This window comes from Amycolatopsis sp. NPDC003861 (genome assembly GCF_053605405.1).
In genome coordinates this window covers 1-53012 of sequence record NZ_JBSGJD010000033.1, presented here as the reverse complement: position 1 = coordinate 53012, position 53012 = coordinate 1, and the positions used below count along the sequence as shown (strand labels likewise).

At 66.8% G+C, this 53012-nt stretch carries 53 protein-coding genes and 1 pseudogene; 21 read left to right on the top strand and 33 right to left on the bottom strand.

All coding sequences use genetic code 11. From position 1 onward, the window contains the following. Together ACWEVN_RS11730 and ACWEVN_RS11725 are read right to left on the bottom strand one after the other, a co-directional pair. Positions 1–796 (bottom strand): DNA-processing protein DprA (locus ACWEVN_RS11730; RefSeq protein WP_452051214.1); only part of this gene is annotated, 796 nt, incomplete at its 3' end. Between the two features lie 46 nt (positions 797–842). Then, on the bottom strand, positions 843–1241 hold the full coding sequence (locus ACWEVN_RS11725) for a DUF7715 family protein (RefSeq protein WP_452051213.1): 399 nt from the start codon (positions 1239–1241) through the stop codon (positions 843–845). Between the two features lie 611 nt (positions 1242–1852). On the opposite strand from ACWEVN_RS11725, the gene ACWEVN_RS11720 reads away from it, so the two are divergent. Further along, positions 1853–2377 carry a hypothetical protein gene (locus ACWEVN_RS11720; protein WP_452051212.1) on the top strand — a complete coding sequence of 175 codons (525 nt, stop codon included), beginning with the start codon at positions 1853–1855 and terminating at the stop codon, positions 2375–2377. Positions 2378–2548: 171 nt separating this feature from the next. Here the strand turns inward: ACWEVN_RS11720 and ACWEVN_RS11715 are convergent, their stop codons facing one another. The 12 genes from ACWEVN_RS11715 to ACWEVN_RS11660 all read right to left on the bottom strand — a co-directional run bounded on the left by ACWEVN_RS11715 (position 2549) and on the right by ACWEVN_RS11660 (position 11342). Further along, positions 2549–3157, bottom strand: a complete 609-nt coding sequence (locus ACWEVN_RS11715) for a DUF3558 domain-containing protein (RefSeq protein ID WP_452051211.1) — start codon at positions 3155–3157, stop codon at positions 2549–2551. Beyond that, positions 3154–3879, bottom strand: coding sequence for a hypothetical protein (locus tag ACWEVN_RS11710; protein ID WP_452051210.1), 726 nt, complete (start codon positions 3877–3879; stop codon positions 3154–3156). Before ACWEVN_RS11710 ends, ACWEVN_RS11715 begins: the two co-directional genes overlap by 4 nt. A gap of 2 nt (positions 3880–3881) precedes the next feature. Beyond that, on the bottom strand, positions 3882–4247 hold the full coding sequence (locus tag ACWEVN_RS11705) for a hypothetical protein (RefSeq protein WP_452051209.1): 366 nt from the start codon (positions 4245–4247) through the stop codon (positions 3882–3884). After that, positions 4244–4549 (bottom strand): hypothetical protein, encoded by a 306-nt coding sequence (locus ACWEVN_RS11700; protein ID WP_452051208.1) that lies wholly within the window; start codon positions 4547–4549, stop codon positions 4244–4246. The genes ACWEVN_RS11705 and ACWEVN_RS11700 overlap by 4 nt, the downstream gene beginning before the upstream one ends. After that, positions 4546–4971: a YbaB/EbfC family nucleoid-associated protein gene (locus ACWEVN_RS11695; protein ID WP_452051207.1), complete on the bottom strand. Its 426-nt coding sequence runs from the start codon at positions 4969–4971 to the stop codon at positions 4546–4548. The genes ACWEVN_RS11700 and ACWEVN_RS11695 overlap by 4 nt, the downstream gene beginning before the upstream one ends. Before the next feature lie 655 nt (positions 4972–5626). Beyond that, entirely contained in the window at positions 5627–7258 is a 1632-nt protein-coding gene (locus tag ACWEVN_RS11690) for a Scr1 family TA system antitoxin-like transcriptional regulator (protein ID WP_452051206.1), read from the bottom strand. A gap of 329 nt (positions 7259–7587) precedes the next feature. Then, positions 7588–8598 (bottom strand): SAM-dependent methyltransferase, encoded by a 1011-nt coding sequence (locus tag ACWEVN_RS11685; protein WP_452051205.1) that lies wholly within the window; start codon positions 8596–8598, stop codon positions 7588–7590. Further along, complete coding sequence (locus tag ACWEVN_RS11680) at positions 8595–9068, bottom strand: hypothetical protein (RefSeq protein ID WP_452051204.1); 474 nt, start codon at positions 9066–9068, stop codon at positions 8595–8597. The genes ACWEVN_RS11685 and ACWEVN_RS11680 overlap by 4 nt, the downstream gene beginning before the upstream one ends. A 159-nt stretch (positions 9069–9227) precedes the next feature. Continuing rightward, positions 9228–10079, bottom strand: coding sequence for a hypothetical protein (locus tag ACWEVN_RS11675; protein WP_452051203.1), 852 nt, complete (start codon positions 10077–10079; stop codon positions 9228–9230). Between the two features lie 332 nt (positions 10080–10411). Then, positions 10412–10813 carry a hypothetical protein gene (locus ACWEVN_RS11670; RefSeq protein ID WP_452051202.1) on the bottom strand — a complete coding sequence of 134 codons (402 nt, stop codon included), beginning with the start codon at positions 10811–10813 and terminating at the stop codon, positions 10412–10414. After that, the gene (locus ACWEVN_RS11665) at positions 10801–11157 is read right to left on the bottom strand and encodes a hypothetical protein (RefSeq protein ID WP_452051201.1); all 357 of its coding nucleotides are present in this window, start codon (positions 11155–11157) and stop codon (positions 10801–10803) included. The genes ACWEVN_RS11670 and ACWEVN_RS11665 overlap by 13 nt, the downstream gene beginning before the upstream one ends. Then, the gene (locus tag ACWEVN_RS11660; RefSeq protein ID WP_452051200.1) at positions 11154–11342 is read right to left on the bottom strand and encodes a hypothetical protein; all 189 of its coding nucleotides are present in this window, start codon (positions 11340–11342) and stop codon (positions 11154–11156) included. Before ACWEVN_RS11660 ends, ACWEVN_RS11665 begins: the two co-directional genes overlap by 4 nt. Before the next feature lie 161 nt (positions 11343–11503). On the opposite strand from ACWEVN_RS11660, the gene ACWEVN_RS11655 reads away from it, so the two are divergent. Further along, a complete protein-coding gene (locus ACWEVN_RS11655; RefSeq protein ID WP_452051199.1) occupies positions 11504–12619 on the top strand; it encodes a helix-turn-helix domain-containing protein in 1116 nt (371 codons plus the stop codon). Between the two features lie 239 nt (positions 12620–12858). On the opposite strand, the gene ACWEVN_RS11650 is transcribed toward ACWEVN_RS11655, so the two are convergent. Continuing rightward, a complete protein-coding gene (locus tag ACWEVN_RS11650; protein WP_452051198.1) occupies positions 12859–14052 on the bottom strand; it encodes a helix-turn-helix domain-containing protein in 1194 nt (397 codons plus the stop codon). Positions 14053–14140: 88 nt separating this feature from the next. Between ACWEVN_RS11650 and ACWEVN_RS11645 the strand changes: the two genes are divergently transcribed. After that, positions 14141–14899 (top strand): HAD family hydrolase, encoded by a 759-nt coding sequence (locus tag ACWEVN_RS11645; protein WP_452051197.1) that lies wholly within the window; start codon positions 14141–14143, stop codon positions 14897–14899. Here the strand turns inward: ACWEVN_RS11645 and ACWEVN_RS11640 are convergent. The 4 genes from ACWEVN_RS11640 to ACWEVN_RS11625 all read right to left on the bottom strand — a co-directional run bounded on the left by ACWEVN_RS11640 (position 14877) and on the right by ACWEVN_RS11625 (position 19038). Continuing rightward, positions 14877–15527 carry a hypothetical protein gene (locus ACWEVN_RS11640; protein ID WP_452051196.1) on the bottom strand — a complete coding sequence of 217 codons (651 nt, stop codon included), beginning with the start codon at positions 15525–15527 and terminating at the stop codon, positions 14877–14879. The genes ACWEVN_RS11645 and ACWEVN_RS11640 overlap by 23 nt on opposite strands. Before the next feature lie 299 nt (positions 15528–15826). After that, positions 15827–16582: a pentapeptide repeat-containing protein gene (locus tag ACWEVN_RS11635; protein ID WP_452051195.1), complete on the bottom strand. Its 756-nt coding sequence runs from the start codon at positions 16580–16582 to the stop codon at positions 15827–15829. Between the two features lie 592 nt (positions 16583–17174). Further along, positions 17175–17546, bottom strand: coding sequence for a hypothetical protein (locus tag ACWEVN_RS11630; RefSeq protein WP_452051194.1), 372 nt, complete (start codon positions 17544–17546; stop codon positions 17175–17177). Then, positions 17536–19038: a helix-turn-helix domain-containing protein gene (locus ACWEVN_RS11625; RefSeq protein ID WP_452051193.1), complete on the bottom strand. Its 1503-nt coding sequence runs from the start codon at positions 19036–19038 to the stop codon at positions 17536–17538. The genes ACWEVN_RS11630 and ACWEVN_RS11625 overlap by 11 nt, the downstream gene beginning before the upstream one ends. 972 nt (positions 19039–20010) lie before the next feature. Between ACWEVN_RS11625 and ACWEVN_RS11620 the strand changes: the two genes are divergently transcribed. From ACWEVN_RS11620 to ACWEVN_RS11590, 7 genes are all read left to right on the top strand, one after another. Then, the gene (locus ACWEVN_RS11620) at positions 20011–20820 is read left to right on the top strand and encodes a hypothetical protein (protein ID WP_452051192.1); all 810 of its coding nucleotides are present in this window, start codon (positions 20011–20013) and stop codon (positions 20818–20820) included. Further along, positions 20798–22261 (top strand): B12-binding domain-containing radical SAM protein, encoded by a 1464-nt coding sequence (locus tag ACWEVN_RS11615; RefSeq protein ID WP_452051191.1) that lies wholly within the window; start codon positions 20798–20800, stop codon positions 22259–22261. Before ACWEVN_RS11620 ends, ACWEVN_RS11615 begins: the two co-directional genes overlap by 23 nt. A gap of 23 nt (positions 22262–22284) precedes the next feature. After that, a complete protein-coding gene (tmk, locus tag ACWEVN_RS11610) occupies positions 22285–22899 on the top strand; it encodes a dTMP kinase (protein WP_452051190.1) in 615 nt (204 codons plus the stop codon). Positions 22900–22971: 72 nt separating this feature from the next. Continuing rightward, the gene (locus ACWEVN_RS11605; RefSeq protein WP_452051189.1) at positions 22972–23433 is read left to right on the top strand and encodes an NUDIX hydrolase; all 462 of its coding nucleotides are present in this window, start codon (positions 22972–22974) and stop codon (positions 23431–23433) included. 40 nt (positions 23434–23473) lie between these two features. After that, a complete protein-coding gene (locus ACWEVN_RS11600; RefSeq protein WP_452051188.1) occupies positions 23474–23626 on the top strand; it encodes a hypothetical protein in 153 nt (50 codons plus the stop codon). 196 nt (positions 23627–23822) lie between these two features. Then, the gene (locus tag ACWEVN_RS11595; protein ID WP_452051187.1) at positions 23823–24338 is read left to right on the top strand and encodes an NUDIX domain-containing protein; all 516 of its coding nucleotides are present in this window, start codon (positions 23823–23825) and stop codon (positions 24336–24338) included. Between the two features lie 175 nt (positions 24339–24513). After that, entirely contained in the window at positions 24514–24825 is a 312-nt protein-coding gene (locus ACWEVN_RS11590) for a hypothetical protein (RefSeq protein ID WP_452051186.1), read from the top strand. Positions 24826–25064: 239 nt separating this feature from the next. Here ACWEVN_RS11590 and ACWEVN_RS11585 read toward each other — a convergent pair whose 3' ends face one another. The 4 genes from ACWEVN_RS11585 to ACWEVN_RS11570 all read right to left on the bottom strand — a co-directional run bounded on the left by ACWEVN_RS11585 (position 25065) and on the right by ACWEVN_RS11570 (position 29213). Then, entirely contained in the window at positions 25065–25823 is a 759-nt protein-coding gene (locus tag ACWEVN_RS11585; RefSeq protein ID WP_452051185.1) for a hypothetical protein, read from the bottom strand. A 468-nt stretch (positions 25824–26291) separates the two neighbouring features. After that, positions 26292–27281, bottom strand: a complete 990-nt coding sequence (locus ACWEVN_RS11580) for an ABC transporter substrate-binding protein (protein ID WP_452051184.1) — start codon at positions 27279–27281, stop codon at positions 26292–26294. Between the two features lie 45 nt (positions 27282–27326). Continuing rightward, positions 27327–27665, bottom strand: a complete 339-nt coding sequence (locus ACWEVN_RS11575; protein WP_452051183.1) for a hypothetical protein — start codon at positions 27663–27665, stop codon at positions 27327–27329. A 1179-nt stretch (positions 27666–28844) separates the two neighbouring features. After that, on the bottom strand, positions 28845–29213 hold the full coding sequence (locus ACWEVN_RS11570; RefSeq protein ID WP_452051182.1) for a hypothetical protein: 369 nt from the start codon (positions 29211–29213) through the stop codon (positions 28845–28847). 89 nt (positions 29214–29302) lie between these two features. On the opposite strand from ACWEVN_RS11570, the gene ACWEVN_RS11565 reads away from it, so the two are divergent. Next, a complete protein-coding gene (locus ACWEVN_RS11565) occupies positions 29303–29563 on the top strand; it encodes a helix-turn-helix domain-containing protein (RefSeq protein WP_452051181.1) in 261 nt (86 codons plus the stop codon). 86 nt (positions 29564–29649) lie between these two features. Then, positions 29650–29874, top strand: a complete 225-nt coding sequence (locus ACWEVN_RS11560; RefSeq protein WP_452051180.1) for a hypothetical protein — start codon at positions 29650–29652, stop codon at positions 29872–29874. 316 nt (positions 29875–30190) lie between these two features. Here ACWEVN_RS11560 and ACWEVN_RS11555 read toward each other — a convergent pair whose 3' ends face one another. The 4 genes and pseudogenes from ACWEVN_RS11555 to ACWEVN_RS11540 form a co-directional block, all read right to left on the bottom strand. After that, on the bottom strand, positions 30191–30880 hold the full coding sequence (locus tag ACWEVN_RS11555) for a kinase (protein WP_452051215.1): 690 nt from the start codon (positions 30878–30880) through the stop codon (positions 30191–30193). A gap of 726 nt (positions 30881–31606) precedes the next feature. Further along, on the bottom strand, positions 31607–32092 hold the full coding sequence (locus ACWEVN_RS11550) for a pentapeptide repeat-containing protein (RefSeq protein WP_452051179.1): 486 nt from the start codon (positions 32090–32092) through the stop codon (positions 31607–31609). Between the two features lie 202 nt (positions 32093–32294). Next, a pseudogene (locus ACWEVN_RS11545) lies at positions 32295–32630 on the bottom strand (pentapeptide repeat-containing protein); the annotation flags it as partial. Between the two features lie 685 nt (positions 32631–33315). Then, the gene (locus tag ACWEVN_RS11540) at positions 33316–34563 is read right to left on the bottom strand and encodes a diguanylate cyclase (protein WP_452051178.1); all 1248 of its coding nucleotides are present in this window, start codon (positions 34561–34563) and stop codon (positions 33316–33318) included. Positions 34564–34762: 199 nt separating this feature from the next. On the opposite strand from ACWEVN_RS11540, the gene ACWEVN_RS11535 reads away from it, so the two are divergent. Next, positions 34763–34912: a hypothetical protein gene (locus ACWEVN_RS11535; RefSeq protein ID WP_452051177.1), complete on the top strand. Its 150-nt coding sequence runs from the start codon at positions 34763–34765 to the stop codon at positions 34910–34912. A gap of 37 nt (positions 34913–34949) precedes the next feature. Here the strand turns inward: ACWEVN_RS11535 and ACWEVN_RS11530 are convergent, their stop codons facing one another. Together ACWEVN_RS11530 and ACWEVN_RS11525 are read right to left on the bottom strand one after the other, a co-directional pair. Beyond that, positions 34950–36176, bottom strand: a complete 1227-nt coding sequence (locus ACWEVN_RS11530) for an MFS transporter (RefSeq protein WP_452051176.1) — start codon at positions 36174–36176, stop codon at positions 34950–34952. Between the two features lie 74 nt (positions 36177–36250). Beyond that, on the bottom strand, positions 36251–36754 hold the full coding sequence (locus tag ACWEVN_RS11525) for an SAM-dependent methyltransferase (protein ID WP_452051175.1): 504 nt from the start codon (positions 36752–36754) through the stop codon (positions 36251–36253). 24 nt (positions 36755–36778) lie between these two features. Here ACWEVN_RS11525 and ACWEVN_RS11520 point away from each other — a divergent pair, with 24 nt between their 5' ends. Beyond that, the gene (locus ACWEVN_RS11520; RefSeq protein ID WP_452051174.1) at positions 36779–37009 is read left to right on the top strand and encodes a hypothetical protein; all 231 of its coding nucleotides are present in this window, start codon (positions 36779–36781) and stop codon (positions 37007–37009) included. A 135-nt stretch (positions 37010–37144) separates the two neighbouring features. Here ACWEVN_RS11520 and ACWEVN_RS11515 read toward each other — a convergent pair whose 3' ends face one another. Continuing rightward, positions 37145–37390: a hypothetical protein gene (locus ACWEVN_RS11515; protein WP_452051173.1), complete on the bottom strand. Its 246-nt coding sequence runs from the start codon at positions 37388–37390 to the stop codon at positions 37145–37147. Positions 37391–37806: 416 nt separating this feature from the next. On the opposite strand from ACWEVN_RS11515, the gene ACWEVN_RS11510 reads away from it, so the two are divergent. Then, entirely contained in the window at positions 37807–38424 is a 618-nt protein-coding gene (locus ACWEVN_RS11510; RefSeq protein ID WP_452051172.1) for a hypothetical protein, read from the top strand. Positions 38425–38559: 135 nt separating this feature from the next. Next, entirely contained in the window at positions 38560–39024 is a 465-nt protein-coding gene (locus ACWEVN_RS11505; protein WP_452051171.1) for a hypothetical protein, read from the top strand. Positions 39025–39069: 45 nt separating this feature from the next. On the opposite strand, the gene ACWEVN_RS11500 is transcribed toward ACWEVN_RS11505, so the two are convergent. Beyond that, positions 39070–39552 carry a GNAT family N-acetyltransferase gene (locus tag ACWEVN_RS11500; RefSeq protein ID WP_452051170.1) on the bottom strand — a complete coding sequence of 161 codons (483 nt, stop codon included), beginning with the start codon at positions 39550–39552 and terminating at the stop codon, positions 39070–39072. 18 nt (positions 39553–39570) lie between these two features. On the opposite strand from ACWEVN_RS11500, the gene ACWEVN_RS11495 reads away from it, so the two are divergent. Further along, positions 39571–40299, top strand: a complete 729-nt coding sequence (locus tag ACWEVN_RS11495) for a hypothetical protein (RefSeq protein ID WP_452051169.1) — start codon at positions 39571–39573, stop codon at positions 40297–40299. 82 nt (positions 40300–40381) lie between these two features. On the opposite strand, the gene ACWEVN_RS11490 is transcribed toward ACWEVN_RS11495, so the two are convergent. Both ACWEVN_RS11490 and ACWEVN_RS11485 read right to left on the bottom strand, forming a co-directional pair. After that, positions 40382–40753, bottom strand: a complete 372-nt coding sequence (locus tag ACWEVN_RS11490; RefSeq protein ID WP_452051168.1) for a hypothetical protein — start codon at positions 40751–40753, stop codon at positions 40382–40384. Then, entirely contained in the window at positions 40746–44528 is a 3783-nt protein-coding gene (locus ACWEVN_RS11485) for a tetratricopeptide repeat protein (RefSeq protein WP_452051167.1), read from the bottom strand. Before ACWEVN_RS11485 ends, ACWEVN_RS11490 begins: the two co-directional genes overlap by 8 nt. A gap of 397 nt (positions 44529–44925) precedes the next feature. Here ACWEVN_RS11485 and ACWEVN_RS11480 point away from each other — a divergent pair, with 397 nt between their 5' ends. From ACWEVN_RS11480 to ACWEVN_RS11465, 4 genes are all read left to right on the top strand, one after another. After that, a complete protein-coding gene (locus ACWEVN_RS11480; RefSeq protein WP_452051166.1) occupies positions 44926–46182 on the top strand; it encodes a tyrosine-type recombinase/integrase in 1257 nt (418 codons plus the stop codon). Beyond that, a complete protein-coding gene (locus tag ACWEVN_RS11475) occupies positions 46179–48584 on the top strand; it encodes a tyrosine-type recombinase/integrase (protein WP_452051165.1) in 2406 nt (801 codons plus the stop codon). The genes ACWEVN_RS11480 and ACWEVN_RS11475 overlap by 4 nt, the downstream gene beginning before the upstream one ends. Positions 48585–48824: 240 nt before the next feature. Then, on the top strand, positions 48825–50246 hold the full coding sequence (locus ACWEVN_RS11470; protein ID WP_452051164.1) for an esterase/lipase family protein: 1422 nt from the start codon (positions 48825–48827) through the stop codon (positions 50244–50246). Between the two features lie 155 nt (positions 50247–50401). Then, the gene (locus ACWEVN_RS11465) at positions 50402–52975 is read left to right on the top strand and encodes a hypothetical protein (RefSeq protein WP_452051163.1); all 2574 of its coding nucleotides are present in this window, start codon (positions 50402–50404) and stop codon (positions 52973–52975) included. Positions 52976–53012: the final 37 nt, after the last annotated feature.

The window sequence follows — 53012 nt, the reverse complement described above, 5'->3', positions numbered from 1 at the left end:
GAGCCACAGAACCACACCCCCAGAGAACCGTCGCAAGACCTCCCACGTGGGCGGTCAACGCAACATCACACGACAGACTGACGAGTCCCGGAGAAGCGGCGATGAGCCGGTTGCGGGCGAGGAAGCGGTGCCGCGCCGGCGGGGTGCCGGGCGGGTACTCAGTGACGACCGCGCCACCGGAGCGGACGATCCGGTTCAGCAGGGTGACGTGCCCTGCCGGGTAGCCGGCGTCGATCGCACAGCCCAGGACGGCGACGGTCACGCCGTCGGCGGCGAGCGCGCCAGCGTGTGCTGCGCCGTCGATGCCGTAGGCGGCGCCGGAGATCACCGGCACACTCCGGTTGGCCAGCTCGTAGGCGAGTTCGGAGGCGTGGTGTTCGCCGTATGCGGTGGCGGCCCGGGAGCCCACGATCGCGACCGAGGGCGCGGCCGCCAGCTCGGCCAGCCGTACGTCGCCCTGGATCCACAGGCCCAGCGGCGGACCGCCGAGGGTGTCGCCGTCGGCGGCCAGGGCGCTCAGGCCGGTGAAGACGTCGGCGGGCCAAGCGTCGTCCTCGGGGATCACGAACTGGCCACCGAGGCTGGCTGCGGCCTGCAGGCTGGTGTCGGCGAGCTGCCAGTTCGCGTCGGGGCGGCACTCGTTGAGGACTTCGGTGGGGGCGGTGCGTTCGGACACGTGGTGGGCGGCGTTGACGGGCCCGACCTCGGCGATGTAGCGGGCGAGGGACGGGGTGGTGGGGTCGGCGGCGTGCTGGAGGAACGCGCGGGCGCGCCGCACGTCGGGGAAATCGAGCATGAGGACTCCTTGAGGCGATGTGCTGGGCATGAGGGGGTGAGGGTGTTCAGGTTTCGTTGGGGAAGCGGCGCACGCGGATCTCGTGGCAGCGGCGTTCGACGACGGTGCCGACCGGCCACGCGGCAGCCAGTTGCAGCAGCTCTGTTGCGGCGTTGCCGACGTTGGCGCGCAGGTCGGGCGTGGCCGGAAGTCCCATGGCCGCGAAGGCGGCGTGGAAGCGGCGGACGTAGTCCGTCGGGGTCATGTCGGATTCGACGATTTCGGCGGTTGTGGTGGTCTGGCGGCTGCTGATGCCGACGAAGCTGCGTGCGCAGCCGCAGTACGGGTGGTCCGGATCCTCGTGCGAGAGGCTGGCCAGGTCGACGATCTCGGTCCCGGGGATGCTGTTGGAGTCGTTGTCCCGTTCACCTTGGGTGCGGTGGGTGGAGACGAAGTACTTGAGCACGGTTTCCTCCTCGGTGGCTGCGCCCGGTGGGCGGTGGACGCGGCCTTCGCCAGTGGGCCCTGCGGGTCCGGGGCAAGCCGGCCACGCGAGGGCGGCGGTGTCTGTCGTGGACGGTGGGCTTGCCCCGGATCGCGGGTCTGCTGCACTAGCTGCAGCCACATCCAGCGGGCGCCTGCCCGGGGAGGATGTCGTCGGATGCTGCGTATAGCGCATAGCCCGACACTCAAAGTTATTATTAGAAAACCCGACACACTTGTGGCGAATTACTGATTTTTGAGGCACTCTGGGTTTTAGAAGGTGATCCACGGTGGTCCACAGGGAGCGGCCACAATGGACCCTTCTGGGGATCCGGATCCGCTTCAACCCCCCGCGGTAGAAGGGTTCCCGGCTCGGGAGAGGGCACTGGGGAGGGCGCCTCTCCCGAGCCAAAATATCGCTGACCGACTCCACCTGGCTGTGTTCATCAGCGGCCACACCTCAGGCTGAGGCGTTTCCAGTCAGGAACGAAGGGTCGGTTTTTCTTGCGCGTGCTGATGAGCCGTTGCCCCCACGCTCGAATGAACCTTCTGTCCAGCGGCCGTCAGCACGCAACCCAAGACAGGAGTCTCCAGATGACAACGAGCCATTTGTACACGAAGCGGATCGCCGCGTCACTGCTGACGTTCGGAGCGCTGACGAGTGTGACGATGGCCGGCGCGGCGCCGGTCCAGGCAACGGAGCTCTCACCCGCCGTCGGCGTCGTGACCGGACAACTGGACATCGGCGCGGTCGGCGAAGGTGAGGGCAACGCGGACACGCCGGCTGTCGCGCCCGACGGAACTCTCATCTGGCCTACGCACCTGTCGTCGCACGCTCGACCGATGTCGGCCGCGACGGCGCAGGGCTGGATCGCGGTCATCGCGACCGCGGACGGCGCGCGCATCCGGTCGCGGCCCGTTGACGGTCCGGTGCTCGGCACGATCGGCTATGGCGCCGCGTTTTGGGTGTCGTGCACTCGGCGGGCCTCCGATGGGCACGCGTGGGGGTGGTCCTACCGCGGCGGCACCTACGGGTGGGTGCGTGGAGACCTGTGGGAAGTCGAGCAGCACACTGGTCCCGGCGGAGCTGGGACACCGGTAGTGCCCCGGTGCCCATGACGCTGTCGCCGCAGCAGCGGAATCGAATGCTGACGAGTCGTCCTGGGTCCACCCTGCTCTCATCCCGGATCTACCGGGCGAGGGCAGGGATCGCGCAACGGTGTGCGTTCGATGGTCGCCGGTTGTCTGTTTGTGCGTGCGGTAACCGATGTGGTGTCCGGTGGCTTGGTGTCAGCGTTGCTGCAGGTTGCCGATCACGAACTCGGCCATCTTGGCGACGCCGCCGCAGCGGTCGGTGTCCCAGTAGTTTCCGCGGAGGTCCTTGCCCTCGATTTCGAAGGTCAGCATCTGGTCCGCGGTGACCTCGACCGAGACCGAGCACTCTTCGGTCGACCCCAACTGGTGGTAGACGACTGCGGGGAGGCCGCGGATCGACGTTTCCGTCCACGGCTCCAGTTCGCCGCTGCGCTTCAACGGGGACGTCGAGAGCTCGGTGAGTGTTTTCGGGCCCTGGACCGGCTTCAACGCCACCAGCAGAGCGCCGGCCGGGTTCGGCCAGGAGCACCCGAACGCCGGGAGGCTCGTACGCCTGAACGGCTTTATCCCGTCCGGCGGGTCGGACACCACGGCTGCGGCTTGCTCCTTGGTCAGCAGGCTGCACGGGTCGGAGTCGAACTTCGCCAGGTTGACGGGGGTGTCGACGCGGTCGAGCGGCAGGGGAGCGCCGGTCTGCGCCGGTGCTGGTGGCTGGGAGAGCACTCGTTGCGGTGCGGATGGTCCGCAGCCGGCGAGCAGGCTGACCGACAGGAGTGTCGCGCACGCGATCGCGGGTGCCCTCATGCCGGTGCCGCCGACGGGTCGACCCGCCACTGCCGTTGGTCGTCGATGCCGGAGTTGCCCGGCATCGGCGGCATGTCCGGGAATTCGGTGTTGCCTTGGACGAGGGCGATGGCCTGACCGCGGAACTTGCCCAAGGTTTCGAAGGCTTGCCCGAACAGGTCGCTGACCGACTTGACCAGGTCGAACAGCGCGTCCGCGACGGTGTCGACGACCTCCTTGGAGGTGATGACGTCGATGATGGGGATTTCCGCCGTCGCGATCGCGATGATCGTCTTGTAGCCGACCTTGCCCAGCTCGACGGCGCAGTTGCCGATGAACTCGATGGCTTTGGCGTAGGTGTCGATGATGCAGCCGGCGATCTCGGCGAGGATTCCGGACATGCTCGCCACGACTTCCTGTTGTCCCTCGAGTGCCTTGCCGGCGAGTTCGGCGTACCCGGCGAACTGTTCCTTGCCGCGGCCGCTCCAGGTGCCGGCCACAGCCAGGACGGCCTGGGCGACGTCGTCGCCGGCGTCGCTGAGCTTCTTCTTCTGCGCGAACTCCATTGCCATGGACTGCACCTGCAGGGCATTGCCCAGCAGCCGGTTGCGGACGTCGTTCAGCAGCCGCAGGACGTTGTCCTGGCCGAAGAGCTGGGCTATCTGCCGGACTTTGGCATCAGCGTCGGTGGGGTAGGGCTGCGGTTGCGCTCGAGGGTCGGGCGGCGCGAGAGGTGGTGTCATGGTCAGTTGAGCCCCTTCTCCAGATCGCGCAGCCGCTTGAAGTCCGCCTCGTCCTGGGTCTCGTAGTAGTCGGCGGCCTTGTCGAGTGCTTCGGCGAGCCGCTCGAGCTGCATGGCACCTTTGTCGGTTTTGTCCCGCATGTGGGCGATGGTCTCGTTGAAGATGCGCACAACGTCGGCTTGGACGCCGAGCATCCCGACGTCGTCGTCGCGCAGGACGATGTGGGCCAGGTCGTCGCGGGCGAACGTGGCGACTTTGTCGCGGGCGGCGTAGATGTCGTCGGTGGCTTTGCGCAGGGCTTCGGGGTAGACCTCGAAGCTCGAACCGGCTGCGGCGTTGCCGAGGGGGTTGAAGTTGCCGCTGCTCATCGGGTCTCCCGTGCCGCATCGTCGAGCATGTTCTTGCGCCGGGTCGCGGCCGCGGATTCGGCGTTGGTGATCGCGCGCAGTACGTGCCCGGCGAGGCTGGCGCCGGTCTGCGCGGCGACTGCGTTCTGGTCGAGGTCGACCGAGACGAGGCCGCCCAGGCCGTCGACGGTGATCGTGCCGAGGTTGGCGCCGATGTCGAGGACCAGCGGCAAGCTCTCCCCGGTCTTCGCGGCGTGCTCGACGGCGGCGACGCGGGCGTCGATTTCCTTTGCGAGGTGGTAGAGCCGCTCTTCGCTGTTCACCAGCGACCACCTCCGGTCTCGGGCTCGTCGTCTGTGAGGAAGTCGAGTTCCTCGAAGCTCTCGTCGTCAGCCGGCACGGCAGCGCGCCGTGCCGGTTCGGCTGCCGGCGGCGCCGGCGTGGTGGTGGGCGACGACGGCGGGTGTTTGCCGAAGAGGGCGTTCAGGTGTGGCAGCGCCGACGCTTGGGCCGCGGCGCGGGCGTTGCGGACGGCTTCGACGATGCTCAACCCGAGCTTCTGGACGTGAGCGCCGTGCACGGCACGGTCGTCGATGCGCAGGCCGAGCAGCTTTTCCTGGCCGGTCACGGTCGCGGTGATCAGCTGGTCGGCTGAGCGCGCGGTGTGGCGTCCGGCCGCCAGCTGCGCGTCGAGCTCGGCGGCTTGCTGCTGCAGAAGCCGCAGGTCGCGGTGTGGTGCGGTCATGATGGCGCCACGACGGTGTACATGCTGTTTCCCCTACTCCAGGTTCTGCCGAAATGACAGAACGTGCCCGGCGTGCACCTTACTGCGACCGTGGCGTGGTGCAAGCGGAACCGGTAGAGAGCGGTGTAGGTCACGATGGTCGCGAATTGCCGCCAGAGGGTGGGGTGGGGTGGCGGAAGTCGGTGCGGAAGCCGGCGAGGATCTTCTTCGCCTCCGCGCTCATCCGCGCCTGCTCGGCGGGCTGGGTGAGTTGCTGAGGCAGTGGCCGCCCGCCGCCGCGACCGCTGCCGGTTTGCCGGTATCGTCGTGGCCTGGGTGAGGAGGGTGGCCTCGAACGAGTGCCGGTTCGGGTCGTCGTGGTCGAGCAGCTGGAGGAATTCGGCGCCGGCGTAGACGACCGTGCGGTGATGTCGGCGGTTGCGGCGGCAACGCCGGACAGCATCGGAATCCGCGCGACGGCGGCGACGCGGGTGGCCACTCGATCTCGTGGCCCGCACACCGCGATCACGGACACGCCTGCTTGGTCATACCGGACGCCTCGAAGAACTGGCAGCGGTGGAGATGGCTGGTCGACGAGGAACAGCCGCCTCCCGCCGGCCATCGGCTTGGTGCACAACGGGGGGAGCACGTTGTCGGACCCGGATCTTGGGCCGGGTCACAGATCGGACTTCTGCTGCTGGCCGCGAGCCGGGCGCCTCGGGAACCCGGATACCGCAACGATCGTCAGCGCTTGTCGGGAAATGCGCAGTGCATCGGCCACTTTGATGATGGCAGGAAGGGTGACGTCGAGGTCGTTGTTCTCCAAGAGGGCCAGGGTTTCCCGGGGGATTCCTGATCGGAGGGCCACGTCATCGAGGGTGAGTCCACGCGTCTTCCGTTCGGTGCAGACCCAGTTGCCGAGTGAGCGCGAGGTGGTTGTGTCGGAAATCGTGGAGGTGTCTTGCGGTGTTGTCGGGTGCAGGTCGAAGTGGATGTGGAAATCGTGCAGCGCTGCCGCGGCCATTTCGATGCGCGATACCCCGAGAACGTCAGCCAGGGCCGCGATGTCGGCGAGTGCTGTGATGGCAGTTCTGGCGTGCTCCAACTTCCGAATCCGGGACAGGGCAACGCCGGTCGCCGTCGCGAGTCGATCTTGGGCGAGGCCGCGCGCCGTGCGCAGTCGGGCGACCTGCTTTCCCAGAACCAGCTGGCCTGGCGTGAAGATCAGCGTTGCCTGGTCTTGGGCTTGCAACGGCACAGGGTGCGTTTGCGAGCCGGCGTTGTCACCGTGGTGCTCTGCAGATGGAGACGGCGCAGATAGGGGCATGGGACACGGGTATGGCTCGGCGGCGGCTGCTGTCCGTGGCGGTAGGCCGTCGTCGCGAGGTCTGTCCGAGGGTGTGCCTGCTTCAGAATCATCGTCGCCGATGAACGCCGAGCTGCCGAGTTCAGGAGAGCCGCTAGCCGGAAGCGGTGCGCGCAGCCGTAGATGTTCTGCTGCGGCGCCGACGGTGATCAGGTGCAGGTTCCGCAGCCGGGTCACGGTTTCGCGGTAGCGGCTCAGTGCATCGGAGTCGGTGATGTAGGTGCTGGCGTGATAGTGGTGGACGACTGCGGCGATCGTGGTGCTGTCGGTCTCGAAGAGAGAGAACGGGGCGATCAGACCGGGCGGGCATACCTCCGCCGGCACGATCGAAATGGTGATATTGCTGTGCCGATCCAGCTTCTGGAGGTAAGCGAGCTGGTCGTGGACCAGCTGTGGGGGGCAGGTGCTCAGTGCGGTGGTGCCGATGAAGAAGGTGTAGTGACGCTGGGGGTCGGCGATGTCTTCGCGTCGCTGGCGCAAGGCGAAGGCGTATGCCTCGGCGTGGGCGTCGGCCAGGGGGTGATTGAGCACACTGAGGTCGTGTTCCGGTGTGCGAAGCAGGTCGGGGATGAGTGTGGGAGCCCAGACTGTTGTCTGGTCGGCGAGGTGCTCGTAGTGCCAGCCGATCGCTGCGTGGTCCCGGTGATCGGTGTCGACCAGGTCTGGAATGTTTCCCTGGATGGCCAGGTTGATGACGCGCTGCGCGATGGAGTAGTCGACTTCCAGTTTTCCGAGCACGAAAGCTGCCTCGGTTGGCCCTGGGAGGCGAATACCAAGTTCCCAGTTCGATAGCAGCTGTGCGTACAAGCCGATTGATTCGGAAAGAGGTCGCAGCTTGGCGCCGCGTTGCTCGCGGTGGCTGCGGAGTTTGATGCCGACGCCGATGGCTGCGGGGCGGTAGGCGGCGGGATGTTTTTTACGGTTGGTTTCGCGGGTTGTCATGTTTTTCCGGGTCGATGTCGTAGCGGGTTTGAGGTGGTCAGCAGGTCGAGGGACTGTCCGGACGAATCCTGGCGGACTTGGGGTTGCGCCGGGTCGTGAGTGGGTGCCTGGCCGTGCTCGGGGGAGGGTGAGCACGGCCAGGCACCGGTGGTCACCCGCGATCGGGGAAGGCGGTTGCTCGACCTTGATCGCGGGCAGGTGACTGGCCACCTCGGTAGCCGGTCGATTCCGGGCAACCGGTGTCCTCGCACAGGTATCCCGTGTCTTGTGAGGACACCGGCCCCGGTTTCCTGGCCGTCCGCGGCGTCGGGGCACGGTCGGCCAGGAAGTCAGGACGTTGCCGGCCGCCACGGAGGTTCTGGCAGGTCGCGGTCGGATTCAGGTTTCTGGGTGAGGACTGCGGCGGTGAAGTTCCCGCACACCGGCGTGTCGGTGGGCGGCCCGTCGGGGAACCAGGCGAACGCGGGGCCGATGCCAGGTGGTAGCAGGTTCGTGCCGCGGATCATCGCTTCGATCTGGGCTTCGGTGGCGAGACTGCCGGTGCCGGGGCCACGGCGCTGCAGCGCAGTTTCGAATTCGAGTGCCTGGACGGCGAGGTCGGGATGCTCGGGCTGCAGCAGGTGCGTCATGGCCAGGAACGCACTGGCGGGCAGCCGGGCGAGGTGAGCCTGCACGGTCTGGGCGGTGTCGGCGCGGCTGCCGCCGTGGAAGGACATCACGCCGCCCAACAGGAGCGCCACGCGGCGGTTGTTGGGTGAGACCAGGCCGGGGGTTTTCTCGGCGGTGTTGTAGAGGGTGTCCCACATCGCCTGAGGATCCCAGGGATCGGCGTCGACGACGTGGACGCCGTCGTTCTCGTCGGCGATCGTGCGCAGGTGCGCCAGGACCAGGGGGTCGTGATCGACGTAGATCACGCTGACACGAGTGGTGCTCCGCTCGCGGTTTCGGTTGGTCGTCTCGGTGCGGCGGATGAGCGAGTGCAGGTCGTGTTCTCCAGCGATGTTGGGCAGTCCCGCGCCGGCGACGACGATGGTGCTGATGCTTTGCCGGGCAACGAGGTAGGCGGCAGCGCGTTCAAGGAACGCGTGTTCGGACCGGAATACGAATCCTGCGTCCGGTACTTGGGCTTCGAGCAGGCGCGCGGCGTGAAGTTCTCTGTTGTGGGCGAATTTGGCGCAGGGAACATCGCGGTTGTCGCTGTTTTTTGCTTCCCGGAAGGCATCGAGAAGGAAGGCGAGATTGACCCGGTCTGGATTCGTCCCGACTGGTTGCGACCACGGCTTCTCGCTGGCCGTGGTTTGGCGGATTGGGGTGGCGTGTGTTGTCCCTGGTGGCGTCATGGATGTACCGGCGCTTGGTTGGACGGCAGGATGGTGAGGGGTGCGATGCTCAGGCGGCAGTGGTCGGCAAGCCTGGTGAGGTCGTCCGGGGTCGATCCGGGAGACTGTGGGGCTTCGGTGTGGAGCGGTTGTTGTGCCCAGCGGGCTGCGGGACGGGGCGCGTCGGTCTGGGTGGCGGCCAGGACAGCGAGATCCACGCCCAGGTCGAATTCCCAGCCGATGCGGTGCTCGGCCCGTGCCAGCAGCTGCGACGGCCGCAGCTGAACGAGCAGGCCGGCGTCGCCGAGCTCGCGCAGGGACATCGAGCGGGTGGCTTTCTCCCACATGATGAGTGTTCGCGCCGCCACCTGGTTCCGAGGCCACGCGGCAAGCGCAGGGCGGGACCAGCCGCGGTCTTCCCGCTGCTGTTGTAGTTCCGCGCCCACGGCGTGGGCGAACTCGCCGGTGTCGGTGGTGGTCGTCAGGGTCATCCAAGGCTTCCTGGAGCGGGTGGATGGTGTGCGGGAAGTCGGGATCGCGAGTGGGCCAATGCCGTATCCGGACCGTGGGTGTGCGGGAGTCGAGGTAGTCGTGCAGCGGCCGCGCGCGCACGGTGGTCCACGACCAGGTCTCGGGTCTTGCGCCGTCGGTTACTGGCATGGTGGCTCCGCGGTGGTTGGAGGGTTGGTCACGTCGGCTGGCCGGTCGGTGTCTGCGGGATTCTCACTGCATTGAGGTCGTGCGCAGGTGACGGCGGCGCAGGTGTCGCGGTAGCGGGGCTGACGGGACCGAGGGGCAGAGACGGTGTCGCGCCGGGAATCCGCTGACGCGCACGCAGGTGCGAGCACCCCGGTGGATTCGAACGTGGCGTCGTCGACGCGGTGGATCCGCGGATAGTTGGTGGATGGTGACCGAAGGACCGTCGCGGTCGGCCGACTGGCTGAACACGTGATCATGCCGCGGTCCCCCATTTCCAGTGATGATTGCCCGTCGAAGCGGTGTGGTGTCGCGGTTGCGTCGTCGTGCCCGGCGCGGCTCGCTTCTTCGTTGTCGAGGGCGTCGTCGCGATCCTCGCCGAGGGGATTGATCTCGGCGATGACCGACGGCGACAGCCCGGCCGCAAGTCGGTACAGCCGCCCGGTGACCTGCGCGCAGTTTTCGGCCACCGCCTCGATGTCCGGCGCTACCGACTCCGCGCCGGCTGAGCTTCCCGCAACGTGCTCGGCGAGGCCGAGAGTGGTCCGCAGCTCACGGGTCGCTTCCGCCGCGACCGCCCGCGGGGCGTCGGCCGGCTGCTCGCGACGAGCGCAGGCGTGGATGAGGACCTGTGCTCCGGCGCCGATCAGGTCGTAGCCGAGTTTCCTGTAGACCGTACAGTCATGACGGTCACGCTCGGCATACGCGAGCCGCATCAACGCGTCGGTGTAGGCCTCGGTGATGAGGCCGAGCAGCTTGATCGGTGGCGTGCCGGGGTGATCCAGCAGTCGTTCGGAGTCTGTCATCAGTGTGTTCCGGTGACATGGTCGGCGAGGCGGCGATGTGCGCAGTTGTACGGGCAAATGCCGGTGACTGCCGGGCGGGTCCTGCTGGTGTAGATACCTTCGCGGAGTCGGCGGTGACGAGATCGACGTGTCAGATTCGCGGATCGCCTCGTGGCAGCACGATGTTGTGGTTGAGGTGTCTTGCATGGTGATGACGTTCCAGATTCGGGGATGAACAAGGTGGATGCGCCTCGACGCCCGGAGGTTGGAAGCCCGCGTTTCGGTCGAGGCGCGCAGACCGGATAGGAGGGAGGTACGTACATCGCCTGTTCGGGCTGGGATTCTTGGCGGGTTCAGGTTCGAGGGACGGGCTCGTCGGGGTCCACTGGCGGATCGGCGTTCTTGCTCGTTGCCAAGCGGGCAGAAAGGTCGCGCAGTGCACGCGTGAGGCTCTTGTACATGGGGGCGACGTGTGGCGGTGCGATCAGGCGGGGGTCGTCCCAGCCCACAAGAAACGCGGTCAACCTCGCCTGCGCGTACTTCAACGCGCGCGCTTCGTCCGATGACGCATGAACTCGCACCAGTGCGCGGCCGACGATCGTGGCGATCTCCTGCAGCTGCGTGCGTGCCTGTTCTTCGGACTCGGGATCGCGCCAGCGGACGTCCGGCAGCGATACCAGCGCCTGCCGTGCCTGGACGAAGGCGAGTTCTCGTCGCGCGCGTCGCCGCGCCCACGGCCACTTCACGGTGTCCACAGCCGCGGAGCTGAGCCGATCACCAGACGGGGCGCGCGCGGGTCGCTGGGCTCGGGAAGGTCGACGAGCTGGTGCAGGACGTCGAGGGCGTCGCCTTCGCGTTCCCAGACCTTCCCGCCAGCGCGATCCGTGCGCAGGGCGGCGGCGTCGGTCTCGCTCTTGAGGCGGAGGGCGTCGACGAAGCCGTCCACCTCCCATGCGAAGGCGCCCGTGATCTTCTCGAGGAGACCGTCGGTGTCAAACACTGGATGGAAGTCCCAGTGGCGTTTCAGCAAGGTGGTGAACGGCTCGCTGGCCGGCTCGTCCCAGAGGAACGCGAACGGGCTCGTCACGGGGATGGTCATCGGAGGCCGCGTCCAATGTTGTTGAGCTGGCCGTGGTGCGGAGAAGTGTTCCGGCTGGCGGTTGCACGCGCTCGCTTTCGGCTGGCCACCCATTGCTGGGCCAGACCAATAGCGAATGCGATGGCGAACAGGGCGGTGAAGGTGATGGGCAGCAGCGTTGCCAGGTATCCGTAGTCGACTGTCATCGTGCGCTCCTCACATTCACTCGTGTGACGCGGTCCCGGCTCGACAACCGATCGCATGCCGGATAGCCGCGTCGAATTTGCCTTTCCGGTAGCCTGGTAGCTACGGGGCGTGATGGGAACTGAATCGCCGTTCGCAACTGTTCGCAGCGGGACGGGAGATCGTGCACGAGCTGGGTGGACAACTGCGGGCGGCGCGCGAGGCCGCCGGGATCAGCCTGTCGAGGATGGCGGCGAAGACGCACTACAGCAAGACCTACATCTGGCAGCTGGAGAACGGTGAACGCACCGTCAAACCGGAACACGTCACCGCGTACTCGCGGGCGCTGAACGTGGCCGTGGACGCGCTGTACGGGCCGTCGCTGGACCCGCTGCGGCTGGCGCACGAGTGGCTGGTGTCCGACACGCCGGTGGCGGTGCACCGCGCCGCCGGCCGACGCGTCGGCGACAGTCTCGCCGATGAACTCGAGCGCCGGGTCATCGAGCTTCGTCACCTGGACGACACCGTCGGCGGAGGCGATCTGAACCCGCTGGTCCACCGCGAGCTGGCCGAGGCCGCTGACGTCGTGAACGGCGGAAGCTACACCGAGCAGGTCGGCCGGCGACTGCGCGTGGTGGTCGGCGAGCTCGCCCAGCTGGCCGGCTGGGTCGCCAGCGACGCCGGAGCGTACCTGCAGGCCGAACGCACGTACCTGGACGGCGTCTCCGCAGCTCGCGAGGCCGGAGACGATGCGTTGGCCGGGCAGCTGTTCTCGTCGCTGGCCTATCAGATGGCCAACGTGGGCGATCCGGCCGACGCCCAGCTGCTCGCCAAGAGCGCGGTGACCGGCGCCCGGCAAGCCTCGCCGGTCGTCCGGACACTCCTGCTCGAACGCCTGGCCTGGGCCAGTGCGCGATCCCGCGACCAGGAGGCCGCCCGCCGCGCGCTGGACGGGGTCGACATCGCTTTCGACCAGCAGTCCGTCGATGTTCCGGAACCCGAATGGGTGTACTGGATGTCGCGGGACGAGATCGATGTGATGGCTGGCCGGTGCCTGATCGAGCTGGGCGATCCGGCTGCCGCGGCGCCGCTGCTCACGGCTGCGATCGACCGCTACGACCGCGCACACGCCCGCGAGGTGGCGTTGTACCGCACGTGGCTGGCTGAGTCCTACGCCCGTGCCGGCGAACTGGACGCGGCGCGTGCCGCCCTTGACGAGGCGAGAGCTGCCGCCGTGGACGTCAACTCCACGAGGCTTGCGCGCCGGATGGGTGAGGTCGAACTGCTTATTCAGGGTTGATGAGTGTTCGCCGTGGTGCACCGGGATCGCCTCGTTCGTTGCTTGCGGATGCTGAGTGGCACCCGACGACCGGGACGCATCACGGTGAACGAGAAGTAGCGCCTGCGGGAGTTCGCCCGTGACCTCGAAGGCGAGAGGACGATCAACCGGCCGCCAAGGTGCCAGAACTCGACGGTAGGACGATTACTTGCCGGTAACCCGAACTGTCAGTTCGGGTAGGTAGCTGGCGAGGGGTTGGCTTAATCTGGCAGGCCGACTCGGCTGGCGAGCTGGACGGCGCCGGCTGCCTCGGTCCGTCGCCCGCGTTTCATGACGGTACGAATCAGCGAATGGGCCGCGGGCCGAAAGCTGACGTCTTCCGGTGCGTCGGTTTCGGCGGTCGTCAAGAGGGCCAGGGTTTGGGCGAACTCGCGGCGTTGTGCGTAGCCCTTCGCCTGGTCGAGCAAGAAAGCCACCCGTCGCTCGATCGAGAGCGATCGCTCATGGTCGATGTGGGCGGCCAGCCGCAAGCCCTCGACGGCCTCACCGGACTCCACCTCGATTGAGACGGCGTACATCGCCACGTTGGTCGGCCCGAAGGCGGTCCAGCAGACGTTGCGGTCGCCGACTCGCTCGGCAAGCGGCGTCGCCTGTCGGAGTCGCTCGCGGCCTGTCCAAGCATCCCCGGCCCGGACAGAGGCCACGGCAGCGAGGAGGAGAAGCGCGCCGGACATCGCCACAGCGTCGAGGTGGTCCGGACCGAGCGCGGCCTGAAGCTCGGTGAGCGCCTTCATGGCTTCGTCTTCAGCGGCCTGGGCGTGGCCATCGGCGAGCATGACCTGTATGAGGTTCCAGCGGGCGCCGGCTAGCCGGAGCGGATCGTCCGCTTGTTCCGCGGACCGCTGTGCGCGGTCGGCAGCCAGGAGGGACAGATCTACGCGGCCGATGCGCTTCGTCACGGTCCGAACGAGTCCGTACAAGTCGGCGGCCACGGACTGCGCCTGGCGCCGGTGTTTGCCCGAGGTGCTGCGGACCGTCGCGTCGGTGGTTGCGATGAGCTCTGGCAAGTCGGTGGTCAATTCGCTGTAGCGGTGACCGGACGTCTGCCAGATGCTCCAGGCCTCGCAGACTTGGCGCCCGAGGTCACTAACACGGGCTGGACCTGCCGTCGCCGGCGCAGTCATGGCGCAGTAGATCGCGTCCCCGGCAGCATTAGAGGCGCGCCGGTGCGCCGCAATTGGCTCGGCGCTCAGCAGGTCACCCAGCTTGACGCGCAGGACTTCGGCGAGCTGTGCGAGCACTGGAATCGTGGGCAGCTTCTGGCCGCGTTCGATCTGGTAGAGGTAGTCCGGCGTGATACCAGTGAGCCCGGCAACGACCGTCTTCGTCTGTCGGGCGGCCGTGCGGTAGAACCGCACCCGATCACCCACCATCCGCGCCAACTGGTCGTTCACGATCTTGTGCCGCCTCCCCGCTAGGCTTCTGACCAGCCCGAATGGTATCTCGCCGCACTCAATTCGTCACGGATGGCACACTCACGACATGACCACGCCTGATGCTGTGCCTCGGACCTTGGTGCTGTGGGACATCGACCACACGCTCATCGAGACAAGAGGCGTTGGGCGGGCGATCTACGAGCGGGCGTTTCCGGCGGCCACCGGAAAGCCGCTGGCCAGGCTGGCGACCATCGCGGGTCGGACCGAACTGGACATCATGGCCGAATCGCTGAAGGTCAACGGGCTGGAAGCGACCGACCAGGCCGTCCAGAAGCTTGCGGATGCCCTGGTGCAGGGTTACACAGACGCCCGCTCAGAACTGGCTACCACCGGACGCGCTCTGCCCGGCGCTCCGGAAACGCTCGCGCGGTTCGCTGCCAACCCTGCGATCCACCAGGCGATCCTTACGGGAAACCTGCGGGAGGTGGCACGTATCAAACTGGATGTTTTTGACCTCGCAGGCTTCCTTGACTTCGACAGCAGCGCGTTCGGAGACGATCACGCTGACCGCTCCGAGTTGGTACAGATCGCGCGTCAGCGAGCTGAGGCACGCACTGGCGCGCATTTTGACAACGAGCAGGTCGTGCTGATCGGCGACACGCCGAATGACGTCAGGGCCGCGTTGTCTGCAGGTGTGCGGGTAGTCGGTGTTGCGACCGGTAAGACAGATGAAACTGAGTTGCGCCAGGCTGGAGCCACTCGCGCGGTGTCGACTCTGGCGGACATTCCAGCTGTAGTCTTTTCGATTCTCGAAATTCCCGAGATGCCTGCAGAGTCGATCGCTATAGATCGGAAGGATCCTTGAGCTCGTCGTCGGGTGGGGTTGGCGAGAATCCAATGAGTTTAAAAGAGTCTTGCTGCGCGAGCAGGCCAATTCCTAATATTTGAAAGAATGGTGCAGTATCCTTCGTGGTAGTGCGTGGTAATTCTTGCCATAGTGAGTAGTCGTCGACGAATATTCCTTTCCTGATAGCCAAGTTCTCGTCTATGAACTTGCGCTGTAAGGGCATGAAGAAGACCCAGGACCCATGGCCGCGTCGCGCGTCTGCGAACTTTTCGCCTGGCAGTATTTCTGTCCGGTCTACAACTGTGGCAAAGGTCATCGAATCCTTCGACTCTTGCTCAACGACATAGTTTGGGACCGCAGGAATTGCCCAGAGTCGAAAGTCGTCAGGGATGGCGAATAGCTCCTGGCCGTTTTCCACTTCGGATATTTCGGCTTTTCGATGATTATCGGCAAGCCAGACGGTAACGTCGGGAGGATTTGCGACGGACACGTACTTGCTGTTAATCGAAGATTCGTCCGGGATTGTGACCAGTGGCTTGAAGTTTTTCGGGTATGCGACAAGTAGTCGGATCGATGACGTTTCGCCGCCGCCAATGTCGACCTTCGTGTCTCCTCGGTTTTCGAGGGTGAACTTGAACTTCTTCACTGCCTGATCTCGTACGCCTGACCAGCAGCCGCATGATTGAAGCGCTGAGATCGATACCGGTAAGTCACTTAACTTCGTGCGATCCACCCTGAACTGGATCGGCAGTGGCTTAGTTTCCGCACTTGGGACGAAGACCATGCTGGTCAGAAGCAAGAGGGCACCCGCCGAGCTGGCAAGATCACGTATGCCAAGTCGAGCCACGCGATTGCGTCGGGTTCGGCGCTGTGGTGCAGGCGTCGGCGGTGTTGGACGCTGAACTCGTAGGGTTACTCGATTTTTACTTCGCTTTCGACGATTCGTCATCGACGATGCCCATCCGATGTGATTTGGCGAGTTTGATTCGGCTCGCAAGAGTATATTAGCTCGCCGGTGGTACTTTCGACTGTTCCGGCAATTCTGGCTAGGCTTATGTCCGAGGGGACCTTGGTGGTCGAGTCAAAGAACACCCACCGCCAATTCTTTACCTCGTTCAAGTGAAGGGCGCCTTCCAGATTTGCGCCCCGTATGTCTACTGCGCAGAGGTTGGCTCCCGCGAAGTTGACATTCGTGAAGGTTGAATTTCGGAAGTCGCTTTCGTGAAGATCGGCGCCGCCAAAATCAACTTCTTGGACTGCTGCTCCTACTATTCGCGAGTTTGAAAGATTCTGATCGCGATGTAAGGCGTGTGTGAGGGATGTCGATTCAACCAGTAATGGGGTGCCCGGTGGAGGTGTCGCCGGAGGCGGTGAATGTTGAGCGATCATCGCGCGAAAAACTGTTGGAATTGCAGTGGTTGCAACGATGACAGTTGCTGCGGTAAGTGTCACGGCGCCGAAGCGTACCCAACTGTTGCGAACCGGAGTGACGACCAGTAGACGGGCGATGCCCAGTCCGATCCCTAGCCCGGCTACGTGGAAGTAGACGTCGACGTCCAGGACTGCTAGAAGGGCGGCGTTGTCGGCAAAAATGGCGAGGGTACCGACCGTGATTGCCGCGACAATGACTAGGCCCATCGAAGCGTCAAGCATGCGCGCGAAGAGAGGCTTTGGCTTAGCTTTGATCTTGCGACCTGCCACTCGGTTCTCCCCGGCCGTGCTCGTCGTCGTGACGAAGGAGTCGATCCTGGGCTCGTGGCCGTTACGAGTGTCTTCAAACAATTAGGCGTGCATTGAAAAATGCACTGCGCCCTGGAATTTAGAAAAAAACATACCGGCATCTCACTGGGTTGGGAACATTCGTCGTGAGGTACTCGAGATAGGCAGCCTTAAGGGGTCGAGAGATTGCTCGTGAATCATCCGGTAGTTTATGAAACCGTGACCTGTCGGCATGCTCCCAGCAGCCATCGGGGTTGCGTATCAGACGCGCGCCACGTCATCGCGCACGTTGACTGCTCGAGCCACCGCACGTAGCCGACGGAGCCGCAGGCGAGCTCAACGGCGGTCACCTTGGGCTTGTCCCACGGTGCTCTGCGACGATGTGCGCTTCGAGTTCGGCATAGCGTGCGTCCGTGGTCTTGAACGTCACGTTCCACCCCTCGCCCTCGCCCTGTGTGCCGAGGTGTCAGAAGAACGACGTCACAGGGTGAGCAGCCAATCGAGTATTCTGGATCGAGGCTGCGTCGTCAGGCAGGCGCCGCGATCAGGCATTGGCGCCGAGCCGTCTCGACGATTAGGTGGTTTGCGTGCTCAACTGCTCAATTTTCTCGAATATGTCGGCGTCTGTTTCCTTTTGCCAATCTGGCAGCTGGTCCCAGTCGGCGACATAGGCAGGTTTCGGATCAGGTATGTGCTTGTAGATCTGGCCGGTCCAGCACAGGCTGACGAACCGACTCTTCTGCTCGCGGGTAAGCTTCGTCGCCGCACCAGCGGTCACCTCGATGAAGGCGGCTACCTGCTCGTAGACGGCAGCGGCACTCTCGCGTTCCCAGTCGGGGGTTTCATTCCAAGGCGTGATGTAGCTGGGCTTGGGTTCGCCGGGGTAATGCTTAATGACGCCGGAGATCCAGGCTTCGCGGAAGATGCGGCCGTGCTCATCGGACAAGGAGAACTCCATCTGAGGCGGGAACGGCCTTGAGCCGGCTGATTTCCTGCTCAAGGTGGCGGACGTGGGTATCGGCACGAAACGGTGCCAGCTGCGGGCGTAGGGCGGCGAGCTTGCGGCCGACGTAACCGGCTGATCCGGTCTGCCGGGCGACGTCGAGTGCGGCGTTGCCGTAGGTGACGAGCTGGTGGGGGTCGCGCCGCTGTGCGCCGATCGTGGCCAAGTCCGTCAGGACGCTGCCTCGTCGACGAGGAGACAGGTCCGGGTAGAGAGCGTTGGTCAGGGTGGCCTCGGCGAGGTCCGGGCGTCCGAGTTCGACGTAGCAGGCGCCGCGCTCCTCGGCCAGGCGGGAGCCTTCGAAGCGCAGCCAGCCGCCGGTGTGCACCGGCCCATCGAGGGTCTTGACCTCCTCGGCCTTGGCGAGTGCGCGCTCGCAGGCGGTCAGGTCGCCGAGGCCGGCGTGGGTTTGCGCCTGGACAGCGGCCACCCAGTGCCGGGTGGACAGCCGCGAATTGCCGCGCCGGGCCACCGTGGCGGCGCCGGCGAGGAGTGGTGCGGCTTGTTCGAACTGGCGCTCGTAGACGCCGATGAAGGCGTGCCGGGTCATCGCGCAAGCCCATAGGTCGTAGGCGTTGGCCTCTTTGGCGGCGCTGGCGGCGAGGGCGTAGCACTGGGCGGCGTCGGTGTACTGGTCGCTGTCGAATAAGATTTCGCCGCTGAGCTGGAAGAGGTCAGCTGTTGCCGTGCACAGCTTGTGCCTTACGACAGAGGTCTGCGGGTGCTGGAGTGCGGTTTTGAGGATGCCGAGCTGGGTGCGCACGGCGGGCAGGGTCGCCTGTTTGGACGTCGCTCGGGAGAACACATGCCATAGTTGAGCGTTCAATCGCTCGTGCTGGGCCGCAGTGGCCAGATCGGTCCGGCCGGTCGCGGCGGCGTGCTCGAGGCGCTCCAGGTCGATCTGTTCGTCGAGTCCGGGGACGGCCAGCAGCGCTCCGGTCGTGGAGATCAGTCGCAGGAGCTCGCGACGGTTCATGGCGTCCACCTGTTCTGCTGGCTGCGCGGCCGCAGTCGATGGACGTTCTGCACGGCGATCGAGCGGCGGGGCACCCGGAACGTCGAACCACAGCAGCGCGGTCGGAATTCGGAGAACACGCGCCCACTGTATGAGCTTGGCGAGGTCTTGGGTCGGTGCGCCGGTCTCGATGCGGCTGAGCTGCGTCTGCGTGAGGCCGACCCAGCCGGCGACCACCGTCTGCGGCAGCGGCCGACGATGCCAGGGATTGCGCCGGTAGGCGCAGATGACCCGGCCCATGTGCCGAGCGGCCAACGCGTCGCGCAGCTCTTCGGTGTCCCAGAAGCTCGGCGGTACTTCTGGTGCGCTGACCAGGGTATTCAGCGACCTCCGACGACACGGCCCGCACAGCGACCGGGGATTGTCCTGAGCCAGGCGCGCACCACAGCGGCAATAGCGGGCGGTGCGGGAAACGCTCATCTCGCAGGACCTCGGCACAGGGCGGCTGACTGTCGGTATGACAGCGATCACTGTATGCGCTTTGTGGCGTAGTGGCTATGCATCGGACGCATACCCGTCACGCGGGTCTCGTCATGATCTTTTCCCGGGCCGTGGCTCAGGCTGGTCAGCAGGCACCCCGGCGGCCGGTTGCACCGCTGCACCAGGCGACGCCGGACGTCCCCACCGCGGCGCGGTCCCGCGTCGCCCGTGTTCGACGTGGTCCCGGCCGCCGGGGTGCCTCCCAGAGCCCACGAGGAAACGGGGACGACATATGACCACCACTCGCATTATCCGCCACACCCGGCGGCTGCCGGCGCCCGTACCGGCGGCTCGGTGCAGGCGTCGCGGGCAGCCACCACGAGCACCTGAGCCGGTCCAGCTGTACTCGATGATCACTGTGACCCCTGCAGCTGCACGGGCCCGGTGCGAGGGGCTGCAGCCAGTGCGGGCACGCGTGGCCGTGTTCACCGGCGATTCAGGCCTACCGGCTGCGCGAGGGCTTCTGATGCTCTCACGGCTTCGGTGGGACGGCGGCACTGTCCGAGCCCACGCTCAAAACCTGCCCGATCCCGACTCAGTTCCGCGCCCGCTGAAATCTGGTTCGTGCGCGTCGGTGGATCGCGCGGCCGGACGGTCGCGGTGAGCGAGTTCGTCGTCGGCTACGCAGTAGCTGTCGCGGTCACGATGGCGATCTTGACGGTCACGACGCTGCTCGGACGTGCCGCGCGGGCAAACCTCAAGCGCTTGACCTTCTCGACTCGCAGCCGTCATGCATCGTCTGCCGGCACGAAGCTGGCGACGGTAATTGCCCGGCGCATCGGTGACAAAACCAGGCCAGTCCACCGGTACCGCGCAAGGCCTGTGAGGGCGGGCCGATGAGGCGCACCTGGGGCGGGAGGGCGCGGTCACCTCCCGCGAGAATGTCCCGACCCGATGCGAGAAAGGCCGAACGTGGCGTATCCGACCATGATGCTCGACCACCCCGGATGGCTCCGCGGAACCGACGGCCGGGCACGGCGTGTCCTCCGTTCGTCCAACGCCGTCTGGTCGGTGATCTGCTCGCCTGCGCCCGAGGGCGGTCACACCGTCGACATGGTTTGCCTGACCGGCAACGCCGACCGCGCACCCATCGTGGACACGGTCGACCCGGAAAACCTGACCGGCGACCCGGCCGTGTGCGCACCGCTGCGGGCCGAGGGCCCGGTCGCGCGCGTACGGACCACAGACGTGTGGGAAGCGCTCGGCACCGCGATCACCCGACAGGTGATCAAGGCCGCGACCGCGAGGGACAACTACCGCCGATTCTGCGAGACCCACGGCCAGCGGTACGACACCCCGGCTGGCCCGGCGTGGCTGTTTCCCGCACCCGAGGTAGTCCTCAACTTGCCTGACGAGGCGTTAGATGCCCTGCGCATGAAGTTCTTCCGCGACGGTCTTCGCGCCGCAGCGCTCACCGCGGCCGGCGACTGGGCCGACATGACCGGCCAACAGCTCGTCGACGCAGTGCAAAGGGTGCGCCGGATCGGTCCATGGACAGCCGGCGCCACGGCCGCCGACGTCACCAACGACTACAGCCTCTATCCCTTCGCCGACCTCGCCGTACGCACCTGGGCGGGCAAACTCGCCCCGTCGGTCGACTGGCCGACACCCGAACCTGAGTTCGGGCGGATGTGGCAGGCGATGGCCGGCGCGCAGTTGTCCGAGTGGACGCTGCTCACCCTCGCTTGGGGAGTCCGACATGCCACAGGAGTTGCTCTCTGACCTGATCGCCGGTGCCGACCCGACACGCGAGGTCGACGCTCTGTTCGTCAACGCGCCGCTGCGCGACTATGACGAGCGCCCGCGGGTGAACGACTTCACGCTGCCGGTGCTCGGCATGGCCTACATCGCCACCTACGCCGTCGCGCAGGGATTCAACGTCGGCGTGCTCGACGCCGAGGCGCACGGGCTCGGCGTCGAACAGACTGCCCGCCTGGTGAACGCGGCCGCCCCGCGGTGGGCCGGATTCAACCTGCTGGCCCCGACCTACGAGATCAGTGCCCGGATCGTCGAGCGGCTCGACCGCGATATCAAGGTCATGCTCGGCGGCCACCAGGCGAAAGCGATGCCGGCCGAAATCCTGCTGGACCAGCGGATGAGCCGGTGCGAAGCGCTGGTGATCGGTGAGGGCGAAACGCGGGTCGCTGTCCTGCTCGACGACCACCGACGACGGAGTGAGCTGCCCGGGGTGATGTGGCTCGATCCGATCATGCACACCCCGGTCACGGGCGGGATGGGGGCGAAGCACGGGCACTACCTCGCCCCCGACATCAACGGCTTGCCGTTCGTCGACCGCGGCTATCTGGCGCAGGACCCGCACCGCGACGGTGGCCGGCTCGAGGCGAACATGGTCGGCGCTCGCGGCTGCCCCTACGACTGTTCGTTCTGCGGCGCCGCGGTGTCAGCGAACCCCGATATCACCATCCGCACACGGGAGCCGCACAACATCCTCAACGAGATGGACGAGCTTCGCGGCGCGGGCGTGAGCGCGTTCCGGTTCGTCGACGACCTGTTCCTCGGCGTCCCGCGCGTCATCACCACGATGATGACCGCGTTCACCGCCGAGCAGGTTGGCGACTGGGCGCGGTGGGACGCCACCGGGCGAATCAACGTGCTGAACCGCACGAGCGACGACGTGCTCGACACCCTCGTCGCGAACGGGCTGCGCGAGGTCGCGCTCGGCGTCGAGTCCGGCAACGCGCGGATGCTCGCGCGGATCGACAAGCGCATTACCCCCGAGATGGCGCGGTCGGTGGTGCGCCGGCTCACCGAGCGGGGCATCAACGTGAAGGGATACTTCATCGTCGGGTTTCCGACCGAGACCTGCGCCGAGATCGACGACACCGTCCGGCTCGTACACGACCTGTGGGACATCACCGACCGTTTGCCCGGCCGGTTCCGTGCGTCGGCCTTCGAGTACCGCCCGTACCCGGGTACCCCCGACTGGGGTGAGCTGATGAGGTCGGGCAAGTACACCGCCGAGCAGCTGCTCAACTACAGCGCCGTAGACCTTACCTCCGGCGGTGTCGACGAGTCGATGCGCGAGCGCGACGAGTTCAACTTTTCCGTCAACATCCAGTTGAGCGAGGCACCCATCGATTACGTCCGGCGCAGCCTGGTCACGGTGACCCGCGCGCAGTTCGACCGGAAGGCGGCCGCGTGAAGCGATCGAGCCGCGGGGCGTTCGTGACCATCGACGGCCCGGCCGGCGTCGGTAAAACCACGACAACCCGCCTGCCGCGCGAGTACCTGAGCCAGCGCGGATACCAGGTGCACGCCACGGCGCAGCCGTCGCAAGGCGTGCTCGGTGACGCCGCTCGGCACCACACCGACACCTACCGCGGACACACGCTCGCCTGCCTGGTCGCCGCCGACCGGTATAACCACCTCGAGCAGGAGGTGCGGCCGCACCTGGCCGCGGGGGCCATCGTCGTGTGCGATCGCTACGTCGCCTCGTCCTACGTGCTGCAATGCATGGACGGCGTACCGCTGCCGTTCGTCGAGGCGATCAACGCCGCGGCCGACGTGCCCGACCTGGCCGTCATCTTGCAGGCGCCACCAGAGGTGACGGCGGCACGGGTCGCCGGTCGCGGTGCACACGACCGTTTCCACACCGGCGCGGAGAGCAGTCGGCGCGAGTGCGAGCTGTACGAGCAGGCCGCGGTACGGCTCGCGCGGTGGCGGTATCCCGTGGTCGAGGTGGACACCGCCGGCGCTTCACCGGTGGAGGTTGCTACGTACCTCGTGGGCCGAATCGCCGAGCGGGTAGAGGGTCCCGGCGCCGAGGTGGTCACGGCGTAGCCTGCCTGCGAGCCCGCCGGCGCGGGCGGGCTCGCAGGTTCAGCGCCCGCCACCCGTGAGGATCTTCGCCGGATGTCCGACGGCCAGCACACGATCATTGACGTGCACGTTCTGCTCGTTCGCGGCGCCGAGCTGCTGCTCACGCAGCGGCGCGGCACCTACGGCGGGGGCATGTGGCACCTTCCATCCGGCAAGCTCGACGCCAACGAGTCCCTGCCGGCTGGCGCGGCGCGCGAAGCCGCCGAAGAGGTCGGCGTGCACATCGATCCGGCCGACCTGCGGCACGCGCACACCGTGCACGTCACGGGGTCCGGTCCGGTGCCGCGGCTCGGCGTGTTCTTCGAGGCTCGTCGCTGGTCCGGGGAGCCGTACAACCGCGAGCCCGACAAGTGCTCGGCCGTCGAATGGTTCCCGCTCGACAACCTGCCCGACGACGTGATCCCGTACCCGCTCGCCGGTATCCGCGGCTACCTCGACGGTGTCCCGTTCGGCCTGCTCGGCTGGTCCGAACAACCGCGTTCGGTGACGGTCTGACGGCGGCCGATCATCCGGTCCCGGACCGAGCAGCACGCCGGTGACGGCGTGGCGGCGACAAGCAGGTCGTCTGCCCGGCTTCGGCGGCGTCCGGATCGGCGACATTGTCGAGATCGGCAACCACGCCGACGTCTTCGGCGCCCAGGTCGACGACGACATCCATGATCAGCCCACAAGCCGTCCTCGCCGATGACCGCATACCCCGGGCCAACCCGGCGCGCGCGGTCGGCTGGGTTGGCCGCTGCGCGGACACCTTGGACGACCGGCACGGTGCCCGCGGTGCGACCGTACCTACGAACTGGCCGCTGACCTGCTGACCGAGATCCAGACCGACTGATGACCCGACGCCGTCACGAGCAGCCGCGGCGGGGTAAGTAGCGTCACTGCGCATGACCCAGAAATGGCTGCGACCCGCCGAGTACTACGCGACGCTGCCCAAGCAGATCGCCAGTGCCGGCGTGATCTTCCGCGACGCCGAGGGCCGTATTCTGCTCGTCGAGCCCAACTACGGCGCCGAGACCTGGGAGATCCCCGGTGGCGGACTGGACGAGGGAGAGTCCCCGCGGGCGGGCGCGCGCCGCGAAATCAAGGAGGAACTTGGATTCGACCTGCTCCCCGGCCGGCTACTGGTCGTGGACTGGGTCCCGCCGCAACCGGACGGCCGCCCCGCTCTGTCCAACAACCTGTTCGACGGCGGCATCCTGAGCGAGGACCAAATCGCGTCACTACGGCTGGCCGACCGCGAGTTGAAGCGCTCAAAGTTCGCTACTCGCGCTGAAGCCGCGGGAATGCTCCGGCCACACATGGCGCGCCGCGTCGCTGTGTGCCTTGATGTCGTGGATACTGGCCGGACCGCATACCTTGAGAACGGGTTTGATCCGCTCGGGCCAGGTGACGTCTCCTAGCCGAGCGGCCAAGCGCACCGTCAGGCGCTTGGTCGCCCGATCGATTCGGGTGTCGCGGCGGCTGACATGTCGACAGCGGTGCGATGCTGGGGCGATGTTGGCTACCGTCGATGTTCGCCGAACCCCGGGTGGACTTCAGTTGACGATGATCGCGCCTGGTGCTCCGGGTGCGTGGATGACGCGGCTGCGCTACGACCAGGCAGAGGAGCTGTCGACCGCGCTGAGGACGGATTCTCCTACGTTCTTCGGGGGCACCGTCGCGGCCGGACTGGCCTACATCCCACACTATCCCGAGGCCGAAGACGGTGTGCTCGCTCGGATCGAGGGCGAAATTACCGACGATCTCCGCAACGCCACGTATTTAGTCCGCACCGACCTCCAGGCGATGCGCGGTATCGGCGATGCACTGCGAGCGCACATGCCCGATCGGCTTGAGCCGATTCCCTCAGATCCGGCGGCGCCATGGACGCCGACTCCATTGAACTGATCAGGAGCGGCTGGGAGTGTCGTCGGCGCCCGCTACCACGACCTGTCACTGAATGACGCCCTGCACGCGTCCCAAGCCCAGGGCTGCATCGGCCGGGTGATCGGTCTGCGAGATCCGGATCGGGTCCGCGACTGCGTCTTCGACTTCGTCTCGCGGCAGTGGATGTGGAAAATTCGCGCCCGCCGCTGGGTTTGGCTGGGCGGACGCGACCGACGCGCTCCGATACCTGGACGACCTGACTAGGGAAGATCACATCTTTTGGAGTCGTAGGATATGCGCATCTGTGCAGAATATGAAATGTTGGTATTCTTTCCGTCGATTAAGGTCAAGGTGAAAAGCTCGGCATCCAAAGGGATTTGGCCAATGAAAGCTATGATTCCAGACCTGCTCTGTTCGTTGGGTATTAGCGCAGGCCAATCGCTAAGCATCGGGTAGAATGTTTTGCCACTTTCCGTGGATAGCTGGGCTTGATTGGCGGGAAGGTTAAGGGTTCCGCGCAGTGCGGATACGGCGACACTGATCTTTGTGTAGTGCTCAGTTAGTTCTACGGAGTTGATCTTTATGTCTGCATCTGATCCGAGGTCCCCTGGCGATTTGTCCAAGGTTTGAACTAGGTATCTGCACCCGTGCTCGTCGCTGGCGGGCGGAAGAAGATTTGGGGACGGATTGCTCGCCTCTGGCATGTTGCCGCCTCCGCCGTCTGCGGCGAGGGTGACTATGACGGAAATTGTCATAAGGCTAACCGTGACCACTGTCATCGACAGCAAAGTTTTCCTGTTGAGCGGCTTCCTCCAGTTGCTGATGAGCGATTTTATTCCGAGCGCGCCTGCCAATGTTGCTAGTACTGCGACAATCAACTTGAATGGACTTGTGAGTAGTACTACTACTGCTGAAACGTCCGCAATTATACCGAACAGAGGCCACGGGTCGTTGGCGAACTTTCGCGACGAATCTGTCTCGACTGCTGGCTCGCGACCAGCATCCACACCGTCTGACACCTGCACCTCCGGACCTGCCTACGGGCTAAGTCGCGTCGTCAGGGCCTTGTGTTACGTCTCTGTGCCCGCCTCGTTTGCGGACTGACAAATTAAGACTGGAGTGATTCATGCCAGGTGTTGCGGCAATCGCCAACACTTACAATGTCTCAAGCTCCGTGGGCGAGCTGTTCGCCCTGACCCTGGCCGACACTCCGTTCCTGCCCGCGATCGGCGGGCTGACCGGCGGCAAGCGTGCCAACGCCGTCGTGCCGAGGCACAGGGTTCACCGGAGCTGCACGCGGTCGTCTGGGCGGCTGCCGTGCCGGCCGGGTTACGGGATTGGTGGCGCTGCCCGCACCCGTAGTGGTCTCGGTGGATCCGCGACCGGGGTGGGTCTGCTCGGAGATCCGGCGCCGTTCGGGGAAGGCGGCAACGGCCCACGACGGGGATGGGGCCGTGGGCCGGTGCCCGGTATTCCGGCGGAGTCGGTCAGCCGGTGGTCTGCGGGACGATCATGCGGCTGGCGTCGATGGCGGACGGGATGATGCCGAGGTTGAGCAGCGTGTCCGGCACCCGCTGGAGACGTCGGGCATCGAGATTCGCACCGTAACCTGGCAGCTCCATGAGGGCCGCGGTGGTCTCGGTGACCTTGGCGTACTTCACGACCAAGCGTTCGACGAGACCACGGTCGTTGAGGGCGGCGCGAGTGCCCTTGGCGATCGCCCGCTGGAAGGCGGCGATCGTCTTGGGGTTGGCCTGCGCCCACTTCGCGGTGGTGGCGTAGCCGGTGAGCTGGAAGTCCTGGGTGGAGCCGCTGCCGACGTCGACGATCGAGATGGCGCCGACCTGCTGGGCCGCGTCGGTGACGAGCGGCTCCGGCACATACGCGGCGTCGACCCGGCCCAGCTGCAGCGCGTCGGCCATGTTCGGTAGCGGCACCGGGACCCACTCGACCTTGGACCTGTCGAGGCCGCGGTCGCGCATCACCGACTGCGTCAGGACGTCCGAGGCGGCGTTCTTGCTGGTGATCCCGATCTTCTTGCCGGGCAAATCTTCGACGTGCTTCACCGGCGAGGTCGGGACGGTGACGATCTTGTTGCTCTTCGGCGTGGCCGTGGTGGCGTCGGCAACGAGCCGGAAGTCGGCGACGCCTTCGCTCTGGGCCTTGAACAACAGCGTCCAGGTGGTCAAGGCGAGCTGAGCCCCACCAGCGACGACCTTCGTCATCGTCTTGTCGCCGGAGTCCGCGACATCGATCTTGACGTTGAGGCCTTCGGCGGCGAATTGGCCGCCGTTCTGGGCGGCCCACAGTGGCACCAAGTCGACCGAGCTGATGATCGACACCGTGAGCCCGGAAGTCTCCAGCTGGCTGCCCGCGACGGCGGCGGGCTTGTCCCCGCCGAGGGCGCTGCAGCTGGAGGTCAGGGCCAGTGCGGCCGCGAGGGCCGTGGTGACGGCGGTGCGTGTCGCGTTGCGCACGCGTGTGCTCCTTCGAGGGTGGTGGGGAGGGGACGAACGGGGTGTTCAGGAGGGGCTGCGCAGCAGGCTGCGGAAGCCCTCGTGGAAGGCGTCGTCGGTGACGACGAGCAGGCGGGTGCGGGTGTGGACGAGCCAGTCCCCGGCGCCGAGCGTCAGGTCGGGCTCGGGCTGTCGGGGCTGGCGGATGGTCGCGGTCTCGCCGTGGACGGCGATCGCGGTTCCGGCGCTGAGCACCGCTTGAGCGGCGAGCTGCTCGACCCAGCCGCGGATGACGTCGTTCAACATCTCCGGACCGGCGTTGCGGACGACCTCGACCACCTGCCCGGCCTTGAGATCGTGGGTGTCGTCCGCGCGGACGACCCGGTAGAGATCGATTGCGGGCATCAGCGAACCTCCGGTGAGGTCGGGGCGGCGCGGACGTCGCCGATGGTGGTTCCGGTGACGGCCTGGCCGACGAGGGCGACGACGAGCGCGAACAGGGGCCAGGTCCAGGTACTGGTGGCGGTTCGAGCAGGCCGATGCCGAGGGCCAGGACGCCGGCGAGGGTGTAGCCGAGGCCCTGGACGACCGACGACAGCGCGGCGGTGGTGTCCGGGTCGCCCGCGGTGCGGCGGCCCAGGTCAATTAGGGCGAGTGCGAGGGCGCCGAGGCCGATGCCAAGCAGTCCGGTCCAGAGCCAGGTGACGGTAGCGGGGCTGATCAGCAGGCCGGTGACGCCGGCGATGCTGGATCCCGCGAGCGTGACCGCGAGCGGAGTGTGCGGGACGCGGCGGGCGAGATACGGGACCGCAACGGAGACCGGGACGCCCAGCACCATGACCGCGGCGAAGTGGTACCCGGCCTCGGCTTGGGTGAGGCCGGCGGTGTGCAGGATCGCCGGCAATCGGCCCATCAGCAGGAACGTCACCGCCGATAAAAGTCCGAAGTGGACGGTCACGGTGGCGATGGTGCCGCGCGGGGTTAGCGTCCTCGGGCTGACGCGCACCGCCGGGGCGGCCCCGGCCGTAGTAGTCAGGTGGCGGCCGCTGCCCTGCCAGACGAGGAGACCGACCGCGGCGAGCAGTGCCCAGCAGCCGAGCCCGAGCTGCCACGCCACCCCGGTCGGTGTGAGCAGTGCGCCGATCGCGGATCCGGCGCCGAGGCAGGCGGTGTAGCAGGCCGCAGAGCCGGGGGTTGCGGTGCGGACGATGACCGGCAGCAGCGCGCCGAGGACCGCGATCGCGAGGCATGCTGCGGTGGTGCCGACGAGGATCGTCACGTCGCCGGGCAACGTCCGGGCGATCAGCGAGACGCCGAGGACGCCGAGGGAACAGGCGACGACGCCGCGGATCCCGAACCGGGCCCGTAGCCGCCACGCGGTCCAGGAGCCGACCGCGAAACGCCAGGTCGGCAGCGCGACCAGCACGGCGGCCACAGTTGGCGGCAGGCCGGCCGTGGCCTCGAGGTGGGTGAGCAGCGCTCCCATGCTGGTGACGGCGGGCCGCAGGTTGAGCGCGAGGACCGCGACCGTGAGGCCGGCGGCGACCGGGCTGAAGACCGTGGCGCGGGAGACGTGGGCGGTGGTCACGCCACACCGCCGGAGCCGGCCGCCAGGATGCCGGCCAGCCGCGTGCGGGCGGGGCACGGCAGGGGCCTGGCGCACTCGCGGCACCAGCCGCCCATCGGCGAGTGTGCGTTCCACTCGGCGGAGAGGGCGTCGATGAGGGTTTGCAGGGCGCGGGGACCTTCGACAAGGAGGTCGACGAGGTCGCGTCCGTTGAGGACCGCGACAACGCGACCGTCACCCACGAGACGGACACCGGGTCGCAACTCGATATCGGCGTGCGTGGAGTCCGTGGCCACGGCCAGTGGGCCGCGGCGCTCGGCCCGGGCGCTGAGGTCGCGCCAGTGACTCAGCAACGCGAGCGCGGTTGCAGATGGGGAAGGCGCCACCTCATCGAATGTAGGTTATCTTCGACATTTTGTGCAAGATATTCGACAAAGTCGGGGATGATCGTCCGCCCCGGTAAGGTCCTCGGGCGATGAACCAGCGCGACGACGGCCCGCCCGATCACAAGCTAGAGCAGCACCTCGCGGCGACGGGCTTGCGTCTGCGAGCCGCCCGCCGACGGGCGGATCTGACCCAGATCGAGCTCGCCGCACTCAGCGGCGTGGATCGAGGCAACATCAGCAGGGCGGAACACGGCGGCAACATCTCCCTGGAAACCCTGTGGCGCCTCGCCATCGCGCTGAACATGCACGCCGCTGATCTGGTGGATGACCGCCTGCCCGGCAACCGCTAGCTCGGCTGGTCGCCGACGGGGTGCAGCGTGGTCGGATGGTCCGTCAGCCGGCCCGGCGCAGCCTCGGGCAACGGGCTCGTCCTACGGTGGGCGAGTCCGCGAACAAAGAGACGGCGTTCGCCGCGGATTCCGGCCACGCGCACCTGCGCGTCAACGCCGTGACCCCCGGCTACATCGCCACGGACCTCAACGGGCATTGCGGACCCAGCACCGCCGAGCAGGGCGCGAAAGTGGTCCTCGACCTCGTTGCCCGCGGCGCGGCCGCGACGACCGGCGCCTTCCTCGACGAGGACGGACCGGTGCTGTGGTGAACCACCGCGTGCTGAGTCGGCCATCCCGATCGACTACCGCGAAGCCGACCCAGTCGAGGTCGCGCTGGAGCACACCGGCGGCAAGGGCGTCAACGCCGTACTCGACCTCGTCGGCGGCGGGAAGAATTTCGTCACGAGCTGCACGGCGCCCCGAGCGTTCGGCTGGATCACCACAGTTGCGCCGCCGAAGGGCGAACTGAGCCCGTTGTGTCGGCGCACCATCAGCTGCACGGGATCATGCTCACCTGGGAGCGCCGTCGCCTGGAGAAGTCTACGGATGGCGCCAGGGCCGTCACCCGATCAGGCAAGAGGCACGTCAGCTCCGCTGATCCAGGTCTCGGGCCAGCATGGTCCTGCGCGCCGGCCCTCGGCTTGCCCCACCTTCGCTCCCGGCCATGTGGGCCACGATCCGGGCGACCGAGGTGTCCAGCGACGAGGAGCTGGTGATGATCTGCTCGTCGGGCATGCCCAGCCGCCCGCTGGTGGCGTACCAGCCGCGCATGTCCTCGGGAGTGAACTCGCTGGCCTGCGGGCGCGTGGTGTGTCGGCGCACGGTTTCGGCGAACGGTACGTCGAAGTAGAAGAAGGTAGTGCGGCCGCGGTGGTCGGCGGCCAGCTGGTGCAGCATTGGCCCGTACCGGGCGGCGCTGAGGATGCCCTCGAGGATGACGTGGTAGCCGGCGTCGAGGCTGAACCGGCAGACCGTCGCGATCAGCGCGATGTTCAGCCCGCCGGGCACGTCGTGCTCGCGTAGGACGACCCTGCGTAGGAGGTCCTGCTGGACCAGGGCGACGCCGCGGCCGAGCCGGGCGCGGACGGCCGTGGCGACCGTGCTCTTGCCGGCACCGGACGGGCCTCGAAGCACGACTAGCCGGGTTTGCGGTGAGCCCGTCGGTCCGCTCGGCGGCTGCCGTGGCGTAACTGGGGGCGGCTTCGCGGCGCCGTAACCTCCGACTGGCTCGGCGCCAAGGGGCGCGCCACGCGATTCACCGCTGTCCGTAACCATAAACGTCACAAATACCGGATAGGTGCTGCGACGCTGGAAGCAACCGTCGCAGCAGGCTGTCGCCAATGAACCCTATGCGCATGGCTTACCGTGAATCGTGGCTGTCGCCGCTCGAGATAGTACGATCCAATGACAGCAAGTGCTGGACGACGCGGGCGCCGCTGTTTGTCACCAGCCGCCGGAAGTCGCTGCAGTGGGGCCTGCGGAAATTCGATTCTGTCAGGCAGGATGCTCCGGCGCCGAGATGGCGGTGAGCTAGATGAATTGCACGGCCGCCGCGGTTCCGAATAGGCTGAACTGCAGCCGGTCGTCGTGGCCCAAGGTGTCGAACACGGCTTGGGTGTCGAGCTGTTCGACCCAGCCGCGGATGACTCGAGCGCGGTGGGGCCGGTGTTGCGGGTGGCTTCAACCATCTGCCCGGCCTGGAGTTCGCTGTCCGCACGGAAGGTCCAGTAGATATCGATCTCGCTCATCAGACGACCACCGGCGAGACTGGGGCGGCGCGGACGTCGCCGATGGCGGTTCCGGTGATGGCCTGGCCGACGGTGAACGAACAGAGGTCAGGTCCAGTTGCCGGATGTAATTGTGCCGCGGGGGGTGAGGCTTAGCAGACCGACGCGTGCCGCTCGTGCTGAACCGGATGGGGTGAAGTGGCGGCTGCTGCTGATCTAGATGACGAGCAGCGGCGGCGGCGATGGCCCAGCTGCCTGTAGCCCTCTAGCGGGGCTACGGCTCGGTCGGAGCGGGTGGCGGATCAGCCAGGCGCCGGGCCCGCTGCCGAACTTCGCGAATTCGTCGCTGACCGTCGTTGCCGCTGGCGCCTGCGCGGTCGAGCCGAACGACGCCGGTGAAGGTCGTGTCCCGAAACTCGGCGTCGCGCTCGAAGATTGCCCCGCCGAACTCAGCGTCGGTGAAGTTCGCGTTCCCGAACTCAGCGTCGCCGACGAAGATCGCGTCCCTGAACTCAGCGATGCCCGTGAAGGTCACCCGGTTGAACATGGCGACACCCATGAAGGTCACGTCGTCGAACGAGGCGACGTCCTCAAAGGTCGCCCCAACGAACGAGGCGTCACTGAAGGTCGCGCCGTCGAACTGGGCGCCGAACTCGAAGGTCGCGCCGCCGAACTGGGCGTCGCCGATGAAGGTCGCGTCGCGGAACCAGCCGAAGCTAGTGAAGGTCGCGCCGAGCCCGGAGAAGTTGGGAGAGGGCATGTCGCCGAACCGGGCGTCGCCGAGAAAGGTCGCATGATCGAACCAGGCGATGCTGGTGAAGGTCGTGCGGACGAAGCTGGTGTCGCAGGTGAAGGTCGCGCATTTGAATTTGGGCGACGCCGGCGAAGGTCGTGTTCTGGAAGTCGGCGTCGCCGGTGAAGGTCGTGTTCTCGAAGTAGGCGTCGCCGGTGAAGGTCGTGCCGGCGAACCGGGCGACGCGCTCGAACATCACGCCGCCGAACCGGGCGACGCGCTCGAAGGTCGCGCCGCCGAACTGGGCGTCGCCGATGAAGGTCGCACCGATGAATCCGGCCGTGCGGACGTGGCACTCCTGCAAGGAGAAGTCGATCAGGTGAGCGTTGGTGAGGTCGAGGTCGATATCGTTCCAGAACGTCCGCCGGACACTGGGCTGGAGGTGCTCGCGCAGGATGCGCTGGGCGGCGAGCCGGACTTCCCGCTCCTGCACCCGCCCTTGGTGTTCTTCGAGCTGGGTGTCGACTGCAGCCGGCGGCTGAGTGTCGGGTGGGGTGAACGGCATCCGCAGGTAGGCGCAGATGACGTTGACGATGCTCTGCCGCTGTCTGGGGTTGTTGTGGGCCAGCCGCTCCAGCGCGTACAGCCCTGCCAGCCGGACTGGGGCTTGGTCGGAGCCGAGCTGGTCGGCGGCCTTTGTGTACAACTCGGTGACGTTCTTCTCCGTCGCGTCGCTTTCGTTGTGTTGCTGGCGCCGCACCGCCAGCAACAGGGCGAAGACGCCGGTGGTGCCCGCACCGATCCCGAGCCCGGTCTTGATCGCCTCGACTCTCGCCGCGGCCTTCTTGTCGGCATCGCCGGCCTGGTTGGCCTCGCCGAGCAACCAGCTGGTCGCCGCCCACCCCACCGCGGCCACCACGATCGCGGCGGCGACTACAACCCACCAGCTCATCACCGCCGCCCGGGGCCGCGGCGCCCGCTCCCCTCGCCGCCGCGCCACCGCAACCGCAAAGCCGCCTGCCGCGACGGAGAACAGGGCCAACGGCAACGCCAGCGGGCGTGCCCACCGGCCCAGTGCAGGCCAGTCCACCCACCCGAACAGCACAACTATCCCGGCCAGCAACGTCACCCCGCTGAGAGCCAGCACCCCACGCGCAGGTGCCCAGCCCCGGTAGAGCCGCGAGGGCAAGAACCGGCTGCGGAGCAGCTTCCAGGTCATCACCGAAGTTCAATCGCCCGCAGGCGCGTGGTCATTGCGCGACCGGTGTCGTGGCCGGGTCGGCGGCGGAGCCATCCGCGGTGACGAGTTCGGAAAGGTCGGCGGGGACGACGCGGTTGCGGCCGGTCTTTTTCGCGTGCAGCAGGGCCCGGTCGGCGGCGAGGAGGAGTTCGTCGGCGGTGTTGCCGGTTTGGGGGAAGGAGGCGACGCCCATGGAGGTGGTTACTCCGCGCAGGGTGTGGTGTTTGCCGTCGCTGGTGGCGGTCAGGGTGATCGGTGTGCCGGCGAGCCGGGAACGGATGCGTTCGGCGACATCGAGGAGCTGTTGTTGCCCGAGGTCGGGCAGCATGACCGCCAGTTCATCGCCGCCCCAGCGGGCCACCAAATCCCAGGAGCGAACCTCGGCCTGCACGAGGTCGGCGATGACCTGGATGGCCTGGTCCCCGGCCGGGTGGCCGTAGATGTCGTTGATCTCCTTGAACCGGTCCAGGTCCAGGAACAGCACACCGACTGAGGTGCCGGCGAGCTTGGCGCGGCGCAGCGCGGCCGTGAGGGCGTCGGACCAGTAGACGGCGGCGGCCAGTCCAGTTTTCTGGTCGGTGCGGGCTTGGCGCATGTACTGGGGCAGCAGCAGGTCGCGATGCACGCACAGCACGGCCAGCATGGGTGCGGGCAGCACCCACGGGGAGTGCACCAGCACCACCGCCATGGTCACCCCGAGACCGAGCGCGGCCGCGACGACCAGCTGGTCGGCGGGGTGCCCGAGGGCGGCTTTGGCGCTGATGCGCTCGTCGGAGGACAGCAGGATCGCCAACACGACGAGGGCGTAGTTGGTCAGCCACCAGGCCGCGGCCGCGGCGACCACCATGAGCAGCGTCCAGGCGCTGGTCGGCAGGCGCGGTGCGGTGATGAGGCCGCCGGCGTGCAGGACGGCTTCGGCGGTGGCAGAGGCGATCACGAAGGTGCTCGCCGAGTAGACCTTGCGCACGGCGACTGCCGGGCCGTAGACCCGCAGCCAGCAGTACAGGTAGGAGATGACAGTCAGGGCGATAACCAGTGGCAACGGCACCAGCAGCACTGCGGCGAAGACCCACAGCGACTTCAGGTTGGTGTAGGGCGAGTGTTTGGGAGCCTGCTCCCGGCGTCGCTCGATGGTGCGCGCGGCTTCCAGGTGCACGATCGACGCGGCCGTCAGGACGGCGAACCAGATCATCTCGCTTCGGCTGATCGTGGCGCCGGCCGAGGACAGGGCGGTGATCGCGATGGCTACAGCGTTCACCGCGAGGACGACGTGGATCGCTGGTCGCGGCAGTGACCACAACCGCCACCGGCTGGGTATCCACCCGCTACACGCAGCCTTCATGCTGTATCCGTCCCTCCCCGGTCGTACACAACTGTCCACGGTAACCGCCGTGTCACCGACTGTCGATAGTCGCTGCAGGTCAGGCGGCTGGGGATACACCGACAGGAGGCACACGATGAGCAACGCACGCGGCAACGAATGGACCCGGCTCCCGGGCAACGAGTGGACCCGTTTCCTCGGTAACGAGTGGAGCGCGGCCGCGTACGGCAACGAGTGGTCCCGCCACGGTAACGAGTGGCAGCGTGGCAACGAATGGGGCCGCTGACCGCCCAGTCGACACACGGATGCGGTGGTCCAGCCGGCTACTCGGCGGGCGCGGCGCGGCGCGCGCGGTTCCACGCAGCGCCCGCCAGCCCGGCGGCCACCACGCCGAGCCCGCCGGCACCGGCCAGCGCCGCGGACGGGGCCACGACGGTCGCTGCCAGGCCGGCCAGGGCGATCCCCACGCCTTGGCTGGTCATCAGCACGGTCGCGGCCAGCCCGTAGGCCTGCGCGCGGTGCTGGTCGGGCACGGTGAGGGTGAACTCGGCCGAGGCCGGCAAGTGGTACGCGCTGGCCACTCCGGACAGCAGCCACAGCACGACCGTGACCATCAGCCCCGGCCGGGCCAGGCACAGCACCAGCGGAACGCATGCCGTGATCGCCAGCGGCCCCAGTAGCTGCGACCGCAGCTGCGGCCGGAGCCGGCTGATCAGCGCCATCCCGAGGACCGCTCCGGCCGGGCTCGCCGCCAGCAGCACCCCGACCGCGTCGGCTGACCCGCCGATCTGGGCCGCGTACGGGGCGGCCAGGCCCTCCACCGTCACGTAGAACCCAGCGACCGCGGCCAGCGCGACCAGCGCCCGCAGCCGCGGTGTGCGCGCCACCAGCCGTGACCCTGCCACCAGATCCCGTCGCCAGCGGACCAGCCCGCCGGCCCCGACCACTGCGCCGGTCCGCGCGGCGTTCGGTGCGGGCCGCTCGCGCACCCCGAGACGGATTACGGCGGCCGAGACGAGGAAACTCGCGGCGTCGGCCAGCAACGCCGTCGCCGGGCCCGCGCCCGCGACCAGCGTGCCGCCGGTGGCGAACCCGACCACCTGCGCCAGCTGCACGATCGTGTCGAGCACGCCCTTGCCCAGCACGTACTGCTCGCCCGGCAGTGCCACGGCCGCGGTCGCCGCCCGCGCGGCGTTGCCCGGCGCCCCCGCCGCCTGCACCACCACCAGCAGCGCCGCCACGAGCGGCAGCGCCAGCCCCGGGATCGCCATCAGCGCGACCAGCGCGGCGCGCACCAGGTCGGCGGTGATCATGACCTGCCGTCGCGGCCAGCGATCCGCCAGCCCGGACAGCAACGGCCCGGCCAGCACCGACGGCAGGTAGGTCAGCGCGTAGGTCGCGGCAGTCCATCCGGCCGACCCGGTCCGATCGAACACCAGCAGCGACACAGCCACACGCGCGAACTGATCACCGGCAACGGACACGATCATGCTGGAAAAGAGCGCGCGGAACTCGCCAACCTGGAAGACTTGCCGGTAAGTCACGGACATGCGCTCAATTGTGGTCAACGTGTCCAGGGCGGGGGTGGCGCGCCGGTCGATGAATTGCGGCAGTGCGGGCAAGCTCAGGAGGGAAGTTGGGCGAGTCCGGCGATGACGAGATCGTGTTCCGGCCCGCCAGGGGCGTCGTCATCGGGGTGCCAGCGATTGGCCACCGTGATCCCCGGTGGGATGAGGTGCAGGCCACCGAGCCAGCCGGTGATGGTACCGCGGCCGCGGGCGACAAGCGGGCTGGCGCTGTCTTGATAGGTGTCAATGCAGGCGCGGACTTGGTCGCGCAGGTCTGCGGGGGCGGTTTCGTCGGTGAGGTGAGATAGCGCGAGGCAGCCGGCCCTGTCCCCGCGCCGGCGATCCTGCTCAGCCTGCCGGGCAGCACCGTCCACGACGACGTCCTGCTGGACACCCTCACCGCACGGGCGGCCGACAGCGGCCTCGCCCCCGGACGGCTGCAGCTGGCCATCCCCGCTCACGCCCTCACCGGCGAACCCACGGTGCTGCGGCGGCTGCGCGAAATCCCGGCCGGCCACCACGGCATCCACCTGGCGCTCACTGACGTCCTGGACGACCACGTCCCAATCCAGGCGTTCACCACCGTGCCGTGGACGACGATCAGCCTCAACGCCGCCACGGTCACCGCCCTCACCAGCACCCCGGCCGGCGCCACGCCACTGGTCGCCGCCCTGGCCACCATCCACGCCTTCGGAGCCAGCACGCTGACCGACGACACCCGACAACACACCCGCGGTTTCGATCTCTACCAGGAACCAACTGCCGTGTCCGCGACACGAATTCACGCTCTCATCGGCGAGCGGGGGACACCGTAGTGGGCTGAGAAGTCCCCGCAGGTGCTGGACGAGGGACCGGTGCCGGGCAAGAGGGGAAGAACGCCGGAACCACGGCGGTTACCGAAGCGTGGACCGCCGGAGGCAGGGGTGGCGGGCGGTTGCCGGGAAGCTCGATTACGTCGACGGGGTGTCGGTTGGGGACTGGCTCCAGCGGAGGGCAACATGCCAGGCGGTAAGCAGCGCCTCGTCGTCCGCGTCCGTTGCGGCCACCCCGAGCGGGATCCACGTCTGCTCGACCACGGCGCCGTCGTCGATGCACTGGATGGTGATCCCGGGGTAGCGAAGTTCCTCACGGGTGCGGTCGACGACGATCGAGACGATGCGGACGTCGTGATGTAGCCGCACTTGCCTGCCTGTCATGAACCACCTCCCTGAGCTTCAACGTCAATATCGCGAGGCGCTCGTGGAGTGTCACATCTTGAGGCGCGCAACGCCCCAACTGGGTGATCTCAGTCGGAGCGATGGGTCGACGAACCAGCTCGAAAACGGGGCGCAAGCCGTCCTGGCGGCGTTGCCGGCCGCGTCGACGTGCAGGTCGTCCCAGATTGCGCAATTGGCGTCACCGTCGGTGTGCCCGTTGCGGATTGGCCTCACCGCTGCGGCCAATCCGGCCTCGCTTCCCGTCGGCGAGTTCGTCACCTATCTGTCGGTCACGGCGTCCAGAACAAGAACTGACTCAGTGGGCGCGTAAGTGGGCACATTCCAGATGGTAGTAGTTGACTGTGTCGATATCTGTAGTTCAGACCGCACTCATCAGTGCTGGGACCGCGGCAGTGGTGACCATGCTGGTCGAGTATGCAGCCAAACCTCATCTCGAAGCCAGGAAGGATCGCGTGGTCGAACGCATGCGGCTCCGTCGTCAACTGGAGGCTCGGCTCCTCTCGCTTCCCTACGACCTCATGTACCTTTACGGGTTGGAGTCGGCCAGCGTGGCTTGGTTCATGGGCGCCCAGAACCTAGAGGACATGAGCGAGGAGTGCAGTCAGCTCTACGTCGAGTTCGGGAAGTTCAGCGAGGGGCTGCCGAAGCGACAGCGAGACGTAATCGGCGGATACCTGCTGCAGCTCTCGTCAACACTGATTGCGTTACAATACCACGTCTTCATGTACAAGCAGACCGGTATTATTCGGCAACTGATTCAGGATGACGAGGTCAAGAAGGTCGGCACTGCCGATCATATTCACATGATGGTCGGCACCATCTTTGAATGCCTTGCCGGTGCCTACAGTGCGCTTGTGCTCTCGCCCGGAAGGCCAATCCGGTACGTGCGGCAAATGCGCAAGCTGGCCCAGGATCAGAAACAAAAGGCCGCGAGGTTCGCGCATAACGGCCCCGGCGCGGACGACGCCGAACCAGCAGCCGCCGCAGGCACACCGGTCAGCGGTGGCGACTAAAAGGACAAGCTCCGGCGGTAGTCGGTGTTGCTGCCGCGCGTAGCACTCGATCAGGTGATGTTCCGAGGTTTGGTGAGTGCGTGAACCGCAGGTGGGGACACTCGGCTGGACGGACTCAGGGGGTGGCGTGTGGGCGTGTTACTGGAACCGACTCCGGAGATGGGGACCTGGTCGGTGGAGGTATTCACCGGCAGTGCATGTTTTCGCTGTAGCGCGCCGGCTGACTGCGTCGATGGCAGTGGCGCCGACGCCTCAAGACTGAGGCCGATCGCGGATGCCGAGCTGCCGCCGCTCGATCCTGGCGGGCGCCCCGCGGCGTTCGAGGTGCCGGTCCGGGAACTGCGGCCGGCTATCGCGGCGGTGGACCAGGTGCTGGCTGAGCCGCTGTACTTCGACCACGTTCAGCACGGTGAACTCGACCTCGGGCGCTGGAACGAACCGATCTCGGAGGGCAGTTGGCTCCGTGTGCCCGGGCCAGTTCTGGAGTCGGCAGTCCGCGTCGGCTACCGCTCGATCGAGGTGAGCTACAACCACGTCGCCGAGCTGCGCTATCACCTCGTGGACTTCCTCAACCGCACCTGCTCGGACGACTTCACGTAGCCGCGTGCCGGCTGCCGCGGACCGCCTCTGCCGGTTCGACGCCGATCAGCCGGCGGACGTCTGCTGACGGTGGATGCATGGTGGTGCCGCTCTGGGGAAGGAGATGCGTGCGCGGAAGGACGTGCCGGGGCCGCTGTCGGGTAGCGGCGCAGTCCAGGTGTAGCCGGGCGCGCGGACGAGGGCCGCGGCGACGAGGGCGCGGCCGTAGCCGAGACGGCGGTGGCCGGCGGTGACGTGGACGTAGTCGAGCGTGGCGACCTGGCAGGCGGTGCAGCAGGTGAGGGTCGCCGTGCCGACCGGCGCGCTGTCGAGGCGAAGCTCGATCCGGCTGGTCATGCTGGTGGTCGGTGGATGTGCGACGAGGACCAGCCCTTGCTCGGGTGCGGCGTGGGGTTCGTGCTGAGTGGTGACGTCGAGGTGGGCCCATTCGGCGAGGCGGCGTTCGTGCGGATCACGCGCTTCGAGTTGGCGGCAGTCCTCGCAGAGGGTGGTGTGGAGCCGGTAGCGGTGGCTGTACATCTGGGTCATGCCGTAGTGGGTGAGGTAGTGGCTGCGCAGGCACAGCACCGGGCTGCTGCGCGCGCGGCGAACGGGCAGAAGCTCGCCGAATTCTGGTGCATGCTTGGCGGCCGTACGCCCCGCCGCGCTCGCGGTTTCGTCGCCTGGTGCGGCGCACGAGGTTTCACGGGGTCCGCGGCTATCGCCCCGCCTGCCGTGTCGGCACGCCCTCGCGTGTTCTTTGACGAGGATCGTCGCTGGCGCATCGCCCGCCGGCTGCTGCACGATGACACCATCGCCGCTATCGACCGCGTCGCCGGTTTGCTGGTTCTGATGTACGGCCAGGCCGTGTCCAGGATCGTCCGCCTTACGGTCGACGACGTTCTGCACGTCGACGGCACGGTTCAGTTGCGGCTTGGCCGCCTGCCGCTTGCGATGCCCGAACCCCTGGATGCTTTGCTGCTCGGTCTCGTGGCAACCCGTCGCGGCAAGGCTGCGCTCGGCCACACCGACGATCACCGCTGGTTGTTCCCAGGAGGTTTACCCGGTCAGGCGCTGCATCCCTTGACTTTGGCCACACGGCTGCGGGCCGTGGGCGTTCCCGGGCGAGTCGGCCGCAACACAGCCATGATCGAAAACGCAGCCACACTGCCCGCGAAAGTCCTGTCCGACCTGCTCGGCGTATCAACGGCCTGTGCGACCGCTTGGGCCGCGCTCGCAGGCGCCGATGGCAATGGCTACGCTGCGGAAATGGTTCGTTCTGCCACCAACTCGTGACACCGATCGCAGTAGAGCCCACGGCGCACGCAATCTGATCCGGCGGCGCAGCACGTGGCACGACACTGGTTGGCAGCGAGTGCTATCCATCGCCGTCGTTGAGAATCTCTTCCACGATGATTTCAATGACCCGGTCTCGGTCGGCGGGCGAGATTTGTTCAGCGGTCGGCAGTTCGATGCGCACTCGTCGAGCGACTGTGTCGTGTTTCGGCTTCAAGGTCTTGGTGCGCAGATCCTTGAAGATAGTCCAGGTCAGTGTGGCCGCGCTGACGATCAGGGAACCTAGCGTCACGGGATCAAAATATTGATCCGGCTTCAGCTGCACATCGCGGGCGTACAGGGCTGCCGCCACATCGGCTTCTAGCCGTTGCCCGCCAACCGACGCCAGTCGGCGTGCCGCGGCGCGTGCCGCACGTTCGACCGGTCCGCCGATAACGGGCACCTGCTCACTCATCGCTCTCCTCGGCGGTGTTATTGTCCTTAATGAACTTGAAGACCTCTGGCGGCAAGGTTGTTCCAGTCACGCCACTCCACACTTCTGTCAAGGCCTGCAGGCCGAGTTGCGCTGTCAACCGAGCCAGATGCACTGGACCGGGGCCTGTTGCTGGATGCGGAAACTCATCGAATAGCGCCACGCATCGGACCGTCCACTCAAGTGCCTCCCGGGTTTTTCCTCGCTTTTCGGCGAGAATCCCCCACTGCCCGTAGGTCATAGCCATCCCAGGTCGATCACCCAGCTCGTCTTTTATGGTGAGGGATTGGCGGTACCATTGCTCGGCCTCGTCCAGTCGCCCTCGCAACTCTGCCACCAAGCCGAGCTGATGATACGAGGCGCTCATACTGGACCGATTACCCAGTTCCTCGTTGATGGTGAGGGATTGGCGGAACCATTGCTCGGCCTCGTCCATTTTCCCTCGCAACTCTGCGACCATGCCGAGCTGATGATACGAGGCGGTCGTGCCAGGCCGATCGCCCAGTTCCTCTTTTATGATGAGGGATCGGCGGTGCCATTGCTCGGCCTCATCTAGTTGCCCTCGCAACTCTGCCACGATGCCGAGCTCATGATACGAGATGCTCATACTGGGCAGATCACCCAGTTCCTCGCTGATGGTGAGGGATTGGCGGAACCATTGCTCGGCCTCGTCCAGTTGCCCTCGCAACTCTGCCACCATGCCGAGCTCATGATACGAGATGCTCATACTGGGCAGATCACCCAGTTCCTCGCTGATGGTGACGGATTGGCGGAACCATTGCTCGGCCTCGTCCAGTTGCCCTCGCAACTCTGCCACCATGCCGAGCTGATGGTACGAGGCGCTCACGCTGTGCCGGTCACCCAGTTCCTCGTTGATGCCGAGACATTGGCGGTACCACTGCTCGGCCTCGTCCAGCCGCCTGCGAGTCTGCGCCACCCTGCCGAGGTGGTGGCTGACGGCAGCGAGTTGGTGACGTTGCTGCTCCGAGTCCGGCTGTGCCAGCAACATCTCACGAATACGGATATGGCTAGCCTCGGCGGTATCCAGCTGACCCGCGAGCTGTAGGCGACTGGCGTGCGCGCCGACGACGAACAGCCAAAGCGCTCCCTCTGGCTGCTGGAGCGGTGGCGGGTTCCCGTCCGTGTCCTCCAGGGCAAGTTGTGCTCGGTCGACCCACCCACGGGCTTCGACGGTCAGTCCACCGCGATCCCAAAAACGGTTGAGAGGTTGGATGATAGCCAGAGCCTCCGGCCACTGGCGTTGCTGCAGCGCAAGGCCGAGCAGGTGCCCCAGCATCCTCCGCTGAAGACCGATGATCTGGTACGCCAGCGCGGCATTACCTGACCTGATCTCCTGGTCCAGCCAGGTTCCGAGTCTGCTGTAGGCCCTAAGTAGCACGCGTTCGCCAGTGGCGCGGTCTGCTGGATAGCTTTCGGGGTCGTCGGTGTGCCACTGCTGGGCCAGGAAGGCGGGCAGCGCAGGGTGGACGCTGTACATCCCCCCGCCCCACGCTGTGAGCAGACCCACCTGTGCAGCCTGGTCCAGCACGGAAGACCAGCTGTCGCGGTCGACGTCGCGGAAGCGGTCGGGAACCTGCTCGTCGCCGGAGAACCAGCCAAGCACGTCGGCGTCGGCGACACCGACACACAGGCTGAGTGCAACCATCAGCCGACGTGCGGTGGGTTCGAGGTGGTTGATGGAGTAGGTAATACTCACCGGCAGAGACGTGGTACGACTGTCGTCGATGCTGTCGGGCAGGGGGCGGGTACCGCGTAGGCCAGCCAATAGGGCGTCCGGGTCGGTGGTGTCCAGGTGCGGCAGCAGCAACCGCATGCTCAGCGGGTGACCATCCAACCAGGCCAGCAGCTCAGCGAACGCACGGGACGCTCGCCGGGGCATCGCCGCCGGGAATGGGTGCAGCACATGATCGGCGTACTCCACCGCCTCGTCGCGGGTCAGGCCGCCTACCTCGATACGGCGCAGCTCGCCTAGCCAGGTCTCGGGGGTACGGCTGGTGACCAGCACGGCACTGCGACCGCCGGCCGCAACCGTGTGCAGAAACTCACGTAGCTCGTCCCGGGCCGCGTCGTCCAGCGGTGGGGTAGCCGAGGTGGGGTCAGGCATCGAGCACGCGGACTCGAAGTTGTCCCACACCACAAGCGCTCGGTGTTCGCGCAGCAGCTGGTGGACTAGAGCCCTGCGGACGGGCGGATCTTGGAGGGCGAAGTCCGCGCCGTAGACCTGCAGGCCGATGGCCGAGATCACCCCGTCCAGCCCGAACGAGTCAACGCCAGGCTCGAAGGAATGCCAGATCACCCACTCCGGGTGCTCCACACCGCCGGTGTCGCGCCACCATCGCGCGAACGCCTTGGCCAACTCGGATTTCCCGGTCCCGCCCGGGCCATACAAGACCACCACTCGTTGAGTACGAGCGGCGACTTCCAGTGAGTAGAACAATCCGTCACGGCCGACGAACTCACCTACCGGTGCGAGCGCATCGCGCTGTTCATGCTCGCCAGCGGTGCGCAAAGCGTCCAGCGCGGCATCCAACGTCACCCCGGAGGGCGCGGCGGGGAGGATTCGCAGGTCGGGGAAATGGACCTCGCGGCGCAGGTAGTGCACCGGGATGACCCAGTCCGCGAGCGGCAACTGACCCTTCGGACTGGGGCGTTCGGGCCGGTTCGCCATTCGAGCGCGGCCGGCCAGTACCGCGTCGTTGACCGTGTCGCCGGTGAACAGTCGCTCGTAGAACGCGGTCATGAACTCGGCCGCGGCCACGGCGTAGACGCTATAGGCCATCGCCACGACTGCCGAAGCGCCGCCGGCCAGCAGCCGGGTCGCGACCGTTGCCTCCAACTGTTTGCCAACCGCGCCGGACTGGCAGGCGTTGAGGACCACCACCGGAACCTGTGCCTTACCCAGCACCTGCCCGATCCGCTCCGCCGATACCTGATCGGCGCCACCACCAGGTTTCTCAAACACCAGCATGCCTTCGCCCGCTGGCTGACCGTAGCTCAATGGTGTGCCCGCACCGGCTCCGGCTCGGGCTCCGGCCAGTACGCCGTGGCCGTCGAAATGCACAATCTGAAAAGGATTCCCCTCCGCGCGGGCCGCCTGCAAGGTGTTGATCAGTGCGTCGAGAGTCGGTGGACGCAGCACCACCAGGTCGACTTGGCCCTGCACTGCCTTCAGCCGGCGCAGCAGCGGACGAGCGATCATCTGGTAGCCGATATCGTTGGTGCCGCGCGGTCGGGAGATTACCATCAACACACGCAGCTTCGAACCCTCCACGGCAAAGGTCGGGCCCCATTGCGCAGGTGACAGGCTACGACTGATTCCGAGCCCGTCCAGTACCACCGGCGTGGGCCGAGCAGGATCTTGCAGTAGCTCCCAGGGCAGCCCCAGCCAGGCCGGCAACGTCGACCGCAGGACGATCTCCGTCGCACCCGGCTGCACGGCACGGCTGCGGACGGCGATGTAGGCATCGCGAGCCGGACCGGTTCCGAACAGAGCGGAAAACATCGCCGTGCCCCACTCCGGGAGGTCGTTGGCGATCCGGCTGCCCTGGTCCTCGTAGACGCCGAACGGTGCCCGAAGGTAGTCCTCCAGATACCAACGCAAATTCTCAAGCTGATCCGCATCCAGCGGCCACGTCAGCACAGCGGGCTTGGTGGCTGCGCTGGGAAGCTCGCCGGCCACCCAGGTGGACACGGACACACGTCCATCTAGGTCAAGATCGACCAGCAGCCGGTCCACCACGGTAACATCAGAGCCCCTCTCGTATCGTCCAGTCGCCGATGATCTACGCAGCGTTACGTCGGACCCCAAGCCAACCACAGTGGAGATAGTGGTTGCGCAAACGCGCTCTTGTGCCGCTGGTCGAGCGTCGACGAGAGGCCGATCACCGACGGCCGAGCCGTTTCATTTGGTCACCGAGCGGCTGGCTATTCGACAAGTTCTTATATTGCCACCTACCAGCACCCGGGCAGAACCGGCTGTCCGGCTCCCTCGGTGGGCTCCTGCTGGGCGGACACAACCCGGACACCGGAGACCTGGTCTACATCGGCGACGTCGGCCTGTTGACCGGACTAACGGAGGACACGCCCGCGGGCTGAGCTTCACGCGCCGGGTGTTCCGGTAGATCACCTCCATCGTGATCACGGAGGTGAGCGGATTGACTGACGAGCCGCAGCGGGCCATCGATGAGATTCGGCTGCCGCGATGGGGCCGCGTCGTTGCAGCGGAAGGCTCGGTCCCATGGGTGGTCGTCGGCCCCGACGATGTCGTTGTCGCGCCGATCCGGGAGTTCCTGGCCGAGTTCGTCGCGATGGGCCGAAGTCCTGGCTCGGTGCGTAGTTACGCCTACGACCTGCTGCGGTGGTGGCGTTGGTTGCTGATTGCCGGAATCGAGTGGAACCGCGCCACCGAGGCGGAAACCCGGGACTTCGTCTTGTGGCTGCGGCAGGCGGTGAAGCTCCGCCGGTCGAGCCGGACTACGTCGGCCGGGTTGGTCGGCACGGTCAACCCGATCACGCGCAAGCAGTACCTCGGCGACGGTTACCAGCCGCGGACGGTCCGGCACTCGAACGCGGTAGTCCGCGCCTTTTACGAGTACTGGATCGATCGTGGCGAGGGTCCTGTGGTCAACCCGGTGCCGCGGGATCCGCGTGGCGGCCGTAGCAACGCCCACCACAACCCGTTGCAGCCGTTCCGGGCCGAGGGCCGGATCCGCTACAACCCGAAGGTCCCGAAGCGTCGCCCGCGGGAGATGCCGGAAGCGTTGTGGCGCGACGTTTTCGGAGCGCTGCGGTCCAATCGAGACCGTGCGCTGCTGGCGACGGCGGTGAGCAACGGCGCCCGGGCCGCGGAGCTCCTTGGTGTGCGCGCGGTCGACTTGGACTGGGGTGATCAGCTGGTGCGGGTGGTGCGCAAGGGCAGCGGCGCCGAGCAGTGGCTTCCGACTAGCGCGGAGGCGTTCGTGTGGATCAGGCTCTACCTGGCCGACCTCGGAGAGCCGCTGGCGCCGGACTCACGGCTGTGGTGGACGTTGCGGCGGCGCGATCGGGGCCGGGGTTTGAGTCGGCAGCCGTTGAACTATGAGGCGCTGCGGGCGGTGTTCCGTCGGGTCAACGCTGTCCTCGGAACGAACTGGACCATGCACGACCTGCGGCACACGGCCGCATTGCGGATGTCGCGCGATGAGAACCTCTCTTTGAAGGATGTGCAGGTCATTCTCGGGCATGCGCACTTGTCGACGACAGCGGACGTGTATGTCGTCGAGGACGAAGCGCAGATCATCCGGCGCGTCGGCCGGCACCTCACGGACCGAACGCGTCCGGCAGCGGCGGCGCCGGTCGCGGTGGGGTACGACGCCACGGATCTCGACATCCTGCTGGGAGGGCTTCGATGACCAGGACACCCCTGCTCACCAGCGATGTCGCCGAGGTCGGTGCGGCGGCGACGCCGTCGTCGGGCGCCGCCCGGGTGGGGCCGCTGGATGACTGGTCGATCGAGCAGGTCATTGCGTCGTTTTCGTCATTGCCCACGTGGCCACTGGGTAACCGGGACGCGCGCCGGTGGCGGGTCGAGGGCGCTCATAGGGTCCTGTCCTGGCTGGCGGAGCACCCAGGACGCGGTTGGCAGGAGCGGTGGGTGAACAGCGGCGCCGACGCTGGTGTCGGCTGGATCGACGACGTGATCGCACGAGAGGCCAGTACAGATCCGAAGTACCGGACGGTGCTCACCCATGGCCTGACCTTCCTGCTTCTGGCGCGTGTCGTGGTGCCCAGCTACACCTTCTTGACGGCGTATGCAGCCAGCCATCTGCTCGGGTATGTCCGGCAGACGCACCGACCAGACCTGTTTATCCAACTCGAAGAGCGCGCCGTCGCGTTGGAAGCACCGATGCGGCGCCGCACCGAGGCGCTGTCGATCCTAAGCAAGCTGGTGCTACACACCGGTCGCGACCTGAACCAGCTGACCGCGGAGGACTTCCTCGAGTTCCGCGCCTGGGTCAAGCAGCGCGGCAGCAAGTACATCGGAGGCTCGCACCAGGCGAACCTGGCCTGGGACCTTGTCCGCGACATCGCCGGCCTCGAGGGGCCGCCCTCGTTCCGCGACACCCTGCGCACCGGCCAGCGCAGCAACGCCGAACTCGTCGGTAGCTACCCGATCCGCAACGCCGAGATCCGCGAGGTGCTCGTCCGCTATCTGGACCAGCGCCGGCCTCAGCTGGACTATTCATCGCTGCGGCGCCTGGTGACCGACCTGGTCGGCAACTTCTGGATCGACATCGAGCGCCACCATCCCGGCATCGACACCTTGCGCCTACCTGAGGACGTCGCCGCCGCCTGGAAACAGCGCTTGCGCGTGATCACGACGAAAGACGGACCCACACGCCCGCGGCGGGGTTACCTCGATGTGCTGGCTCGTGTGCAGTCGTTCTACCTCGACATCCAGCAGTGGGCCCTGCAGGACCCGTCGTGGGTGCGGTGGGCGGTGCCGTCGCCGATCCGGCGCGGCGAGACCGACGGAATGGCGAAGGTGGCCCGGCAGGTCAGTGACGAGATGCATCAACGAGTACGCGAACGGCTACCGCGCCTGCCCGCACTGGTCGAGACCGCCGAACGGCAACGTGCCTTCCACAGCGGTCTGCTCGAACTCGCCAGCGCCGCCGCCGTCGGAGACGAGTTCGCCTACCAGGAGCGCCGCTACCGTCGCGTGGAGGAGAAAGCCTTCATCCCACACCGCTACCGCGGACAGGCCCCACCGAATGTCACCGTCTCGGATCTCGACGCAGGGGAGCGGATCGATGTGACTCGCAGGGAGAACACCGCGTTCTGGGCATGGGCGAGCATCGAAACACTTCGCCACACAGGAATCCGGGTAGAAGAGATGTGCGAGCTGACGCACCTGGCGCTGGTGTCCTACCAACTGCCCGACACCGGTGAAATTGTCCCGATGCTGCAGATCGTGCCGTCGAAAAGCAACGAGGAACGGCTGCTGCTGGTCGGACCGGAGCTTGCCAGCGTTCTGGCCACCGTCATCACCCGGCTGCGCCGGCAGAATGGCGGCACTGTCCCCTTGACCCGCCGCTACGACCCGCATGACCGGGTCCTCGGGCCGCCACTGCCGCACCTGTTCCAGCGGCGACGCAGCTGGCGCTGGGAGATCATCTCCTACTCCGGACTGAACCGGCTGCTCGAGGTGACGCTCGCGGAATCCGGGTTGTGCGACGCAGCCGGTGCGCCGTTGGTCTATACCCCGCACGACTTCCGGCGCATGTTCGCCACCGAGGCCGCGACCGGCGGGCTACCCGTGCACATCGTCGCGCGGCTGCTGGGGCACGCCAACATCAACACCACCCAGGCCTACATGGCGATCTTCGACGAAGACCTCGTCCGCAACTACCGCGCGTTCCTTGACCGGCGGCGAGCGATCCGCCCGGAAGCCGAATATCGCGAACCGACCGATGCAGAGTGGCGTGAGTTTCAGCAGCACTTCCAGGCCCGCAAGCTGGAACTCGGCGAATGCGCCCGCCCCTACGGCACGCCCTGCCAGCACGAGTTCGCCTGCATCCGCTGCCCCAGCCTCCGACTCGACCTCGCCGCGCGGCCACGCCTGGTCGCGATCATCGACAACCTCAAGGACCGCATCCGTGAAGCACAGCTGAACGGATGGCTCGGAGAGGCCCTCGGCCTCCGCAGCAGCCTGGACAAAGCAGTACAGAAGTTGGTCAGCCTCGACCGCACCCGAGACCGGCAGCCCACCGGACCAGTCAACCTCGGCATTCCCACCATCAAGGACAGCTAAATGTGCCCTGAACAGGACAACGGTAGGTAGTCCGCGCAGTCGGTCAACTCAATGACTCGGCTGAGAACACACCGCCGACTACGGTCGCAAAGCGGAAAACCGGTGAATCATTTCCCGACAATCGCCCGGTTTGGTTTCTGGCTACGCCGGTTGGAACCGTGATATGCAGGTCGGGAACTCGCAAGTGGCTACGCGACGTTCAAGGCAAGTGAATTGTCGGATGACCGCAGGGAGGGCCGGTTGAGCCTGACGCATCTGCTTGTGATCGTTCCCGGTATTGGAGGCAGCGTCCTCGAGCAGCACGACGGCCGCCCCGTGTGGGGTCAGAACCTGTCCGGAACGGTCCGGGCAGCGTTTGCTCCAGACCGGCTGGCGATGTCGGAGCCGGTGGTGCCGGTTGGGTTGCTGCCGGGCTTGGGCGTGCTGCCGTGGATGAAGGTGGCCGGGTACGACAGGCTGGTCCAGCGGCTGATGAACCGGCTCTCCCTCGGACCCGACGATATCGACACTGCACATCCGCACAGGGCGCCCCGGGCAGGGGCGAGCGTGTTGTTGTTTCCCTACGATTTCCGTCAAGGAATGGCCTACAACGCCGAGAGATTGCGGCATGAGATCCAGCGGAGGGTGGGAAATCGGCAGGTGATCGTGGTTGCCCACTCGATGGGTGGTGTGGTCGCCCGGTGGTGGTGGGCGGTGTCGGGCGGGCACCGGATCTGCCGTTCTTTGATTACGGTGGGCACGCCGCACCGCGGCGCGCCGAAGGCGATCGACTGGTTGCTCAACGGAGTGCGGCTAGGTCCGCGGCCGATGGCGGCGGTGTCGAGTCGACTGCTGCGGTCCGCCGCCGAGGTGGTATCAGGGTGGGAGTCAACGTGGGAGCTGCTGCCACGCTATCCAGCGGTGCTGGACGTTACCGGCCCGGCGTATCCACACGAGGTTTCCGTCGCCCCCGAGTCATTCCGCACGCGGGCGAAGACCGCATACGGAACGCACCTGGAGTTGGAGGCGTCCTGCGCGGCGGTGTTCGAGTGCGAACCGCAGGCACGCTCGCGGTTCATGGCCTTCTACGCCACCGGACACGCCACCGCCGGTCGCGCCGTGGTCGAGGGCCAGCGCGTGCTGGTCAGTCGTGCGGATGCCGAGTGGTTGCCCAGCCAGGGTTGGGAAGGCGGAGACGGCACGGTTCCCGCTATTTCCGCCACTCCGGTGGAGTATGCGGCTGAGGCTGACGATGGGGTCTATCACCGGACCTGGTGGCCGGAACCGCATCTGCCGATTGCCTCGGCACATGGTGTGGTGGAGTTTGTCGCTCGATTCGAATCCGCCCCGCTGGACGCGGTGCGTGGTGAAGCCGGGCCCGACCGCCCGTGGGTGGGGTTCGACGTGGACGAGGTCACCGCCGCCGGCGAGCCGTCCACGGCACGGGTGCGACTGTGCGGCGCCGATCCCCAACGGGTGACAGCCCGGGCCAGGCTCATCGCCGAGCCCGGTGTCCCGCTTGAGCTACCGGAGCATCTTCCGGTCGACTGGCGGGAGGGGAGCTGGCGGGTCGAGATCCCGGAGCTGCCGCCGGGTGCGTACCGGCTGCGGGTCGAGTTGGACCAGGTGCCCGACGTAGACCGGGTGGTGGGCGAGGACGTCATCGGGGTGATTCAGCCATGACCGGGTGGCGCTGGGACCGCGCGGACGATCCGGAGGAGCTGGCTCGCTACGTCCAGCAAGACCTAGCGCGCAAGCTCCTGCCAGCACGCCTGGCTCGGAGGCTGCCCGGACCGCACAGCCAGGCGCCTGCCGAGCGAGCGCGGCGAATCTACGAGGTGTTCGCCGAAGCCGGGGTGCGCTACGTCGGTGAGCCAACCAGCAGCGGCGCGGGTTTGCAGACCGTCCGGCCAGTGGACCAGGTGCTAGCCCGGCCACGGCACGGAACCTGCCTGGACGTGTGCGTGGCCTATGCCGGGGCGTGCCTGGATGCCGGGCTGCATCCGATAATCGTGGTATTGGACCCCCGGCACGGCGGGGCCGGGCACGCGATTGTGATGATCTGGCTGGACGGCTCGTGGCCGACGTCGCAGGCCGACTACCCGCTGCGCGACGTGGTGCATGCCACCGCGCCGGTAACCGAGGACGGGTTCCCGCTGGCGCGAGAGATTCGGCCTGGGACTGAGGCAGCGGGGTCCTTCCTCGCGATCGATGTCACCGGCGCGACCCGACCGGCGAACGCCACCGCAGCGGTCAAAGACTGGGCCGCCGCCGTTGCCGACGGCGCGGAAATGATCACGACCACAGGTACCGCCGGTGGGCGGTGGCGATGGGGGATGAGCGTCGACGTTGGACTGTCCCGCCGGACTGACCCTGCCCTGGACTTGGAGGACTGGCGGGCCCCGGGTTTTCAGCCGTTGACCGCCCCGTACCTGGCGCCCAACCCACAGGCCGGCCCGCTGACCCAGATCAAGGCGCGCCAAGGCGTAGTCCCGTTTTACGCCCGCGATGAACTGGACCTGCTGCTGGACTGGGCCGAGGCCCGCAGCACCGCCAACGACGGTATCGAACTCGCGGTGCTGCACGGCGTGGGCGGCGCCGGCAAAACCCACCTGGCCGCCGAACTGTGCCGCAGGCTGGACGCAGCGGGCTGGTACACCGGGTTCCTCGCCAAGAACCCGACACCCAGCAGCGAAGATTTGGCCTGGCTGGCAGGGGTAGAGTCACCCGTGCTGGTCGTCGTGGACTACGTCGAAGACACCGCCACAACTGGTGTACTTGCGACGCTCAAGACACTCCGCGGTCGGGAAGAGCCGACCAGGATGCTGCTAACCGCCCGGGCGACCGGCGACTGGCTAACGACCATCATCAGCGGCGCCGAGCGCGACGGCCTCAGTTCCGCCGCGCCGTTGCTCGTTCCGCTGCCACGGCGGCATCCGGCTTCAACAGGCGTGTTCCGCCGCGCCGCGCAACGCTTCGCTGAACTGCCCGGCAGGTCGGCCGCAACCGTCGAACAGCCACCAGCGAACCCGCGCTGGACCACCCTGGACCTGGTACTGCAGGCGTGGCTGGCCACCGACAGCGCTATCGACGACGCGCTGCCGACCCAGCGGGATACGCTGTATGACCGGGTCCTGGAGCGAGAATTCGAATACTGGCAGCGGACGTGCAAGAAACGCGAACTGCCTGAATATCCCTCGTGGCTGCTGGCGCGGGTGGGTGCGGTCCTGACAATTCTCGGACCAGCCACTGCAGATCGAGCAACCAGAGCTGTCACCGCCATCGATGAATTTGCCGATCCCACACTCGATCGAGCTGTCCTCGTCGACGTGCTCATCGGACTGCTTGCCTCGGACACTGCGGACGAAGGCTTCGCGATCCGGCCTGACCCCGTCGGGGAGCGGCTAGTACTACGAGAATTCACCGCCACCCCTTACCTACTGGATCGTTGTATACCGGTTGCTCCAACGACAGACCGACAGGTGGCTGAGCATCCGGACGCGACGCACGTCGATGCTGATGTACAAGCCGCGATCATGGAAGGCTTCCGGGCGTGTTCTGTACTTACCCGCGCAGCGGAACAGGATACTTCGGCCGCCAAAGACCTGACCCGAAGACTGCTCGACCGCCATATCTACTTGTGGTCAACGGGCCTCGCCGTTGCTCTGAACCAAGGCGGACCATTCGCCGCCACGCTGACAGAACTCGCCGAGCAAAAAGACACACCGTTGCCACTGGCTCAGCTCGCCACCACGATACCCGCAGGACACGCGGCGCTCCGAACGCTTGCACTCACCGCCACGCAACGCAACCGACCAGAACTGGACCCCGCAAACACCGACGGCAACAACCGCAAGGCTTTCGCTGCCTGGTCGAACAACCTCGCTGTCCGACTCGGTGATGCTGGTGACCGCGCGGGCGCCTTGGCCGCGATCGACGAGGCCGTCGCTCTGCAGCGCCAGCTAGCAGAGACCAACTCAGCCGCATTCCTGCCCGACCTCGCCGGGTTCCTGAATAACCAAGCTGGCATGCGGGATCGGGTTGGTGACCTCCGGGGCGCATTGGCTGCGATCGACGAAGCCGTCACATACTACCGCCGGCTGGCTGAGGACAACCCGGCCGCGTTCCTGCCCGAACTCGCCGCGGCGCTGAATAGCCAAGCCAACCGGCGGAGTGAGGTTGGTGATAGCGCTGGTGGCCTGACCGTCTTCGATGAGGCCGTCGCCTTACTGCGCCGGCTGACCGAGGACAACCTGGCCGCGTTCCTGCCCGACCTCGCCATGTCGCTGAGCAACCAAGCCGCCACGAGGATTGAGGTTGGTGACCGTCGGGGCGCCCTGGCTGCGATCGACGAAGCCGTCACACACTACCGCCGGCTGACCGAGGACAACCCCGCCGCGTTCCTGCCCTAACAAGACAATAATCTGAGCAACCAAGATGCGGCGAGGA

Coding starts and splice junctions, on each gene's coding strand:
- ACWEVN_RS11615 (WP_452051191.1), top strand. CDS start 20,798: ATGCCACAGGAGTTGCTCTCTGACCTGATCGCCGGTGCCGACCCGACA.
- ACWEVN_RS11710 (WP_452051210.1), bottom strand. CDS start 3,879: ATGACACCACCTCTCGCGCCGCCCGACCCTCGAGCGCAACCGCAGCCC.
- ACWEVN_RS11565 (WP_452051181.1), top strand. CDS start 29,303: ATGAACCAGCGCGACGACGGCCCGCCCGATCACAAGCTAGAGCAGCAC.
- ACWEVN_RS11575 (WP_452051183.1), bottom strand. CDS start 27,665: ATGCCCGCAATCGATCTCTACCGGGTCGTCCGCGCGGACGACACCCAC.
- ACWEVN_RS11555 (WP_452051215.1), bottom strand. CDS start 30,880: ATGGTTACGGACAGCGGTGAATCGCGTGGCGCGCCCCTTGGCGCCGAG.
- ACWEVN_RS11590 (WP_452051186.1), top strand. CDS start 24,514: ATGACGCGGCTGCGCTACGACCAGGCAGAGGAGCTGTCGACCGCGCTG.
- ACWEVN_RS11500 (WP_452051170.1), bottom strand. CDS start 39,552: ATGACCCAGATGTACAGCCACCGCTACCGGCTCCACACCACCCTCTGC.
- ACWEVN_RS11705 (WP_452051209.1), bottom strand. CDS start 4,247: ATGAGCAGCGGCAACTTCAACCCCCTCGGCAACGCCGCAGCCGGTTCG.
- ACWEVN_RS11625 (WP_452051193.1), bottom strand. CDS start 19,038: ATGAGCGTTTCCCGCACCGCCCGCTATTGCCGCTGTGGTGCGCGCCTG.
- ACWEVN_RS11675 (WP_452051203.1), bottom strand. CDS start 10,079: ATGACAGACTCCGAACGACTGCTGGATCACCCCGGCACGCCACCGATC.
- ACWEVN_RS11550 (WP_452051179.1), bottom strand. CDS start 32,092: ATGCCCTCTCCCAACTTCTCCGGGCTCGGCGCGACCTTCACTAGCTTC.
- ACWEVN_RS11665 (WP_452051201.1), bottom strand. CDS start 11,157: ATGACCATCCCCGTGACGAGCCCGTTCGCGTTCCTCTGGGACGAGCCG.
- ACWEVN_RS11490 (WP_452051168.1), bottom strand. CDS start 40,753: ATGAGTGAGCAGGTGCCCGTTATCGGCGGACCGGTCGAACGTGCGGCA.
- ACWEVN_RS11660 (WP_452051200.1), bottom strand. CDS start 11,342: ATGACAGTCGACTACGGATACCTGGCAACGCTGCTGCCCATCACCTTC.
- ACWEVN_RS11695 (WP_452051207.1), bottom strand. CDS start 4,971: ATGACCGCACCACACCGCGACCTGCGGCTTCTGCAGCAGCAAGCCGCC.
- ACWEVN_RS11690 (WP_452051206.1), bottom strand. CDS start 7,258: ATGACAACCCGCGAAACCAACCGTAAAAAACATCCCGCCGCCTACCGC.
- ACWEVN_RS11680 (WP_452051204.1), bottom strand. CDS start 9,068: ATGACCCTGACGACCACCACCGACACCGGCGAGTTCGCCCACGCCGTG.
- ACWEVN_RS11715 (WP_452051211.1), bottom strand. CDS start 3,157: ATGAGGGCACCCGCGATCGCGTGCGCGACACTCCTGTCGGTCAGCCTG.
- ACWEVN_RS11475 (WP_452051165.1), top strand. CDS start 46,179: ATGACCAGGACACCCCTGCTCACCAGCGATGTCGCCGAGGTCGGTGCG.
- ACWEVN_RS11595 (WP_452051187.1), top strand. CDS start 23,823: ATGACCCAGAAATGGCTGCGACCCGCCGAGTACTACGCGACGCTGCCC.
- ACWEVN_RS11645 (WP_452051197.1), top strand. CDS start 14,141: ATGACCACGCCTGATGCTGTGCCTCGGACCTTGGTGCTGTGGGACATC.
- ACWEVN_RS11720 (WP_452051212.1), top strand. CDS start 1,853: ATGACAACGAGCCATTTGTACACGAAGCGGATCGCCGCGTCACTGCTG.
- ACWEVN_RS11535 (WP_452051177.1), top strand. CDS start 34,763: ATGAGCAACGCACGCGGCAACGAATGGACCCGGCTCCCGGGCAACGAG.
- ACWEVN_RS11530 (WP_452051176.1), bottom strand. CDS start 36,176: ATGTCCGTGACTTACCGGCAAGTCTTCCAGGTTGGCGAGTTCCGCGCG.
- ACWEVN_RS11605 (WP_452051189.1), top strand. CDS start 22,972: ATGTCCGACGGCCAGCACACGATCATTGACGTGCACGTTCTGCTCGTT.
- ACWEVN_RS11515 (WP_452051173.1), bottom strand. CDS start 37,390: ATGACAGGCAGGCAAGTGCGGCTACATCACGACGTCCGCATCGTCTCG.
- ACWEVN_RS11685 (WP_452051205.1), bottom strand. CDS start 8,598: ATGACGCCACCAGGGACAACACACGCCACCCCAATCCGCCAAACCACG.